The organism is Micromonospora sp. DT44 (assembly GCF_049841635.1).
Taxonomy (GTDB): domain Bacteria; phylum Actinomycetota; class Actinomycetes; order Mycobacteriales; family Micromonosporaceae; genus Micromonospora.
This window is the reverse complement of record NZ_JBNCKS010000045.1, coordinates 1-55,264: the sequence shown is the minus strand read 5'-3', so window position 1 is coordinate 55,264 and position 55,264 is coordinate 1. Positions and strand designations below refer to the sequence as shown.

Annotated in this window: 60 protein-coding genes and 1 tRNA gene (1 of these 61 cut by a window edge); 23 read left to right on the top strand and 38 right to left on the bottom strand. The window is 71.1% G+C overall.

Annotation, left to right across the window (positions count from 1 at the left end; translation table 11 throughout):
* The 6 genes from ACLQ25_RS24175 to ACLQ25_RS24150 form a co-directional block, all read right to left on the bottom strand.
* Positions 1-688: the 5' portion of an LCP family protein gene (locus ACLQ25_RS24175; protein WP_425733074.1), read on the bottom strand. The gene continues 572 nt to the left of window position 1, outside the view; the window shows 688 of its 1,260 coding nt (coding positions 1-688); it begins with the start codon at positions 686-688; its stop codon lies beyond the left edge, outside the window.
* Positions 689-869: 181 nt separating this feature from the next.
* Positions 870-2,084 carry an LCP family protein gene (locus ACLQ25_RS24170; protein ID WP_425733073.1) on the bottom strand — a complete coding sequence of 405 codons (1,215 nt, stop codon included), beginning with the start codon at positions 2,082-2,084 and terminating at the stop codon, positions 870-872.
* A 76-nt stretch (positions 2,085-2,160) separates the two neighbouring features.
* Entirely contained in the window at positions 2,161-3,138 is a 978-nt protein-coding gene (locus ACLQ25_RS24165) for an NAD-dependent epimerase/dehydratase family protein (RefSeq protein WP_425733072.1), read from the bottom strand.
* Between the two features lie 81 nt (positions 3,139-3,219).
* Positions 3,220-4,908, bottom strand: coding sequence for a solute symporter family protein (locus ACLQ25_RS24160; RefSeq protein ID WP_425733071.1), 1,689 nt, complete (start codon positions 4,906-4,908; stop codon positions 3,220-3,222).
* Complete coding sequence (locus tag ACLQ25_RS24155) at positions 4,889-5,254, bottom strand: DUF485 domain-containing protein (RefSeq protein ID WP_425733070.1); 366 nt, start codon at positions 5,252-5,254, stop codon at positions 4,889-4,891. The genes ACLQ25_RS24160 and ACLQ25_RS24155 overlap by 20 nt, the downstream gene beginning before the upstream one ends.
* A 174-nt stretch (positions 5,255-5,428) precedes the next feature.
* Complete coding sequence (locus ACLQ25_RS24150) at positions 5,429-6,181, bottom strand: flavin reductase family protein (RefSeq protein ID WP_425733069.1); 753 nt, start codon at positions 6,179-6,181, stop codon at positions 5,429-5,431.
* Positions 6,182-6,627: 446 nt separating this feature from the next.
* Here ACLQ25_RS24150 and ACLQ25_RS24145 point away from each other — a divergent pair, with 446 nt between their 5' ends.
* Together ACLQ25_RS24145 and ACLQ25_RS24140 are read left to right on the top strand one after the other, a co-directional pair.
* Positions 6,628-7,413 carry a helix-turn-helix domain-containing protein gene (locus ACLQ25_RS24145; RefSeq protein WP_425733068.1) on the top strand — a complete coding sequence of 262 codons (786 nt, stop codon included), beginning with the start codon at positions 6,628-6,630 and terminating at the stop codon, positions 7,411-7,413.
* Positions 7,410-7,610 (top strand): DUF397 domain-containing protein, encoded by a 201-nt coding sequence (locus tag ACLQ25_RS24140; RefSeq protein WP_363660848.1) that lies wholly within the window; start codon positions 7,410-7,412, stop codon positions 7,608-7,610. The genes ACLQ25_RS24145 and ACLQ25_RS24140 overlap by 4 nt, the downstream gene beginning before the upstream one ends.
* On the opposite strand, the gene ACLQ25_RS24135 is transcribed toward ACLQ25_RS24140, so the two are convergent.
* Both ACLQ25_RS24135 and ACLQ25_RS24130 read right to left on the bottom strand, forming a co-directional pair.
* Entirely contained in the window at positions 7,607-9,316 is a 1,710-nt protein-coding gene (locus ACLQ25_RS24135) for an ABC transporter permease (protein ID WP_425733067.1), read from the bottom strand. The genes ACLQ25_RS24140 and ACLQ25_RS24135 overlap by 4 nt on opposite strands.
* Positions 9,301-10,065: an ABC transporter ATP-binding protein gene (locus ACLQ25_RS24130; RefSeq protein WP_425733066.1), complete on the bottom strand. Its 765-nt coding sequence runs from the start codon at positions 10,063-10,065 to the stop codon at positions 9,301-9,303. The genes ACLQ25_RS24135 and ACLQ25_RS24130 overlap by 16 nt, the downstream gene beginning before the upstream one ends.
* A 145-nt stretch (positions 10,066-10,210) precedes the next feature.
* On the opposite strand from ACLQ25_RS24130, the gene ACLQ25_RS24125 reads away from it, so the two are divergent.
* Both ACLQ25_RS24125 and ACLQ25_RS24120 read left to right on the top strand, forming a co-directional pair.
* Positions 10,211-10,672: a hypothetical protein gene (locus ACLQ25_RS24125; protein ID WP_425733084.1), complete on the top strand. Its 462-nt coding sequence runs from the start codon at positions 10,211-10,213 to the stop codon at positions 10,670-10,672.
* On the top strand, positions 10,669-11,022 hold the full coding sequence (locus ACLQ25_RS24120; protein WP_425733065.1) for a hypothetical protein: 354 nt from the start codon (positions 10,669-10,671) through the stop codon (positions 11,020-11,022). Before ACLQ25_RS24125 ends, ACLQ25_RS24120 begins: the two co-directional genes overlap by 4 nt.
* A 14-nt stretch (positions 11,023-11,036) precedes the next feature.
* On the opposite strand, the gene ACLQ25_RS24115 is transcribed toward ACLQ25_RS24120, so the two are convergent.
* The 10 genes from ACLQ25_RS24115 to ACLQ25_RS24070 form a co-directional block, all read right to left on the bottom strand.
* A complete protein-coding gene (locus ACLQ25_RS24115; RefSeq protein ID WP_425733064.1) occupies positions 11,037-11,432 on the bottom strand; it encodes a hypothetical protein in 396 nt (131 codons plus the stop codon).
* Positions 11,429-11,836: an EndoU domain-containing protein gene (locus tag ACLQ25_RS24110; RefSeq protein WP_425733063.1), complete on the bottom strand. Its 408-nt coding sequence runs from the start codon at positions 11,834-11,836 to the stop codon at positions 11,429-11,431. The genes ACLQ25_RS24115 and ACLQ25_RS24110 overlap by 4 nt, the downstream gene beginning before the upstream one ends.
* 88 nt (positions 11,837-11,924) lie before the next feature.
* Positions 11,925-12,419, bottom strand: a complete 495-nt coding sequence (locus ACLQ25_RS24105; RefSeq protein WP_425733062.1) for a hypothetical protein — start codon at positions 12,417-12,419, stop codon at positions 11,925-11,927.
* 6 nt (positions 12,420-12,425) lie between these two features.
* The gene (locus ACLQ25_RS24100) at positions 12,426-12,737 is read right to left on the bottom strand and encodes a hypothetical protein (protein ID WP_425733083.1); all 312 of its coding nucleotides are present in this window, start codon (positions 12,735-12,737) and stop codon (positions 12,426-12,428) included.
* Between the two features lie 10 nt (positions 12,738-12,747).
* Complete coding sequence (locus ACLQ25_RS24095) at positions 12,748-13,077, bottom strand: YbaB/EbfC family nucleoid-associated protein (RefSeq protein WP_425733061.1); 330 nt, start codon at positions 13,075-13,077, stop codon at positions 12,748-12,750.
* Positions 13,078-13,222: 145 nt separating this feature from the next.
* Positions 13,223-14,863, bottom strand: coding sequence for a cation acetate symporter (locus tag ACLQ25_RS24090; protein WP_425733060.1), 1,641 nt, complete (start codon positions 14,861-14,863; stop codon positions 13,223-13,225).
* 1 nt (position 14,864) lies between these two features.
* A complete protein-coding gene (locus ACLQ25_RS24085; protein WP_425733059.1) occupies positions 14,865-15,278 on the bottom strand; it encodes a hypothetical protein in 414 nt (137 codons plus the stop codon).
* Between the two features lie 44 nt (positions 15,279-15,322).
* Positions 15,323-16,933: a DUF4153 domain-containing protein gene (locus ACLQ25_RS24080; protein WP_425733058.1), complete on the bottom strand. Its 1,611-nt coding sequence runs from the start codon at positions 16,931-16,933 to the stop codon at positions 15,323-15,325.
* 344 nt (positions 16,934-17,277) lie between these two features.
* Positions 17,278-18,351 (bottom strand): HAMP domain-containing sensor histidine kinase, encoded by a 1,074-nt coding sequence (locus ACLQ25_RS24075; RefSeq protein WP_425733057.1) that lies wholly within the window; start codon positions 18,349-18,351, stop codon positions 17,278-17,280.
* A complete protein-coding gene (locus tag ACLQ25_RS24070; RefSeq protein ID WP_425733056.1) occupies positions 18,348-19,025 on the bottom strand; it encodes a response regulator transcription factor in 678 nt (225 codons plus the stop codon). Before ACLQ25_RS24070 ends, ACLQ25_RS24075 begins: the two co-directional genes overlap by 4 nt.
* Before the next feature lie 183 nt (positions 19,026-19,208).
* Here ACLQ25_RS24070 and ACLQ25_RS24065 point away from each other — a divergent pair, with 183 nt between their 5' ends.
* Positions 19,209-19,760, top strand: coding sequence for a Uma2 family endonuclease (locus tag ACLQ25_RS24065; RefSeq protein WP_425733055.1), 552 nt, complete (start codon positions 19,209-19,211; stop codon positions 19,758-19,760).
* Positions 19,761-19,788: 28 nt separating this feature from the next.
* Here ACLQ25_RS24065 and ACLQ25_RS24060 read toward each other — a convergent pair whose 3' ends face one another.
* From ACLQ25_RS24060 to ACLQ25_RS24040, 5 genes are all read right to left on the bottom strand, one after another.
* Positions 19,789-20,451, bottom strand: coding sequence for a DUF5701 family protein (locus ACLQ25_RS24060; RefSeq protein ID WP_425733054.1), 663 nt, complete (start codon positions 20,449-20,451; stop codon positions 19,789-19,791).
* Between the two features lie 66 nt (positions 20,452-20,517).
* Positions 20,518-21,279, bottom strand: a complete 762-nt coding sequence (locus tag ACLQ25_RS24055) for a LytR/AlgR family response regulator transcription factor (RefSeq protein WP_007453674.1) — start codon at positions 21,277-21,279, stop codon at positions 20,518-20,520.
* Positions 21,280-21,310: 31 nt separating this feature from the next.
* Entirely contained in the window at positions 21,311-22,537 is a 1,227-nt protein-coding gene (locus ACLQ25_RS24050; RefSeq protein ID WP_425733053.1) for a sensor histidine kinase, read from the bottom strand.
* 32 nt (positions 22,538-22,569) lie between these two features.
* Positions 22,570-24,141, bottom strand: coding sequence for a sugar transferase (locus ACLQ25_RS24045; RefSeq protein ID WP_425733082.1), 1,572 nt, complete (start codon positions 24,139-24,141; stop codon positions 22,570-22,572).
* Between the two features lie 265 nt (positions 24,142-24,406).
* On the bottom strand, positions 24,407-25,267 hold the full coding sequence (locus ACLQ25_RS24040) for an Fpg/Nei family DNA glycosylase (RefSeq protein ID WP_357131550.1): 861 nt from the start codon (positions 25,265-25,267) through the stop codon (positions 24,407-24,409).
* A 24-nt stretch (positions 25,268-25,291) separates the two neighbouring features.
* On the opposite strand from ACLQ25_RS24040, the gene ACLQ25_RS24035 reads away from it, so the two are divergent.
* A complete protein-coding gene (locus tag ACLQ25_RS24035) occupies positions 25,292-26,560 on the top strand; it encodes a glycosyltransferase family 4 protein (RefSeq protein WP_425733052.1) in 1,269 nt (422 codons plus the stop codon).
* 313 nt (positions 26,561-26,873) lie between these two features.
* On the opposite strand, the gene ACLQ25_RS24030 is transcribed toward ACLQ25_RS24035, so the two are convergent.
* From ACLQ25_RS24030 to ACLQ25_RS24010, 5 genes are all read right to left on the bottom strand, one after another.
* Complete coding sequence (locus tag ACLQ25_RS24030; RefSeq protein ID WP_425733051.1) at positions 26,874-27,596, bottom strand: CDP-alcohol phosphatidyltransferase family protein; 723 nt, start codon at positions 27,594-27,596, stop codon at positions 26,874-26,876.
* Entirely contained in the window at positions 27,571-28,638 is a 1,068-nt protein-coding gene (locus ACLQ25_RS24025) for an iron-containing alcohol dehydrogenase family protein (RefSeq protein ID WP_425733050.1), read from the bottom strand. The genes ACLQ25_RS24030 and ACLQ25_RS24025 overlap by 26 nt, the downstream gene beginning before the upstream one ends.
* Positions 28,626-29,357: a phosphocholine cytidylyltransferase family protein gene (locus tag ACLQ25_RS24020; protein WP_357171787.1), complete on the bottom strand. Its 732-nt coding sequence runs from the start codon at positions 29,355-29,357 to the stop codon at positions 28,626-28,628. The genes ACLQ25_RS24025 and ACLQ25_RS24020 overlap by 13 nt, the downstream gene beginning before the upstream one ends.
* A 77-nt stretch (positions 29,358-29,434) precedes the next feature.
* A complete protein-coding gene (locus ACLQ25_RS24015; RefSeq protein WP_425733049.1) occupies positions 29,435-30,202 on the bottom strand; it encodes a hypothetical protein in 768 nt (255 codons plus the stop codon).
* On the bottom strand, positions 30,199-30,501 hold the full coding sequence (locus tag ACLQ25_RS24010; protein WP_425733048.1) for an NUDIX domain-containing protein: 303 nt from the start codon (positions 30,499-30,501) through the stop codon (positions 30,199-30,201). The genes ACLQ25_RS24015 and ACLQ25_RS24010 overlap by 4 nt, the downstream gene beginning before the upstream one ends.
* 114 nt (positions 30,502-30,615) lie before the next feature.
* On the opposite strand from ACLQ25_RS24010, the gene ACLQ25_RS24005 reads away from it, so the two are divergent.
* The 4 genes from ACLQ25_RS24005 (at position 30,616) to corA (ending at position 34,203) form a co-directional block, all read left to right on the top strand.
* Entirely contained in the window at positions 30,616-31,008 is a 393-nt protein-coding gene (locus ACLQ25_RS24005) for a cyclic nucleotide-binding/CBS domain-containing protein (RefSeq protein ID WP_425733081.1), read from the top strand.
* A gap of 83 nt (positions 31,009-31,091) precedes the next feature.
* The gene (locus tag ACLQ25_RS24000) at positions 31,092-31,550 is read left to right on the top strand and encodes an ester cyclase (protein ID WP_425733047.1); all 459 of its coding nucleotides are present in this window, start codon (positions 31,092-31,094) and stop codon (positions 31,548-31,550) included.
* Positions 31,551-31,656: 106 nt separating this feature from the next.
* Positions 31,657-32,751, top strand: a complete 1,095-nt coding sequence (locus tag ACLQ25_RS23995; RefSeq protein ID WP_425733046.1) for a PLP-dependent aminotransferase family protein — start codon at positions 31,657-31,659, stop codon at positions 32,749-32,751.
* A gap of 303 nt (positions 32,752-33,054) precedes the next feature.
* Positions 33,055-34,203 carry a magnesium/cobalt transporter CorA gene (gene corA / locus ACLQ25_RS23990; RefSeq protein WP_425733045.1) on the top strand — a complete coding sequence of 383 codons (1,149 nt, stop codon included), beginning with the start codon at positions 33,055-33,057 and terminating at the stop codon, positions 34,201-34,203.
* A 94-nt stretch (positions 34,204-34,297) separates the two neighbouring features.
* Here the strand turns inward: corA and ACLQ25_RS23985 are convergent, their stop codons facing one another.
* Positions 34,298-35,065 (bottom strand): hypothetical protein, encoded by a 768-nt coding sequence (locus ACLQ25_RS23985; protein ID WP_425733044.1) that lies wholly within the window; start codon positions 35,063-35,065, stop codon positions 34,298-34,300.
* Positions 35,066-35,149: 84 nt separating this feature from the next.
* Here ACLQ25_RS23985 and ACLQ25_RS23980 point away from each other — a divergent pair, with 84 nt between their 5' ends.
* Together ACLQ25_RS23980 and ACLQ25_RS23975 are read left to right on the top strand one after the other, a co-directional pair.
* The gene (locus ACLQ25_RS23980; protein ID WP_425733043.1) at positions 35,150-35,680 is read left to right on the top strand and encodes a peptidylprolyl isomerase; all 531 of its coding nucleotides are present in this window, start codon (positions 35,150-35,152) and stop codon (positions 35,678-35,680) included.
* Between the two features lie 100 nt (positions 35,681-35,780).
* The gene (locus tag ACLQ25_RS23975; protein WP_425733042.1) at positions 35,781-36,698 is read left to right on the top strand and encodes a rhomboid family intramembrane serine protease; all 918 of its coding nucleotides are present in this window, start codon (positions 35,781-35,783) and stop codon (positions 36,696-36,698) included.
* Here ACLQ25_RS23975 and ACLQ25_RS23970 read toward each other — a convergent pair.
* Entirely contained in the window at positions 36,691-37,119 is a 429-nt protein-coding gene (locus tag ACLQ25_RS23970) for a PH domain-containing protein (protein WP_425733041.1), read from the bottom strand. The two genes, ACLQ25_RS23975 and ACLQ25_RS23970, sit on opposite strands and share 8 nt — an antisense overlap.
* Before the next feature lie 185 nt (positions 37,120-37,304).
* Between ACLQ25_RS23970 and ACLQ25_RS23965 the strand changes: the two genes are divergently transcribed.
* The 6 genes from ACLQ25_RS23965 (at position 37,305) to ACLQ25_RS23940 (ending at position 43,047) form a co-directional block, all read left to right on the top strand.
* The gene (locus ACLQ25_RS23965) at positions 37,305-38,477 is read left to right on the top strand and encodes a thiolase family protein (protein WP_425733040.1); all 1,173 of its coding nucleotides are present in this window, start codon (positions 37,305-37,307) and stop codon (positions 38,475-38,477) included.
* Positions 38,478-38,531: 54 nt separating this feature from the next.
* A complete protein-coding gene (locus tag ACLQ25_RS23960) occupies positions 38,532-39,545 on the top strand; it encodes an aminoglycoside phosphotransferase family protein (RefSeq protein WP_425733039.1) in 1,014 nt (337 codons plus the stop codon).
* Between the two features lie 112 nt (positions 39,546-39,657).
* On the top strand, positions 39,658-40,170 hold the full coding sequence (locus ACLQ25_RS23955) for a hypothetical protein (RefSeq protein ID WP_425733038.1): 513 nt from the start codon (positions 39,658-39,660) through the stop codon (positions 40,168-40,170).
* Positions 40,171-40,248: 78 nt separating this feature from the next.
* Entirely contained in the window at positions 40,249-40,941 is a 693-nt protein-coding gene (locus ACLQ25_RS23950) for a response regulator (RefSeq protein WP_425733037.1), read from the top strand.
* A 28-nt stretch (positions 40,942-40,969) separates the two neighbouring features.
* Positions 40,970-42,400, top strand: a complete 1,431-nt coding sequence (locus ACLQ25_RS23945; RefSeq protein ID WP_425733080.1) for a histidine kinase dimerization/phospho-acceptor domain-containing protein — start codon at positions 40,970-40,972, stop codon at positions 42,398-42,400.
* A gap of 56 nt (positions 42,401-42,456) precedes the next feature.
* Positions 42,457-43,047, top strand: a complete 591-nt coding sequence (locus tag ACLQ25_RS23940; RefSeq protein ID WP_425733036.1) for a hypothetical protein — start codon at positions 42,457-42,459, stop codon at positions 43,045-43,047.
* Between the two features lie 55 nt (positions 43,048-43,102).
* Here ACLQ25_RS23940 and ACLQ25_RS23935 read toward each other — a convergent pair whose 3' ends face one another.
* Positions 43,103-45,385 (bottom strand): hypothetical protein, encoded by a 2,283-nt coding sequence (locus ACLQ25_RS23935; protein WP_425733035.1) that lies wholly within the window; start codon positions 45,383-45,385, stop codon positions 43,103-43,105.
* 124 nt (positions 45,386-45,509) lie between these two features.
* Between ACLQ25_RS23935 and ACLQ25_RS23930 the strand changes: the two genes are divergently transcribed.
* Together ACLQ25_RS23930 and soxR are read left to right on the top strand one after the other, a co-directional pair.
* Entirely contained in the window at positions 45,510-46,217 is a 708-nt protein-coding gene (locus ACLQ25_RS23930; RefSeq protein WP_355240514.1) for a glycosyltransferase family 2 protein, read from the top strand.
* Positions 46,218-46,265: 48 nt separating this feature from the next.
* Entirely contained in the window at positions 46,266-46,721 is a 456-nt protein-coding gene (soxR, locus tag ACLQ25_RS23925; RefSeq protein WP_425733034.1) for a redox-sensitive transcriptional activator SoxR, read from the top strand.
* Here the strand turns inward: soxR and ACLQ25_RS23920 are convergent.
* Positions 46,704-47,681: an NAD(P)H-quinone oxidoreductase gene (locus ACLQ25_RS23920; RefSeq protein ID WP_425733033.1), complete on the bottom strand. Its 978-nt coding sequence runs from the start codon at positions 47,679-47,681 to the stop codon at positions 46,704-46,706. The two genes, soxR and ACLQ25_RS23920, sit on opposite strands and share 18 nt — an antisense overlap.
* A 352-nt stretch (positions 47,682-48,033) precedes the next feature.
* Here ACLQ25_RS23920 and ACLQ25_RS23915 point away from each other — a divergent pair.
* Positions 48,034-48,120: transfer RNA gene (locus ACLQ25_RS23915), tRNA-Ser, on the top strand.
* An 18-nt stretch (positions 48,121-48,138) separates the two neighbouring features.
* On the opposite strand, the gene ACLQ25_RS23910 is transcribed toward ACLQ25_RS23915, so the two are convergent.
* The 4 genes from ACLQ25_RS23910 to ACLQ25_RS23895 all read right to left on the bottom strand — a co-directional run bounded on the left by ACLQ25_RS23910 (position 48,139) and on the right by ACLQ25_RS23895 (position 50,622).
* Positions 48,139-48,681: a DUF6036 family nucleotidyltransferase gene (locus ACLQ25_RS23910; protein WP_425733032.1), complete on the bottom strand. Its 543-nt coding sequence runs from the start codon at positions 48,679-48,681 to the stop codon at positions 48,139-48,141.
* Complete coding sequence (locus ACLQ25_RS23905; protein WP_425733031.1) at positions 48,678-49,184, bottom strand: helix-turn-helix domain-containing protein; 507 nt, start codon at positions 49,182-49,184, stop codon at positions 48,678-48,680. The genes ACLQ25_RS23910 and ACLQ25_RS23905 overlap by 4 nt, the downstream gene beginning before the upstream one ends.
* Positions 49,185-49,220: 36 nt before the next feature.
* Entirely contained in the window at positions 49,221-50,393 is a 1,173-nt protein-coding gene (locus ACLQ25_RS23900) for a low temperature requirement protein A (RefSeq protein WP_425733030.1), read from the bottom strand.
* A 76-nt stretch (positions 50,394-50,469) separates the two neighbouring features.
* On the bottom strand, positions 50,470-50,622 hold the full coding sequence (locus ACLQ25_RS23895) for a hypothetical protein (protein ID WP_425733029.1): 153 nt from the start codon (positions 50,620-50,622) through the stop codon (positions 50,470-50,472).
* Positions 50,623-50,765: 143 nt separating this feature from the next.
* On the opposite strand from ACLQ25_RS23895, the gene ACLQ25_RS23890 reads away from it, so the two are divergent.
* Entirely contained in the window at positions 50,766-51,308 is a 543-nt protein-coding gene (locus tag ACLQ25_RS23890) for a YbhB/YbcL family Raf kinase inhibitor-like protein (RefSeq protein WP_396803352.1), read from the top strand.
* Positions 51,309-51,416: 108 nt separating this feature from the next.
* Here the strand turns inward: ACLQ25_RS23890 and ACLQ25_RS23885 are convergent, their stop codons facing one another.
* Positions 51,417-52,127, bottom strand: coding sequence for a class I SAM-dependent methyltransferase (locus ACLQ25_RS23885; protein ID WP_425733028.1), 711 nt, complete (start codon positions 52,125-52,127; stop codon positions 51,417-51,419).
* A 211-nt stretch (positions 52,128-52,338) separates the two neighbouring features.
* Between ACLQ25_RS23885 and ACLQ25_RS23880 the strand changes: the two genes are divergently transcribed.
* Complete coding sequence (locus ACLQ25_RS23880; protein ID WP_425733027.1) at positions 52,339-54,168, top strand: hypothetical protein; 1,830 nt, start codon at positions 52,339-52,341, stop codon at positions 54,166-54,168.
* Between the two features lie 18 nt (positions 54,169-54,186).
* Here the strand turns inward: ACLQ25_RS23880 and ACLQ25_RS23875 are convergent, their stop codons facing one another.
* On the bottom strand, positions 54,187-54,969 hold the full coding sequence (locus tag ACLQ25_RS23875; RefSeq protein ID WP_425733026.1) for an IucA/IucC family C-terminal-domain containing protein: 783 nt from the start codon (positions 54,967-54,969) through the stop codon (positions 54,187-54,189).
* Between the last annotated feature and the right edge of the window lie 295 nt (positions 54,970-55,264).

Sequence of the window (55,264 nt, the reverse complement as noted above, 5' to 3'; positions counted from 1 at the left end):
TGAAGCCACCGAAGTTGATGATCGCCGCGCCGTCGAAGCTGACCCCGGTGAGGCGCTTGATCGTCTGGGCCATCAACTGGGCGCCACCCTCCCAGCCGCCGCCGTTGCGGGCGCCGGCCTGGAAAGCAGCGTTGATCTTGTCGGTGCCGCCGACGAAGCCGCTCTTCTTGAAGGGCGGGATCTGCGCCTCGGTGTCCCGGGGGATCGAGATCAGGTACGCCTGGTCGTGCGAGGCCGGGATGTGCAGGATGATGATGCTGTCCGACCGGACGTCGTCGGCGGCCCAGCGTTCCCGGGCGTCCACGCCGAGCAGCAGCATGTCGATCGGCCCGTCCAGGCTCGCGCCACCCTCGGCGTCGGTCTTGCCGGCGTCGCCGAGCAGGTTGCGCTGGGCGATGTCACCGGTGGCCTGACCGACCAGCACCTTCGTGCCGACGATCGCCACCCCGCTGCTGAGCATCAGCACCGCACCGAAGATCACGGTCAGGCGGGCCCAGAGCGGATCCTTGCGCCGGGGCCGCTTCTTCGCCGGTCCCTTGCCGCCCGTCCGGCCGTCGCCACCGCCCGGCGGACGACCGCCCGGACCACCGCCCGATCGGCCGGGCTGCACCGGTATGGACGCGGCGATCCGGCCGCTCTGCGCGGCGGATCCGGTGGACGAAGGGCGACGGCTGGCCTGAACCGGCATTCGTGCTCCAGCTCGTGATCAGGAGGGGGCGGCCCCACTGTACGTACATCAATTCGACTTTGCGAGTTCATCTGGACTCAATTGGGACGACAGGTTCCGTCAACCGTGCGATCGGTCGTACTCGATCACCGAAACGGTGAGTGGGTCTCACAATGGGTTGACCGCCGTGGCCCCCGCGCGCTCAGCCGCCGTCGGAGTTCTTCGGCGGATTGGCCTTCACCCAGTCCGCCATCGTGTCCGCCGACATGGCCTTGTACATCGCCAGCGCCTTCTCCCGGTCCGAGACCACCACCGACTCGCCGTTGATCGTGTCGCTGCCCGAGTTCGGGCTGGTCAGGAACGTGAGGTTCTCACCGCGCAGGCTCCGGAACTGCACTGCCATATTGGTCAACGAGAAGCCCTGGTCGACGGTCACCGCTGCGGTCACCGACTTGAGGAAGTCATTGAGCTTCTTCGGGTTCGCCAGGGTGCCGGTGCTGGCCGCCTTGTCCATCAGCGCCCGCAGGAAGTCCTGCTGGTGCCGCATCCGGGCGAAGTCGCCGTCCGGGAACTGCTTGCGCTGCCGGATCCAGTCCAGCGCCTCCGCGCCGTCCATGTGGTTGGTGCCCTTGGTGAACGTCCGGTACGGCTTGTGGATCGAGGTGATCGTCCGCTCCACCTTCAGGTCCACCCCGCCGAGGGCGTCGGTGACCTCCTTGAACCCGCCGAAGTCGATCGCCATGACGTGGTCGATCCGGACGTCGCTGAAACACTCGACGGTACGGACCGCCAGCGGCAGGCCACCGAAGGCGAACGCCGCGTTGATCTTCGCGCGCCGGCCGGAGCCGCAGTCCGCGCCCGCGCTCTCCGGGATCGGCACGTACAGGTCACGCGGGATGGAGACCAGGTACGCCTCCTTGTGGTCGGCCGGGATGTGCATCACGATGATCGTGTCGGCCCGCCACTGGCTCTTGGTGTCGACGGGCGCGTCCGGGTCCCGGGAGTCGCTGCCGACCAGCAGGATGTTCAACGCGCCGTCGACAGGCTTCGCCGGCCGGCCGCCGGTGATCTCCGCGAAGGGATCGGTGCGGGCCAGGTCGTTGTTGAGGTTGCGCGCGTACAGCCACGCGCCCAGGCCGCCGAGCAGCGCCAACACCAGCACCGCGATGCCCGCCACCAGGCCGATCCGTCCCCAGCGTGGGCGGGGACCACGCCGTCCCGACCCGCCGCGGCCACCCGGTCCCGTCGGCCCCGCCGGGCCGCCTGGGCCGATCTGCCGATCGTCGTACGACGGGTAGAAGCGCGCCTCGGCCGGACGCGCGCGTCCGGAGGCGCCCCGGTCGGGGCCGGGCACCGAGGCGCGCCCGGCGCTGCGGTGCAGGTACGGCTGGGGAACGCCGGCAGAGGTCGCTGACATGCAAATCAGGGTACGTAGCGGGAGCCACTACCGCCCTCAGGTGACACTCAGCGATCGGCGGTCCGCCGCGAGCCGGTTACCCTAGCCGCGCCCGGAAGTACTCGATCGTGCGTCGCAGGCCGTCCTCGGGCGTGACGGCCGGCTCGTATCCGAGCAGTTCACGGGCGAGGGTCAGGTCGGGCCGACGCATCTCCGGGTCGTCCGCGCTGCGCGTGATGTACGTCACCTCCGAGTTGCTGTCGGAGAGCGACACGATCAACTCGGCGAGTTGACGCATGGACATCTCGTGCTCGGTACCGCAGTTGACCGGGCCGGTCTCGGTCGAGTCGAGCAGCAGCAGGATGCCCCGCACCAGATCCTCGACGAAGCAGATCGACCGGGTCTGGTTGCCGGTGCCGTGCACGGTGATCGGCTCGTCGCGCAGCGCCTGGGAGATGAAGGTCGGGATGGCGCGACCGTCGTCCGGGCGCATCCGCGGGCCGTACGTGTTGAAGATCCGCACGATCGCGGCGTCCAGCCCCCGGTACCGGTGGTACGCCATGGTGGCCGCCTCGGAGAAGCGCTTCGCCTCGTCGTAGACGCTGCGGACGCCGATGGGGTTGACGTTGCCCCAGTAGGTCTCGCGCTGTGGGTGCTCCTTCGGGTCCCCGTACGCCTCGCTGGTGGAGGCCATCAGGAACCGGGCGCCGTCGGCGACCGCGCGGTCCAGCAGGTGCAGGGTGCCCACCGAGCCGACCCGGAGGATCTCCACCGGAAGCTGGGCGAAGTCGGTGGGGCTGGCCGGCGAGGCCATGTGCAGGATCGCGTCGAAGCGCTCGGTCAGCGCCGGGTGGTGCGTCGGCAGACCGTCGGAGAGGTCCGCCTCGACCAGGGTGAAGGTTGGCCGGTCCAGCAGGTGGGCGACGTTCTCCTTGGAGCCGGTGACGAAGTTGTCCAGGGCCACCACCGTGCAGCCCCGGGCGATCAGGGAGTCGACCAGGTGCGACGGGACGAAACCGGCGCCGCCGGTGACGAGAACGCGGTGACCGGAACCGAAGCGCTCAGCAACCTTCATGCCGGTCAGCCTACCGACCCCCCTGAACAGCGAGAGGCCCCCTGTTGACGCGTGGCGTCGACAGGGGGCCCAGCGCTTCGATCAGTGGGCGCCCGCGCCGGTGAGGGCGCGAACCTCCAGCTCCGCGTACTTGTCCTCGTCGTGCTCTTTCGATATGAGCGTGCCGACGAACCCGCAGAGGAACCCGAACGGGATGGACAGGATGCCCGGGTTGGACAGCGGGAACCACTGCCAGTCGTGGTCCGGGAACATCGACGTCGCCGCGCCCGACACGACCGGTGAGAAGAACACCAGCACCACGGCCGAGATCAGACCGCCGTAGATCGCCCACACCGCTCCGGAGGTGTTGAACCGCTTCCAGAACAGGCTGTAGAGGATCGCCGGCAGGTTGCCCGAGGCGGCGACCGCGAAGGCCAACGCCACGAGGAACGCCACGTTGAGGTTCTGCGCGTAGATCGACAGCAGGATCGAGATCGCGCCGATCACCAGGGCGGAGAACCGGGCGACCCGTACCTCCTGGCGCTCCGACGTCTCGCCCTTCTTCAGGACGTTCGCGTAGAAGTCGTGCGCCAGGCTGGACGAGGAGGCCAGGGTCAACCCGGCGACCACGGCCAGGATGGTGGCGAAGGCGACCGCCGCGATGATCGCCAGCAGGGCCGCGCCACCCAGTTCACCGCCGAAGAACTCCAGGCCGAGCGCCTCGGCCAACTGTGGCGCGGCGGTGTTGCCGGCCTTGTCCTGCGCGATGATCGCCGGACCACCCACCATCGCCGCCGCGCCGAAGCCGAGGGCCAGGGTGAGCAGGTAGAAGGTGCCGATGATGCCGATGGCCCAGAGCACGCTCTTGCGGGCCGCCTTGGCGGTCGGCACCGTGTAGAAGCGGATCAGGATGTGCGGCAGGCCGGCCGTGCCGAGCACCAGCGCGATGCCGAGCGACAGCAGGTCCATCTTGTTGTAGAACGTCTGCGTGGAGTTCCCGGCGACCTCCACGCCGTACCGCAGGCCCGGTTCCAGGAGTTTGTCGCCCTTGCCGGAGGCCGCGGCGGCGGCGCCGAGCAGTTCCGACAGGTTGAAGTGGAACTTGGCGAGGACCAGCACGGTCATCAGCAGCGCGCCGCTCATCAGCAGGAACGCCTTGACGATCTGCACGTACGTGGTGCCCTTCATGCCACCCACGGTCACGTAGATGATCATCAGGGCGCCGACCATGATGATGGTCGCCACCTTGGCGGTGGCCGCGTCCATGCCGAGGAAGGTCGTGCCCGGCTTGATGCCGAGCAGCAGCGCCACCAGCGCGCCGGCGCCCACCATCTGGGCCAGCAGGTAGAAGATCGACACCGTGATGGTGGAGACCGCCGCTGCCGTACGCACCGGACGCTGCCGCATCCGGAAGGCCAGCACGTCGGCCATCGTGTACCGGCCGGAGTTGCGCAGCAGTTCCGCGACCAGCAGGAGGGCCACCAGCCAGGCGACCAGGAAGCCGATCGAGTAGAGGAAGCCGTCGTAGCCGTAGAGCGCGATGATGCCGGCGATGCCGAGGAACGAGGCGGCCGACATGTAGTCGCCACCGATCGCCATGCCGTTCTGGAATCCGGAGAAGGACCGGCCGCCCGCGTAGAAGTCGGTAGCCGTCTTCGTCTGCCGGCTGGCCCAGATGGTGATGCCCAGGGTCACCGCCACGAACACCAGGAACAGCGTGATGGTCAGGTTGCGGGCCGTGTGGTTACCGGCCTCGGCCGCGAGGAGCAGGTCAGCCGCGTGGACCGTCATCGTGGGTCACCTCCCCGATCTCGGCACGGATCCGGTCGGCGACCGGGTCGATCTTCCGGTCCGCGTACCGGGAGTAGAGCCAGGCGATCACGAACGTCGAGACGAACTGGAGCAGGCCGAAGACCAGGGCAACGTTGATGTTGCTGCCGAACAGCTTCGTGCCCATGAAGTCCCGGGCGTACGCGGAGAGAATGACGTAGAGCGCGTACCACAGGAAGAACGCGACGGTCATCGGGAAGACGAAGCCGCGTAGCGCGCGGCGTAGTCCGGCGAACTCGTCCGACTGCTGCACGGCCAGGTACTTGTCCGCCTGGGAAGCGGTCGGCGCGGGTGTGTCCGTGGACATCTATGGATCACCACCTTCACAGGCGTCGGGGGTAGTTCCGCGCACCGTAGGAGGCACGCTCCCCGACGGGGAAGGTCGAGATCGACGCCGGTCGTCGAGTGCGCCGAGCGGTTGACTGGGTGCGCCGAGTGACCCACGTCACTCCGGTGACCGGTCGCGCTCCCAGGCCCCTGGTCAGCCCGGCAGCTCGTGGTACCGCCCCCGGTAGTGCAGCAGCGGCGTGGTGTCCTCGACCAGGTCGACGGCCTCGATGGTGGCCTCCACCAGCAGGCCCCAGCCGTACTCCCGGGCGGTGTCCAGCCGGCACCCCGCCCAGCCGCCGGCGTCGGACGGCACCGGCCCGTAGGGCGTGTCGGTCCACGAGCCGGTGGCGAAGAGCCCTCCCGGCGCCGGGAAGAGGCCGGCGAAGCGGTCGGCGAGTTGCCGATGTGGCGGCCCGAGCGGCGCGACGGCGAACCGACCGGCCTCCTCGACGGCGGCCCACAGGTCGGACTCCGGGTCGATCAGACCGAGCAGCCGGTCCGGTTCCCCCTCCGCGACAAGTGTCGACGAGACCGTCAGTCCCGCCGGGCCGGGCGCCGTCCAGAGGGTGACCGGCGAGGCGAGCCGTCCCCGCAGCCTGCGGGCCGGTGACCGCTGCCCGGTCGGCACCGCGAACGGGTCGGTGTGGTGGATCTCGGCGCCCGGCTCATGATTCACGTGAAACATTGTGCCGCCCCGTCCGCGCGCCCAGCCCAGAAAGCGTGCGTGCAGGTCGGCGGGTCGCCCGCTCAGCCGGGCGAGCTGATCGCCCGCCTCGGCCATCAGCGTGCCCAGGTAGAACAGCAGCGCCGTGCGGTCGTCCCGGTACTCGGCGAGCAACGCCAGCCGCGCCGGTTGGCAGGGCCAGTGCGCGCCGCAGCCCCGACACCGCCACAGCGGTCGCATCGGAAGGTGCGGCCGACTCACCCCGCGCCTCCGGCGGCTGGCGGGAGGCAATGCCTCAGTGAGCGTGATGCCGGTGAGTCATCAAGATGACGCACAGGCATCACGCTTGTGGGGATGGCAGGTCCCCGCGCGAGACGCGCCGCGCCGCTGCGTGCCGGTTCGATCGCGCCCGGCACGGCCGTCGTCGCCACGTTCCTCATCGAGTACGACCACCGCGTCCCGCCGCGACCAGGAACGAACCCGTGCACGGCTGACCTCCTCCCAGTGGATGCGAGGGCCGCCCCGATCGGGGGATGACCGGGGCGGCCCGACGCAGGACCGACCGCCGGGTCATCGCCTCCACCAGCCGGGCCGCGTGCTCTCCACCCTGGACGGCGCGGCGCGGACACGGGAGGATTCCAGGGCTTACTACGCAGCGCAGTCACGTACTTACCGGAGAGGTAAGGATGAACATCGAAATGTGGGTACGGGCGTTGAAGGCCGCCCGCGCCGGTGCCGACGTGTCCCAGGAGGCTCTGGCGACCCTGATCAGGTGGAGCCCTTCCACGGTGGCCGCCATCGAGACCGGCCGCCGCCGACCGACGATGGAATTCGCCGTGGCCGCCGACGAGGCCCTGGCCACCGGCGGCCTCCTCGCCGAACTCCTGTCGGCTGCCGATCGTCAGCGGTTGCCGACATGGTTCGTCCCCTGGCGTCATCACGAGGAGCACGCGATTCGCCTCTGCGAATTCGAGCCCTGCTTGATTCCTGGTCTGCTGCAAACCGAGGACTATGCCCGAGCGGTGATCTCCGCCGGGGGCCTGAACCCTGCCGATGTGGTGGATGAGTTGGTCGCCGTTCGACTCGATCGGCAGCGGCTCTGGCATCGCGCCGAGCCGCCCCAGTGCGTGTTCGTCCTGGACGAGGCCGCGCTGCGACGTCCGGTAGGCGGGCCTGCGGTACTCGATGCGCAGCTTGGCCGACTGATGGAACTCGCCACCATGCCGAGCGTCAGATTGCACATCGTCTCGCTCGACATCGGGGCCCATGTCGGGTTGACCGGTGGCTTCCTGCTCGCCGAACTCCCGGACGGCGAACGGGTGACCTATGTGGAAGACGTCGCCCGAGGACACGTCATCGACGATCCGGACGTCGTGCGTCTGATAGGTCGGAAATGGGATAGCCTGCTCGGCGAAGCGCTGCCCACCAGCGCCTCGCTGGATCTGATCCGGAAGCTGAAGGTGACTCCATGACCCTTGCTCATCCGCGTTGGCGAACGTCGACCAGGTCCGGCGACACAGGCGGCGCGTGCGTCGAGGTGGCGGACAATCTGCCGGGTGTCGTGCTGGTGCGGGACAGCAAGGATCGGTCCGGGCCGGTGCTCACGTTCAGCCCGTCGGCCTGGACCGGATTCCTCGCCGCCCACGCATCTCGCGGCCCGGCCGCCTAGCGGCGCGGCGTGACGGTGGCCAGCAGTTCCGGCTGACGCCGGTCGAGCACGTCACCGGCCAGGTACGCGCCGAGCAGCGCCGCACCCAGCCCGTACGCCGTGCCGAGCGGGAGGGCCAGCCAGAGCCAGGCGTCGCCGAGCAACGCGGCGGCCACCACCATCGGCACGCCGATGACCGCCGTGGTGATCATGGCGACCAGGGTGAGCAACCCCTTCGCCATGCCCGCACCGCTGTTCATCCCGAACGGGTTGCTCGTCTCCGGCAGCGAGTACGCCCCGAGCACCGACACGAAACTGCTCACCGCCAGTCCCGCACCGTAGGTGGCAAGCAGACTGCCCACCATCAGCCCGATCCACTCCGGTCGGCTGAGCAGCGCCGACAGCACCACTGCGATGATCGCCAGCATCGGCAGGACGTACAACGAGAAGGCGGTCATCCGCGCGCGTAGCTCGACGCGACCCGGCACGCCAGCCACGACGTTCGCGGCGTACGCGCTGCCGTCGAAGCCGAACTGGTTGGCCAGGGTGACCGAGGCGAGTACCCCGACGAAGAGCAGCGAGATGGTGACCACGACTGGTGAGCTGTCGCTGGCGGCCGCCGTGAACCCCGCGTTCTCGGACGCGAAGTCCCCGCCCGTGACGTTGACCAGGACGGGCACGAAGATGCCGACCACCGCGATGGTGATCAGGTTGGCTCGACGGCGGGCGTCCCGCCACCAGTAGCGGGCCTCCCGGGCGACGAGCGCGCCGAACCGGTCCCGCCGCGCCCAGGTGGCGGCCCGGGGAAAGAGTTGGGCGACCGCGCCGCCGTCGACGCTGCGTCGCGCCGGTGCCCGGCCGGCGGTCGCCGAGCCCACCATCGCCGACTCCAGCGACCGCGACCACCAGGCCAGCAGCGCGCCGATCGCCGCCAGCGTGATCAGCAGCTTGAGCGGGGCGGCCCACACCCGTCCCTGCGCCACGTCGATGCCGGCGGTCCACGGCGCCCCGAGCGGCGTCCACCCGAGCACCGACGCGGCTCCGGTCAGTCGGGTCCAGTCCGTCTGGCGCAGCGCCGCCAGGCCGAACACCTGCAACGGGCCGAGCAGCGCGGCGGTCACCGCCAGCAGCACGGCGGCCAGGTCGCGTACCCGACGGGACCGCAGCATGCTGGCGAACGCGCTGGTCACCGCGCGGCTCGCGGCCACACAGAGCAACAACCCGAGGAGTACGCCGAGCACGGCCACGACACCGGCGGACCAACCGCCCAGCGCCCAGGCGGTCAGTACCAGCCCCAGTGAGGCGATCGACGCCGCCAGTACCGGCACGCTGACCAGCGCGGCGGCGAACAGGCCGACGACAAGAGTGCGGCGCGGCAGCGGCAGCAGCGCGAACCGGGCCGGGTCCAGTGTCTCGTCAACCCCGAAGAAGACCAGCGGCAGCAGTAGCCAACCGAGCACCAGCAGGCCCCCGCCGGCCGCCGCGACCAGCACCGCGTACCGGCCGTTGCCCGTGATGCCCGGCGCGGCGAACAGGAAGAAGCCGCTGGCCGCGAACCAGAGGCCGACCAGCGCCCCGCCGACGAACATCGCGATCCGCCAGCCCTGGCCCCGGAAGTTGTTGCCCATCACCCGCAGCTTGAGCCGTACGAAGTGCCGCGCGGAGACCCGTCGCGCCGGAGGCGCGGGCGCGGTGGCCGCGGTGGCCGGGTTCACCGAGACAGCCATGACAACTCGTCACCGGTCGCGGTACGTCCGCCGACCACCTCGACGAAGACCTGTTCGAGCGACCGGTCGCCCTTGACGTCCGCGATCGTGCCGACCCGCTTGATGGTGCCCTGGGCCAGGATCGCCACGTGCGAGCACAGCCGCTCGACGACCTCCATCACGTGACTGGAGAAGACCACCGTGCCGCCGCCGGCCGCGTACCGGGTGAGAATGTCGCGGATCAGCGCCGCCGACACCGGGTCGACCGCCTCGAACGGCTCGTCCAGCACCAGCACCCGGGGCCCGTGCAGCAACGCGCAGGCCAGGCCGATCTTCTTCTTCATGCCTGCCGAGTAGTCCACCACCAGAGTCCGGCCGGCGTCGCCGAGCGCCAGGACGTCCAGCAGCTCCGCGGCCCGCTGGTCGACCACCGCCGGGTCCATCCCCCGCAGCAGCCCGTGGTACGCCAGCAGTTCCGCGCCGCTGAGCCGGTCGAATAGCCGGACACCGTCGGGCATCACGCCGAGCAACTGCTTGGCCGTGACCGGGTCGCGCCACACGTCCTGGCCGAGCACCCACGCCGAGCCGGCGTCCGGCCGTAGCAGGCCGACCGCCATCGACAGGGTGGTGGTCTTGCCGGCCCCGTTCGGGCCGAGCAGCCCGTAGAAGGACCCGGCCGGTACGTCCAGGTCGACACCGGCGACCGCGACCGTGCCGTCGAACCGTTTAGCCAGACCACGCAGCACGAGCGCGGGATGTTCACCAGTCATGGCCCGACGTTATCCGCCGCCCGCCAGATACGCCGTCCGGCGACCGGCGGATCCACGATCATTCCCATGACGTAGTCCCTGTTCCGGCGTAAAAGGCGTAGTCGTGCGAGCCGTCGACTTCTGAAGTAGTGTTGATGTCGTGTCGATGCCCTCGGAATCCGTGCCGTTCTCGGAGTTGCTGCGGCAGCCGGCCGAGACGACTGAGCGACTGGCTCGCGCTCGCGCCGTGCGTCTGCGCCGCCGGGACGCAGCCGATCTTGTCCTGATGTTGGCCGACCGGGCCGCGGCCGAGGGTGAGGTCGTGGATCTGACCGCCCGGTTGCTGGCCAGCGTGGTGCGCCGGGATCCCACTCTGGTGCGTGAGGCACTGCCGACCGTGCTGCCGTGGGTGCGCTTCCTGCCGCCTGAAGATCGCGAGCAGATGGCCACCGAGTTCGTGGAGACGGCGGAGGCGGCTGCGGCGGTGGGAAACACCGCAGCCCTGTCGCAGTTGCTCAGCCAGTGGCGGCACAGCGCCGAGATCCACGCCGACCCCGATCTGCACCGCGTCCTTGCCGCGCCCAGCTTCGACGACTTCGGGGCGGTGCCCCGCCCGACCGCCGAGTGAGCGCCAAGCGCGGCGATCGGGCAGCGCCACCACCCCGCCGTGGCGGTAACGCCCTGCGATTCGCCACCAACGACGCGGCCAAGGGCTGGGAGGAGCTGTGCCGTCAGGCCGCCGCCAATACCCGGGCCGCTTTCGACACCATCGAATCCGACCCCTGCCCGTCCCCGCCGACCAGCAGGCAGCACCCTCTCAAGGGCTCGCTCGCCACTGCCAGCCACAACGGGAAGACGCTGTCACAGTGGCAGTACGAGGTCACCGCCGGCGGTCGGATCTGGTATCTCCCCGACCACGACACCCGCATCTGCTGGGTCAAACACGCTGGCACGGGCCACCCCAGAGCCACCGACTGAACACCCCCCGACCGTCACAGCCCCGGGTACGGGTGCGTCCGCCCGTTCTCGCTCTCCCACTCGACGACCGCTCGCGTGCGGTCCGGGTCCTGGGCGAGCAGCCGCCAGTACTGCGCCACGACCCGCCGGGTCTCCGTCAGCGGATAGTGGGCGTGCAGGACATCCCGCCAGAGATTCTGCAGGTCGACGCCTTCCGCGCTCAGCTCGGCGGCCCAGGCGTTCCCCTCCCAGCTCTCGCTCTCCTTGCGCCCGGCGGCGATGTCCTCAAGATCGGCCAACAGGTCGAGGCAGAGTTCGTGGACGCTCTGGATGTCGTCGGTCAACCACATCCCCAGGCAGGCGAGCCGCTGGTCTGTCGACTGGTACTCGGCGATGCGCTCCTTGGACCAGCGGAACTCGATAGTGCTCAAGGAGTGCCTCCAGGCAGAGTGGGGTAGCCGTGGCTGAGAGTGTCGGTATCTGGATCGTAGAAGCCTTTCAGATGGACACCGTTGAACGTGCCTGACCACCGTCCGGTCTGCGGATCCTTGACGACGTCCGGCGAGTTGAATCCACGGGTGATCGCGTTGTCGACGTCCTGCGGCGTCCAGTGGTCGGGGAAGAAGGTGCTACCGCCGCGCTTTTCCTGCCACTCACCATTGCGCCGGTTCTGCATGGCGACCTTGCCGTTGTAGACGCCGGTTCGGCTGTCGCGCTTCGTCACCTTGATCAGCTTTGCTCCCGGTGGGTCGATGCCGCCCGGCCGGTGGTGCCATCCCGAAGATCTGCCGTCGCGTTCCCCGAGCAGGGTGTGCCGCAGGCGTTCCGGCGTCATGCCGTCCGTCCGCTGACCGCGCCGCGCTCGCGCCCTCTGTTTGCGCAGGTGGGAGAGGGCGGACCGGATGAACTTGCCGCGCCCGCGCTTACCCATCGAGGAGCGCGCCGATCACCTGGTCGATCAGCAGACCGACGATCTCGCGGGTGATCATCTGGAAGATGGGGATCTCCGCCAGCGAGGCGCCGAACGTGGCCACCGCCGTCGCCACCGCCTGGGCGATCTCCACCGACAGGATCACCAGCTGCACGATGACCTGGATCTTCAGGGCGAGGACGATCGCGCCGATGATGATCAGGCCGGTGCCGGCCAGGGTGGCGGCGAGCGCGCCATCCTGTAGCACCTGCACCGGCCCGTCCTGCTCGGTCCAGTACGCCTGGAAGGCATCAATGTCAGCGCCCGCGTTGCCGGCGCCGACCGGCTGGGCCGCCTGTCCCGCCTCCATCGTCAGGGTTTGCAGGGTGCCGCTGAAGGCGAGCCACCGTTGACCCATCTCGACCAGCGCGGTCTCGTCCGCCTGCGGCCAGTCGTACCCGATCATGCTGAGGAAGGTGGTCAGCTCACCCGGCAGTTGCAGTCCCACGTCGCCTCACCCGATTTCCTGGCTGAGCCCGCCCAAATGGGCGGTGATGGCCCGCTCGTCCTCCTCGACGAGGTGTGCCATCCGGTTGAGGTCCACGCCAACCACACCAAGCTCCTCGATCGCCGACTCGAAGCACTCCGCGGCGTACGCGGTCACCTCCTCGCAGGCGGCGCCGATCAGGCTGCCCATGTCGTCGTTGCCCCAGGGCGCGCCGAACCCTTGCAGGTCAGCCAGGAAGGTGCGCAGTTCGGTGAGGAAACGATCGGAGATGTCCTGAAGGTTGGTGCCTGCCCCGCGCAGGCCCTCCGGGTCCACCATGCGGGCCACGTCAGGGCCTTCCGCCGGAGGAGAGCCGGTCCTGAACGCTGCCGAGGGTGTCGATGAGACCCTGCAACTGCGGTACGGCACCACGTTGCAGCTCGCGCAGCTGTTCCAGCATGGCCGCCGTGTCCGGCGTGGCGGTCGCGTCGGCCAGCGCTGTCCGTAGGTCTGTCAGGGCCGCGTTGGTGGCCGTGCGGATCTCCTCGGCCAGGCTCTCCGACGCGGAGCGCATCAGCCTCGGGTCGATCCACACCGATTCGATCTGTCCACCCGGGAGGGCGACCACGCGTACCAGTCCGTCGGCAGCCTCACCGACGCCCTGGAGGGGAGGTGCCACCTCGCTCGGCGCATCTTGATCGCGGCCGGTGCGACCGCGGTCGAGCGTAGACAGCAGCTCCGAAATGGACCTGCTCAAATCCGAGGGGTTCGCCACGATTCGCAGTGTAGTAAGACCCGCACGGCCGGATCAGCCCCGAACGACGCTACAGGCGCAGGGCTTCTGGGGTGTGGAGGCGGAGCATGGTGGCCGCTACGTCGGCCGGCGCTCGGCGGCGGGTCGCCATCGACACCGCGACCATCACGGTGAACGCCAGCGGCACCGTCCAGGCGGCCGGCTGCGCGGTGAGGGTGGCGGGCCAGCCGGACAGCGGCGGGCCGAGGACGGTCACCAGCACCGCGCCGATCGCCGCCCCGCCGCCGGCCAGCACACCGGCGGCCGCGCCCAGGTCGGTCAGACCGCGCCACCAGATGCCCAGCACCAGCAGCGGGCAGAAGCTCGACGCGGCGACGGCGAAGGCCAACCCGACCACCTGTGAGACGTCCAGGCCGGAGACGTGCAGGGCCAGCACCGCCGGTACGCCCCCGGCGATGACGGTCGCCCAGCGGAAGCCGCGTACCGAGCCGCGGCCGAGCACGTCCGTCGAGATCACCCCGGCGACGCTGGTCAGCAGGCCCGACGAGGTCGACAGGAAGGCGGCGAACGCTCCCGCCGAGACCAGCGCGGCGAGCAGCCGACCGGCGAGCCCGTCACCGAGGACCGCGCCGGGCAGCAGGACCACCACCGCGTCGGTCTGCCCGCTGACGAGCAGTTGCGGGGTGTAGATCCGGCCCAGCACCCCGTACAGGGTGGGTAGCAGGTAGAAGACGCCGACCAGGGCCAGCACCAGGAGCGTCGTCCGGCGTGCCGCCGCGCCGTCGGGGTTGGTGTAGAAGCGGACCAGCACGTGTGGCAGGCCCATGGTGCCGAGGAAGGTGGCCAGGATCAGCGAGTACGTGCCGAACAGGCCCCGGTCGTCGGCACCCGCGGCGCTGGGCAGCAACCAGTCCGCCGCGTCGGTGGCCACCCCGGACAGCTGCGGCACCGGGTCGCCGGCCGAGAAGGTCAGCTCGTCGCCGGGGCGTACCTCCCGAATCTCACCGTCGGCCAGGGTGAGGGTCGCGCGGTGCTCGACCACGACGGTGGTCGCGGCCCGGAACGTCGGCCCGTCCGGCGGTGTCACCGCCGGGCGGGCATCGGCCTGCCACTGCAACGCCAGGAAGATCACGGGTACGGCGAGAGCGGTCAACTTGAGCCAGTACTGGAACGCCTGGACGAAGGTGATGGCCCGCATCCCGCCGAGCGCCACGTTCGCGGTGACCACGGCCGCGACCAGGAAGGCACCCACCGGGTACGGGGAGCCGGCCACCGTGGCCAGCGTGAGCCCGGCGCCCTGCAACTGCGGCACCAGGTAGAGCCAACCGATGAAGATCACGAAGGCGGTGGCGAGGATGCGCAGGCGGCGGGACCCGAGCCGTAGTTCGCAGAAGTCGGGCAGCGTGAACGCGCCGGAGCGGCGCAGCGGCGCGGCCACGAACAGCAGGAGGGCCAGGTAGCCGGCGGCGAAGCCGACCGGGTACCAGAGCACGTCGACGCCGTACTTGAGGACCAGGCCGGCGATGCCGAGGAAGCTCGCGGCCGACAGGTACTCCCCGCCGATGGCGGCGGCGTTCCAGGTCGGACTGATCGCCCGCGAGGCGACCAGGAAATCGGACGTGGTCCGGGCCAGCCGCAGCCCGTAGAAGCCGATGCCGACGGTGACCAGGGTGACCGCGACGATGGCCGGAACCACGTAGTCGTTGCCCACGTCAGTGCTCCGGCCGCTGCACCAGGTCGGTGAAGTCCTGCTCGTTGCGCTCGGCCAGCCGCACGTACGCCCAGCCCACCGCGATCAGGAACGGGAACGACGCCACCCCGAGTAGTAGCCAGGGCAGGTTGACGCCGGCCACGGTGGTCCGGCCGAGCGACGGCGCGATGGCGAACAGCCAGGGCAACCCGCCCAGCCCGATGACGACCACCAGCGACAACCGCAACGCCAGCGCGAGCTGGGCCCGGACCAGGCCACGGACCAGCGCCTCGCCGACCTGGGTCTGCTGGGCCAGCTCGGCGCGGGTCCGCTCGGAGCGCGTGTCGCGCCGGGTGATGTCGGCCAACACGATCCGGGCCCGCCGGGGCGGCGGAACCGCACCGCCCGACCCCACGTCAGGGAGTTGCCTGGCCACCCCGGCAGTCTTGCCCGCCTCGCGCGATTGTCAAGCGTCGCCGCTCACTGGTAGCGCAGGCTGAAGCAGTGCGACGTCGGGCCGGTCACCGGGATCCGGTCCAGCTCGGGGCGGGCGCGCTCCCGTCCGAGGTTCGTCGCCCACAGGCCGTCCCGGGGCAGGTCGGTCGCCAGCCGGTTCAGCGCGCAGATCCGCATGGGCTCGGGCAGCCGGGCCAGGGCGGGTACGGCGTCCGCCGAGAGGCCGGACACGTAGCCGACGTCCAACCGGCCGGTCTGCAGGTACCGGTCGACGTTCCGGTCGGCGATCAGCCGATCGGGGTTGACCAGGGCCAGCCCGAGCAGCGCCAGCACCGCCGTGCCGATCACCAGTCGGGGCAACCAGGTGGCCCGCAGCCGCACCACGGCCACGCCGACCAGCACGAAGAGCAGCCCGAGCCACAGTTCGACGGTCGCCACGACGAGCCGCAGGCGGGTGGCGCCGTACGCGTCGGCGTAGACCTGCATCCGGTAGAGCGCCGAGGCCACGATCACCAGGCTGAGCGCGGTCAGCGCCCCGAGCAGCGCGCGGACGAGCAGCCGGTCGGTCCGCGTCGCCTTTGGTGCCCGACGGGCGGCGATGGCGATCACCAGCAGGGTGAGCCCGGTGACGGCGAGCAGTTGCCAGAAGCCGCCGCGCGCGTACTGCGCGTAGGTGAGCCCTGCCGTGCGCAGCACGTGCCCCGAGCCGCCGAACAGCACCGTCAACTGGACCAGTACGAACGCCGCGAACAGGGCGTCGAGCAGCACCAGCGGAAGCGTCCACTCGAGCCGGTGCGCCGGCCGCGCCGGCCCAGGCCGCAGGCCGTCGAGGTTGGGCGGTCGACTGACCAGGTACGCGGCACCCAGCAGACCGCCACCGATCAGCAGCAGACGGAACGTCCACCCGATGGTGCCGGGAACCGAGATGTCGGGCAGCAAGCCGCTGACCAGGTCGGCGAAGACCGCGTCGGCGGAGGAGAAGAGCAGGCCGAACAGCATCAGCAGGCCGGCGGAGATCGCCACGCTGGTCAGGATCCGCCCGACGGCGATCCCCGAGCCGGCCGGTCGGTTGTCGCGCAGCCCGCGTACCGCCCAGGGGAGCGCCCGTACCGTCGCGGCCGGCGGCAGGGTCGCGGCCAGCAGCATGCCGAGCGGGCTCCGCCCGCCGGTCAGCGCGAGCGTCCCGGTCACCACGGCGGCGAGTAGACAGAGCGCGAAGAGCCAGCCGGCTGCCCGGAGGGTACCTACGCCCACCAACGCGACGGTCGCGGAGGCCCAGACGACCTGCGCCGCCCGCCCCGATGCCCCCGTGGCATCGGGACGGGCGGTGGCCGCCGGGGTTACCCGGTCCGCCGGGGTGGCCTGAGCCGCCGGCGTGGTCGAAGTGGTCGGGGTGGTCGGGGTGGCCCGGGCTGCCGGCGTGGTCGCGGCGGCCTGGCCGGCCGCCGTGGTCGGGGTGGCCTGGCCGGTTGCGATGGACTGAGTCGCCGGAGTCGCCGGACTGGGTGGGGTGGTCGGTGGCGTCAGTGACGCGGGTGCAGCGGTCGACGGCCTCGCCCGAGCGACGGCGGCGACGGCGAGCGCGGCGGTGCCGGCCAGCGCGGCCACCAGCCAGCCGAGTCCGGGACGAACCATCGTGATCGTCGACGCGCCGAGGACGGCAGCCGCCGTCAGGGCCGCCAGGACGAGCGGGCGCGCGGCGCCCGATGGCCCTGGCCAGCGCCGCTCGATCAGCGACGGTGGCCGGGGTCCGAGAAGCGGGGCCGGCATCGGCTGGGGCCAGGCCGGAAGCGGCCGTCCGGCGGGGCCGGCCGGCGGTGCCGCTGGACCTCCGGTCCGGGGTGCCGCTGGGCCACTGGCCGGCGGTGCCGCTGGGCCTCCGGTCGGCGGTGCCGACGGGTTGGCGGTCGGCCGTGCCGGTGCTTCGGCGACTGGCGTTGCCGGGCCGCTGGTCGGAGGCGGAGTGCTGCCAGGGGTGGTCATGCGACCTCTCCTCGGTGTGGGGCGTTGTTCGGGATGGTGACCTGGATGCGGCAGCCTGGACGGGCGCCCTTGGCGGCGCTGACCGGGTCGAGGACCGCGATCCGGCCGCCGTGGAGTTCGACGACCCAGCGGGCGATGGCGAGGCCGAGGCCGGTTCCACCCCCGGCGGCGCGGTCGCCACGTGTGAATCGTTCGAACACCCGGGACCGCTCGGCCGTCGGGATGCCCGGTCCCTCGTCGCTGACCTCGAAGTGGAGCTGGCCGGCGTGTTCCTCGGCGCTCACCCGCACGGTGCCACCCGGTGGGCTGTGTCGCGCCGCGTTGTCGAGCAGGTTGGCGAACACCTGGTGCAACCGCCACGGGTCGGCGTGCACGGTCAACGGCGTCGTCAACTCGTGCAACCGGAAGTCCACGTCCAGACCCGCGCCGGCCGCGCTGGCGGTGGCATGCTCCACCGCCTCGTCGAGGAAGTCCCCCACGTCGATGGTGACCCGGCGCAGTGGCACCACCCCGGCGTCGAGGCGGGACAGGTCGAGCAGGTCAGCGACGAGATGACCGAGCCGCTCGGTCTGGGACAGAGCCGCGCGCAGTGCCGCCGGCTCCGGTTCGGCCACCCCGTCCACCATGTTCTCCAGTACGCCCTGCAACGCGGTGATCGGCGTCCGCAGCTCGTGGGAGACGTTGGCGATCAGCTCACGCCGCCGCTGGTCCGCCGCGTGCAGGTCCTCGGCCATCTTGTTGAACGCCTGGGCCAGCTCGCCCACCTCGTCCCGGGAGGTGGCGCGTACCCGACGGGTGTAGTCGCCGCGGGCCATCACCCCGGCGGCGGCCGTCATCTCGCGCAGCGGCGAGGTCATCCCGTGGGCGAGCACCTGCGAGGTGACCAGCGCGATGAAGATGGCGGTGATCGCCGTGCCTGGTGGGAGCCAGCCGATGCCGTACCAGAAGTAGCCGATGGCCACCGCCCAGGAGGCGACCAGCAGGACGCCGAGCTTCATCTTGATCGAGCGGACCGGGTCGAGGGGGCGGGGAAGCACCCGGTTCAGCCAGTCCACCTGCCGGCCGGTCACTTGGGAACCTCCAGGGCGTACCCGACGCCGTGGACGGTCCGGATCAGGTCCGCGCCGAGTTTGCGGCGCAACGCCTTCACGTGGCTGTCCACGGTGCGGGTGCCGGTGCCGTCGGCCCAGCCCCACACGTCGGCGAGCAGTCGTTCCCGGGGAAGGACCGTCCGGGGTCGGCCGGCGAGGTGCAGCAGGAGGTCGAACTCGGTCGGCGTGAGGTGCACGTCCGCGCCGGCCCGGCGAACCCGCCGCTCGGCTTCGTTGATCTCGATGTCGCCGAGGCGGATGGCGGGTGGCGCGGGGGTCGCGGCCCGTTCCATGCGGCGCAGCAGCACGTGGACGCGGGCAGCCAGCTCGCGCATCGAGAACGGCTTGGTGAGGTAGTCGTCCGCGCCGACGGCGAGCCCGACCAGCAGATCGGTCTCGTCGTCGCGGGCGGTGAGCATCAGCACCGGAACCGGCCGGACCGCCTGGATACGCCGGCACACCTCCAGACCGTCGAACCCGGGCAGCATCACGTCTAGGACGACGAGGTCCGGCTGCCCGGTCCGGAACCGCTCGACCGCGCTGGGGCCGTCGCTGGCGATCTCCACTGCGAAACCCTCGGCGCGGAGTCGGGCGGCGACCGACTCGGCGATGGTGCGTTCGTCCTCGACGACCAGGACGCGGCGTTCCTTCATGGGGTCTGACTGTAGGGAGCCACCGTGGAGATCAGTGGGTGGCGTTGTGAACAACCTGTGGAGAACCGGTCAGCCCTGTGGATAACTCGGTGGTAATGGCCGCCGGCCTCCCCGAACGTCCGAGGTTCGTTGTGGATGACCAACCGAGCTGTCAGGGTGGACCGGTAGAGAGGAGGTGTGACGGTGACCAACCCTGCCCGGCCCGGCCGAGGTGACGCCTGGACGGTGGACGACCTCCAGGGCCTCCCCGAGGACAACCAGGTCTACGAGATCTTCGACGGGAGCCTGCTAGTGTCCCCCCATGCGGACGTCTTCCACGGCGCGGTCGCCAACCGCCTCCGCCGAATCCTCGACCGGCAGGCACCGGCTGGTCTGTTCGTCGGGCAGGACATCGGCGTCAGCGCGAAGCGCTCGTCGTACTTCGTCCCGGATCTGTTCGTCGCGCGCGAGAGCGCGATGGATCTGGGTGGCGCCGCACTCGACCCGGTTGACGTGCTCCTCGTCGTCGAGGTGATCTCGCCGAGCAACGCCGGCCGCGACCTGGTGCTCAAACGGCACGAGTATGCCGCGCCCGGCATTCCCCTCTACTGGTTGGTGGAGCCCCGCAAGCAGACCGTGACGGTGCTCGTGAACGGGCCCGGCGGTTACCGGGAGCAGGTCGTCATGCCAGCGGGCGAGGTCTACCGCAGTGAGCAGCCGTTCCCGCTCACGCTTGCGCTCGCGGACATCTTCTGACCTGGCCTCTGCTCGACGGTCGCCGGGTTCAGTCCAGGCCGACGCGCTCGGGGCGGGCCGAGGCGGAGCCGAGCCAGGTGTGCGGGTTGCCGTACCAGCACCAACCGAGCTTCGGTGCGCCCTGGCTGATCCACAGCGCCGGCACCCGCCTGTCGCCACACCGCGATCCGACCAGCGAGAAGCACCTGTTGCTGGCCAGCGCCTCGGGGTACAGCGTGATGAAGGCGAGCCCTTCGTCGATGGTGAGCGGAAGCCGATCCTGGGCGGTCATGCCCTCCATGGCTGCCGCCGGGGCGAGGTTGCGGAACTCCTCACCACGGTCGACGTCGAAGAGGAGGTACGCCGGCCCGGCGGGTGCCTCCAGCTCCTTGATGGGGTCGAAGCGCGGCAGGTCGTCCTCGGCGTAGTGCCGGTCGAGGAAACCGGGCTTGCGCTTGCCGGCCAGGGTGGTGAGTTCGAGTCGGGGCTCCACGCCGATCAGGTCGCGTGTGACGACCAGCAGGAACGGCACCCGGGCGTCGGTGGGCGCGGGCAGGCCGGCGGCACCGTCGACCGCTCGCGCCCGCAGGGGGGCGACCAGGTCGCGGAAGGCGCTCTCGGTCATCCCCGCCAGGGTCGGGTAGCTCAACTCCATCAGGCGGTCGACCTGGCTGTCGAACTCGGTCTCGGCGTCGAACGGGGTTTCGGTCACGGCGGCCCTCCCGGTTGTCGTACGGCCTATCGTACAACGTACGGAACGGTTGCCGACATTCCCGATTCAGCGACTCCAATCCTGCTTCGCCGCCCTGACCAGCTTGTCCTTCAGCTCGCGGGTGTGCCGCCGGCTCACCGGCAGCTCGGTGGAATCGACCACCACCACGTAGCCGGAGTTCACCAGGCGCAGCTCCGCGATCAACTTCAACTGCACCAGGTACGACCGGTGCACCCGCACGAAACCCGCATCCGCCCAGCGCTCGGCGAGCGTGGCGAGCGAAACCCGTACCAGGTGCGACCCCTCGGCGGTGTGCAGCCGCGCGTAGTCGCCCTGCGCCTCCACCCACCGCACCGCCGAGCGGGGCAGCATGCGGGTCGTCCCGGCCAGCTCGATCGGGATGGTCGGATCCTCCTCGGCCCGGGCCAGCGCCGCCGGGTGCGACGGCACCACCCGCGACCCGATCACCCGCCGCAGCGACTCGGCCAGCCGTTCGGCGCGTACCGGTTTGCGGACGTAGTCCGTGGCGCCCAGGTCGAAGGCGTCCACCGCGCCGTCGTCGTACGCGGTGACGAAGACGATCGCCGGTGGCCGGGCGAACCGGCGCAGCACCCGGGCCAGCTCCATGCCGTCCAGGCCGGGCATCCGGATGTCCAGGAAGACCACGTCCACGTCACCGTCGCGCAACAGCCGCAGCGCCTCCGTAGCGTCCCCGGCCGTGTGCAGCCGGGCCACCCGGGGGTCTGCCCGCAGGTGGTACGCCAACTCGTCGAGCGCCGGCGGCTCGTCGTCCACCGCCAACACCCGCAAAAAACCGGAGGCGTTCACCGGGCTGCCCGCATTCGCTCGCTGCGCTCGCTCACGAACCGGCCCGTACGCCGGGGTGGAACTTCGGCACCCGCACGATCACCCGGGTGCCCGAGCCCAGCCCGGTCTCGACGACCAGACCGAAACGGTCACCGAAGACCGAGCGCAGCCGTTCGTCGACGTTCGAGAGGCCGACGTGCTGGCCCGTGTCGTCACCCGGGTCGCCGGTGCTGCGGGCCAGCTCGGCGATGCCGGCGGTCAGCACGGTCGGATCCATACCCACCCCGTCGTCCTCCACCGTGATGTGGCATTCGGCGCCCGCGTCCCGGGCCTCGATGCTCACCATGCCCGTGCCCGGCTTGCGGGACAACCCGTGCCGGACGGCGTTCTCCACCAACGGCTGGAGACAGAGGAACGGCAGTGTCACCGGCAGCACCTCCGGCGCGATCTGCAAGCGCACCTGCAACCGGTCGCCGAAGCGGGCCCGCTCGATCGTCAGGTACCGGTCGATCGAGCGCAGCTCCTCGGCGAGGGTGGTGAACTCCCCGTGCGCCCGGAACGAGTACCTGGTGAACTCCGCGAACTCCAGGATCAACTCCCGGGCGCGCTCCGGGTCGGTGCGGACGAACGAGCCGATCGCGGTCAACGCGTTGTAGATGAAGTGGGGGCTGATCTGTGCGCGCAGCGCCCGGATCTCGGCCCGCGCCAGCCGCTCCCGGGACGAGTCCAGCTCGGCCAGGGCGAGCTGGTTGCCGGCCCAGTGCGCGGTCTCCAGGGTGGCCTGCACCAGCCCCGGCGCCGGCGCGCTGTCGGCGATCGCCACCAGCGCCCCGACCACCCGGGCGTCGGCGCCGTGCAGGGGGGCGACCACCGCACCCCGGATCGGGCAGTCCACCCGGTCGCAGCGCAGGTCGGACTCCCCGAGCACCGTCGATCGCCCGGAGCTGATCGACCGCTGGGCCGCCGCGAGCAGCTGCTCGCCGTGGTGCGTGCCGCGTCCGTCGAGGGCGAGCACCTCGTCGGCGTCCGTGAGTGCCAGCCCGACCGCGCCCACCAAAGCCCGCAGATGGCGTACGGCCTTCGCCGCGCCCGCCGCGCTCAGCCCCGTCCGGAGGGGTTCGGCGGCCAGCCCGGCGGTGTGCAGCACCTCGTAGGTGGCCCGCTGGGTCGCGGTGGCGATGCCGCGCCGGGCGCGTAGTCGCAGCACCGCCAGCAGAGCCGCGGTCAGCGCGGTGACCAGCGAGACGACGCCGACGACGGCGGAGAGGTTGCCACCCACGCAGCGATCCTGACGGCTCGCCGCCGCCCGCGCTAGTAGGCGCCCTTGCGGGCGAGCACCACACCGACCGTCCGCCAGAGGATGCTGAGGTCGTACGCCAGCGACCAGTTGTCGACGTAGTAGAGGTCGAGTCGGACGGCCTCGTCCCAGGACAGGTCGGAGCGGCCGGAGACCTGCCACAGCCCGGTCATGCCGGGGCGCACCAGCAGCCGGCGTCGCACGTCGCCCAGGAAGTCGCCGTCGTCGGCGGGCAGCGGGCGCGGTCCGACCAGCGACATCTCACCCCAGAGCACGTTGATCAACTGCGGCAGCTCGTCCAGCGACGAGGCCCGCAGGAAGCGACCCACCGGGAAGACCCGGGGGTCCTGCTTCATCTTGAACAGCATGCCGTCGGTCTCGTTCTGGTCGGTGAGGCTGGCCAGCCGGTCCTCGGCGTCGACGTACATCGTCCGGAACTTCCACACCCGGAACGTGCGTCCCTCATGCCCCACGCGGGGCTGGCGGAAGAAGACCGGACCGCGGTCGGAGATTCGGATCGCCACCGCGATCGAGATGAAGAGCGGGATCAGCAGCAGCAGGCCGAGGCCGGCGGCGACCCGGTCCATCAGGTTCTTGGCCAGTAGCGCCGGCCCGGAGAGCGTCGGCTCCTCGACGTGCAGCAGCGGCAGACCCTCGATCGGCCGGATGTGCACACGCGGGCCGGCGATGTCGGTCAACTGCGGGGCGACCACGAGATCGACCCCGGAGCCTTCGAGCTGCCAGGCCAGTCGGCGCAGCTCGCCCGGCTCGGCGCTGGCCGACCCGCACACGGCGATGGTGTCCCCGCCGACCTCGCGGACCAGGGCCAGGACGTCACGGCCGGAGTGCACCGGCACCGGCGTCGGCACCCCACGGGCCGCCGCGTAGCCATCGGTGATGTGGATGGCGACCGGCATCAGGCCGGCGGCCGGGCTACGGGTGACCGCCGCGTAGACCTCCAGGCACTCCGGCAGGGTGCCGACCAGCACCATCCGGTGGGCGGCCTGACCGGCCCGCCGACGGATGTAGTGCAGCGCCCAGCGGGCCACGAAACGGCCCCACAGGATCAGCAAGAGCGCCCCGAGCAGCGCCGTGCCCACCGTCCACCGCGACAGCGCGGTCTTGGTGGCGAAGGCGAGGAAGGAGACGCTGGCCGCCACCGTGACCGCGGCCCTGATGACCCGCTTGAACTCGTCCGGGCCGAGCCCCAGATACCGCCGGTCGTACGCCCGGTTGCTCCAGAGGATGACCACCCAGCCCAGCGGCAGCAGGAGGAAGGAGATGGTGTGGAACCAGGTCGGGTCCTGGTTGGTGCCGGAGAAACCCGAGGCGGCCTGGTCGAAGAGTTGGATCGCGATCCAACTGGCGAACGCCGCCGCGCCGAAGTCGAGCAGCAGCAGGATCGCGGTGTAGGGGCGGTGCCAACGGGAGACACGTCGTCGCGCTCTGGCCCACGCCGACCGAGGGACGCCGTTGTGTGACGGCGGCGTCGGCGGCTGGATCTCGAAGCTGTCGACGTGCCGCACGAGTCTGCTCCGGCCTTCGTTGGATACCGGGCGCTGGAGGCTTGCCGTCACCTCACCCATGTCCTCCCGCATGACACGTGCCGCTCACTCGCCGTGAGGGCCCGGGTCGCCCACCGTCCCAGTCTCCCACGCGGGCTCCGGTCCGGTCGCCGCCCCGCAGGAGATTGGCGACCGATGGTGTCGGCGGGATCTGGCCGGCTCCGCACCATTTCAGAAGCCGGGGACCGGGCCACTATACCGATGGATACGCCTGTGGCGAGAACGGTGGACCGGAGGTTCGGCTCACTCGGGTCGATTCCGCTCTGTAGTCGCCCCGTGGGATTACTCACCGTACGAGACGGGACAACCGTCGGTCAGCCAGCGGCTTGCCGCCCGTCTGACAGGTGGCGCAGTACTGCAGGCTCGAGTCGGCGAACGAGACTTCCCGGACGGTGTCGCCACAGACCGGGCAGGGCAGGCCGGTACGGGCGTGCACCTTCAGCCCGGATCGCTTCTCCCCCTTGAGTTCGGCGGCACGCTGACCGAGGGACCGCTCGACGGCGTCGCCGAGCACCTGCCGCGTCGCCGCGTGCAGGGTGGCGAGCTGGGCGTCCGTGAGCCGATCGGTGATCGCGAACGGGGACAGCTTCGCGGCGTGCAGGATCTCGTCGGAGTACGCGTTACCCACCCCGGACAGAACCGACTGGTCGGTCAGCACCCCCTTGACCTGCCCGCGTCGGCTGCGCAGCCGCTCGGCGAAGGTGGGCAGGTCGGCGGCGAGCGCGTCCGGCCCCAGCTTGGCCACCCCGGGTACCGCCGCCGGATCGGTGACCAGGTAGGCGGCCAGCTTCTTCTGCGTACCGGCCTCGGTGAGATCGAAGCCGGAGCCGTCGTCGAGCCGGACCCGCACGGCGATCGGGCCCTTGCCCGGGCGCAACGGCGTGGTGGCCGGGAACGCCTCCCGGTAGTGCAGCCAGCCCGCCCGGGCCAGGTGAACCACGAGATGCAGGTCACCCTCGATCACCACATCGAGGAACTTGCCGTGCCGACGGGCGTCGACCACCGCCTTGCCGGCGACGGCGGTGGGTGCCGGATCGTACGTCTTCAGGGCGCTGATCGCGGCGATCTCCAGCCGGTCGACACGCCGCCCCACCGCGCGCTGCCGCAGGTAACCCGCGAGCGCTTCAACCTCCGGTAGTTCGGGCACCAGCCAACGGTAGCCTTCTTTCCCGTGAGAATCGTGGTGGCGCACAACCGGTACCGGGAGGCTCAGCCCTCCGGCGAGAACACCATCGTCGACGCGGAGATCGCCCAGCTCACCGCCGCCGGTGTCGAGGTGCTGCCCTTCATCCGCAGCTCGGATGAGATCCCCTCGATGTCGAAGGCCGCCAAGGCGCTGCTGCCGATCTCACCGATCTGGGCGCCCCGCGCACAGCAGGACCTGAGCCGGCTGCTCACCGAGCACCGACCGGACGTCCTGCACCTGCACAACCCGTACCCCCTGATCTCGCCCTGGGTGGTGCGGACCGCGCACCGGCACGGCGTGCCGGTGGTGCAGACGGTGCACAACTACCGGCAGGTCTGCTCCTCGGGGATCTACTTCCGCGACGGGGTGATCTGCCAGGACTGCAAGGGCCGGGCGCTGGGCGTGCCGGCGATCAGGCACCGGTGCTACCGCGACTCGGCGGCGCAGAGCGCGCTGATGGCGACCACCCTGGCCGTGCACCGGGGCACCTGGCGTTCGGTGGACCGATTCATCGCGCTCACCTCGGCGATCGCCGACCACCTCCGCGACTACGGCATCCCGGACGATCGGATCGTGGTCAAGCCGAACGCCGTGCCCGACCCGGGGCTGCCGGCGCCGCTCGGTGACGGCTTCCTCTACATGGCCCGGCTCTCCCCCGAGAAGGGCGTCGACCTGCTGCTGGACGCCTGGCGCCGGCACCCGGTGGGTGCGTTGGGCACGCTGCGGATCGCCGGCGACGGCGAACTGCGCCCGCTGGTCGAGGCAGCCGCCGCCGAACGACCCGACGTGGTCTACCTCGGTCAGCTCGACCGTGCCGGGGTCCGGGCCGCAGTCGAGGCCAGCGCCGTGGTGATCGCCGCCTCGATGTGGCACGACGTGCTGCCGACCGTGATCATCGAGGCGTTGGCGAGCGGTCGGCCGGTACTCGGCACCGCGTTGGGCGGCATCCCGTACCTCGTCGGAGCGGACGCCCCGCACGAGCCCGCCGGCACCGGCCCCGCCGAGACCGCCTCCGCCGTCGCCGGGGGCGGCGAACCGGCGATGCCCGACGGAATCGATCTGGGCGAGGCCGGTTGGGTCGTCGCCCCGGCGCCGGCCGCGCTGGCCGCCGCCCTGCCGGTCGCCCGAGCCGGCGCGTCCGCGCTGACCGTGGCGGCCCGCGCCCGCTACGAGCGCACCTTCCACCCCGACGTGGTGACGAAGCAACTCATCGACATCTACGCCGGCGTCGCCCGCATCCCCAACCCCGCCTGACCCAGCCAAACGACCCACACGCCGGCACCCCGTGCCCCCGTGCCCCCGTGCCCCCGTGCCCCCGTGCCCCCGTGCCCCCGCAAGATCGTGCTCGATCCAGGATTTAGTGGCCTCGGGGCGACCGGATGGCACTGTTTCCTGGTTCGAGGACGATCTTGTCGACGGGCGTCGGGTCAGGACGCCACTGCGGTCGTTTCCGACGCATGGGCGCGGCAAGATCTACACAACATCAGGGGAACTGCTGCCTTCCGCATCCAGGAGGCAGCAGTTTCGGGGAAGTTGTACGGATCTTGCGGAACGCGGCGCGGGCGGGTCAGCGGAGAGAGGCTCGGGCGGAGAAGGCGATGCTGGCGAGCAGGAAGCCGCCGTTGATGATGGTGAAGGCGACGAGCACCCAGAGCACCAGGGCGGGGGCTACGGCGAGGACCAGGGCGGCCACGAAGATGACCGCGCCGTAGTCGCGGACCAGCTTCACGAGGCGTACGGGCAGCGAGGTCGAGGTGACCATGCTGGCGGCGTTCGGACCGGCCTGCATCACCGACGTGACCAGGTTGACCATCCAGGTGCCCGCGAAGGTGGCCACCAGCCAGGTCGGGGTGGACGGTTCCTGCGCGACGGCGGTGGCGGCCAGCGCGGCCACCAGCGCGATCTGCGCGGCCACGTCGCAGAGCACGTCGATCCGGGCCCCGGCCGCGCTGCCCTGGCCGGTCACCCGGGCGAGCTGCCCGTCGGCGCAGTCCAGGGAGTACGCCACCTGCCAGCCGACCAGGGCGATCAGGCCGACGACCCAGGCCGGTACGTCCCCGTCGGCGACCGGACCGGCGAGCGCGACCACGGAGATCGAGGTGGCCAGCCCGAGCACCAGGTTGGTGAGGGTCAGCGCGGTCGGGCGCAGCCCGAGGCGTTGCGCGACCAGCGCGAACACCGCACCGAGCCACTGGCTGATCGACTCGCTGAACAGGCCGCCGCCCCGGTTGACCCGGTGGAAGTCGGCGACGGTGGGACGGGGGTCAGCCAAGCTGGTCGCGGATTGCACCGGCGTAGTCTGCCAGCCGCTCCCGCGTCTCGGTAGGCGACAGGGCCAGGTGCTCGAGGATGGTGTACCGGTCCGGGCGGGTACGCGGCGCGAACTGCACCGCCTCCACGAACTGGTCGTCGGTGAGCGCCACCTCGGCGGGGAGCCGGGGCAGACCGTGCCGGGCGAGGCAGGCGGACATCTCCGCGAAGCGGCGTTGGTCACCGCGCAGCCAGGTGCAGAAGAGCGCCCCCAGCCCGGCCAGCTCGCCGTGCGAGGCGGTGCCGGGAAAGAGCGAGTCGACCGCGTGCATGATCTCGTGGCAGCCGCCGCTGCACGGACGGCTGGTGCCGTCGACGGCCATCGCCAGGCCGCTGGAGATCAACGCTTCGGCGAGGACGGTCACGAAGGAGTCGTCGCTCATGTCGCCGGGGTGGTTGAGCACCGCCTCGGCGCCCGCCCGGGAGAGCGAGGCGGCCAGCCCGTCGACCGGCTCACCGCGTACCTTCCGGGACAGCTCCCAGTCGGCCAGCGCGCTGATGTTGCTGACCACGTCGCCGATGCCGGCTCGGTTGTGCCGGTCCGGGCCGCTCTCCACGAAGTCCAGGTCGACGATCACCGCGATCGGGATGTGCACCCCGTAGGAGCCCTTGATCCCGTCCGTGATGAGGCTGGCCACCGGGGAGCCGATCCCGTCGTTGGCGAGGCTGGTCGCCACCGACACCATCGGCAGTCCTCGGCGGGTGGCGGCGTACTTGGCGACGTCTATCGTCTTGCCTCCGCCGATGCCGACGACCGCGTCGTACGACCGGGAGCGCAGCTTGCCGCCGAGGTCATCGGCGGCGTCCAGCGTCCCCCCGGAGACGGTGAACACGTCGGCGGTCCGCAGTGACGGCCGGATCAGCTCCGCGATCTGCGCGCCCTGACCGGGCCCGACCACCACCGCGACGTCGCCGCCGGAGGAGATCCGCCCGTCGGCCAGGATCGCGGCCAGGTCGGCGACCGCCCCGCGTCGCACGTCGATGTGCAGCGGGGTGAGGACGCTCCGGGCTAGTAGCGGCACGCGATCTCCCGCGCGCGGGCGAGGTCGGCGTGGTTGTCGACCTCGACCCACGGGACGTCGCCGATCGGCGCGGCCCGGACCTCGCCACCGCGGTCAGCGAACTCCTGGTAGCCGTCCTCGTAGTAGAGGTTCGGGTCCCGCCGCCAGGTCGCCTCCAGCGCGTCGGCGAGGGCGTCGGCGACCTGCGGCTCGATCAGCGTCGCGCCGATGTACTCCCCGTACGCCTCGCCCGGATCCATGATCTTGGTGATCCGGGTGAGCTGGCCGGCGGCGTCGAAGGTGGTCTTCATCTCCTCCTCGGCCAGCGGCTTGAGGGTGTCCACCGCGAGCAGGATGCCCGGTCCGCGCTCGGCCAGCAGGGTCTTCTCCACGCTCACCGGGTGCACGGTGTCGCCGTTGACCAGCAGCACGCCGCGCGCGAAGTGCTCGCGGGCCAGCCAGAGGGAGTACGCGTTGTTCCACTCCTCGGCCTTGTCGTTGTGCACCAGGGTGAGCGTGACCCCGTACTTCTTCTCCAGCTCGGCCTGCCGCACGCGGACCGCGTCCGCCGCGTAGCCGACCACGATCACGATGTCGGTGAGCCCGACCTCGGCGAGGTTGCCCAGCGCGATGTCCAGGATCGTGATCTCGCCGTCCACCGGCACCAGCGCCTTCGGCAGCGTGTCGGTGTACGGGCGCAGCCGGCGCCCCGCCCCGGCCGCGAGCACCATTCCGATCATCGCGACATCCTCCCTCGTCCTGCTGCCGTCACCGGTGGAGGATAGCCCCGGGGAGCCCGGCGACTCCGGCCAACCGGTCAGCCGGGCAGCGCCGCGAGGTCGGCCAGCATGGTCAGCCGCTCCTCGGCGGCGAGCACGGCGTACGGCCCGGCGGCCCGGCGGTCGGTCTCCAGCTCGATGGCGAGCCGCTCGGGGCCAGGTGGCAGGGCGGTGATGCTGGACGCGGTGTGCCCGGCGGCGGTCCAGGCGGCGGCGTGCGCGTCCGCCCGGTGGTAGCGCAGCGCGCCGAGGCGGTTGAGCAGCAGCACACCGGGCGGGGTGCCGTCCGGCTCGTGCGGGGGCGCGAGCGCGGCGAAGGCGGAACTGCTCCGGGTCCCCTCCTCGTCGGCCAGCACGAGGGCGTACGCCACCAGCCGTCCGAGCACGGCGACCAGTCGGGCCACCCGCTCGTCGTGCCCGGACCACAGTTCCTCGGTGACCTCGGCGTGCACCTGGTACAGCTCGCCGAGGAAGGCGGCACCGCGCTCGGTGGCGGAGAGGGCGCCGTCCGGGCTCCGGTAGATCATCCCGTGGGCCACCTGCTTGTCCACGGCTCGTCGGCAGGCGATCGGATCCCGGTACCTGGTGATCGCCGCGAACCCCGCCCCGTCGACAGCGCCACCGGGCGCGGCCAGCCGGGTACGCAGGTCGACGAGGAAACCGCTCGCCGCCGCCCCGCCGTAGCGCTGGGACAGCTCGGCCCCACCCCAGTCGTGTCCAGCGGACATGCCGGCGCGGAAGACCCGGTCCACGGCCGGGGCGAGCAGCCCGGCGATCCGGTGCGGCGGCAGCGCGACGCTGTTCACCGGCCGATCGACCGCAGGAGCGCGAAGCCCTCCTCCGCGATCCGCCGGGCCAGGCCGTCGTCGCCGACGTAGCGGTATTCGCCCACCTGGCCGAGGACGTCCGAGACGAACCAACCGGTCTCCTCGGTCACCTCCCGGCGCAGCGCCTCGTCGATCTCCTCGCCCGGTTCCAGGTGGCCGCCGACGATGTCCCAACAGTCGGGAAACAGGCGCCGGTGTGGTGAGCGGCGCTGGAAGAAGATGCGGCCGTCGCGGTCGACGATCAGCGCGCCGGCGCAGCGCAGGGGCTCGGTGGACACGCTCCGACAGTAGCGAGCGTCGCCGCATCCCGACGATGTCCGGTCTTGTCCTGGAAACATCCACGGACGACCATGTCCGTACCGAATGCCACGGTCCCAAAGGGGTGATGCGTGATGCAGGTACGGGAAGCAATGTCCAGCCAGGTCCTCGTCGTCGGTCCGGAGCACACGCTCCGTCAGGCGGCCCGGATGATGTCGGCCCGCGGTGTCGGGTCGGCGGTCGTGATCGACCCCGAGTCCGAGGGGGTCGGCATCATGACCGAACGCGACGTGTTGAAGGCCATCGGCGCGGGTCTCGACTGCGACACCGAACGCACCGGCGCCCACCTCACCTGGGACGTCGTGTACGCGGCACCGGAGTGGACGGTCGCCGAGGCGGCCGCCGCGATGGCCCGGGGTGGTTTCCGGCACCTCGTGGTGCTCGACGGCGGGGAGGTGGCCGGGGTGATCTCGGTGCGGGACATCATGCGCGTCTGGGCCCAGAGCGAGGTGGCCGCCACGACCTGAACCGCGCAGGTGTGCCGGGTCGGATCGAAGGGTAAGGATCCCTCGCGGGCGCGGAGATGCCGTGGCCCGTGGGGGAGGGCCCGATGCGTGACGCGGAGCGCCTGGTCGAGCAGCAGTACGCGATGCTCCTGCGGCGGGACGTGGCCCGACTGCCGGACCTGTACGCCCCGGAGGCGTTCTACTCCATGCCGGGTGTCACGGTCCGACCGATCGAGTTGCCGGCGCTGCTGCGTACCTGGACGGGAGCCTTTCCGGACCTGCTGGTCGACCCGCTGGGCGCGGTGCGCACGTCCGGCGGCGCGGCCGTGGAGCTGCGTCTCAGTGGCACCCACACCGGCACGTTGCACTCGCCGTACGGCACGGTCGCGCCGACCGGCCGCTCGGTGAGTTGGGAGGTCGCCGACGTGGTCCGGGTACGCCAGGGTCGGATCGTCGCGTGGCGCTCCTACTTCGACTGGAGCCGGCTCCTCGACTCGCTCGGCGTGCAGTTTGACGGCCTCTCGCGGGCGGCGCAGCACGACTCGCTCGCACTTCCGGTCTGATCTGTCGCCGTCCGGCCCCGCCGGGTCACCCGTCCCGGTGGCTCAGGATGCGGACATCGCCGTGCCGTCGGCGCGTCCCCCGCCGCCGCCCGTACGCTCAATATCCATGACCGCCGAGCAGCTGATCTCCTTTGCCCGTGGGGCCCCCTCGCTGGACATCGTCGATGTCGAAGGGCTCAAGGCCGCCGCCGTACGCGCCTTCGACGCCGATCCCGCGGGGGTCACGGCGTACGGCACCTCTGTCGGCTACGTTCCGCTGCGAAAGTGGATCGCCGAGAAGCACGGCGTCGCGGCCGACCAGGTGCTGGTCACCAACGGGTCGCTGCAGGCCGACGCGTTCCTCTTCGACCACCTGATCCGCCCCGGCGACGCGGTGGTCGTCGAGCGTCCCACGTACGACCGCACGCTGCTCAACCTCCAGCAGATGGGCGGCGAGCTGCACGGGGTCACGGTCCAGCCGGACGGCCTGGACACTGCCGAGCTGCGCAAGCTGCTGGAGTCCGGGGTGCGCCCCCGGCTGGCGCACGTCATCCCGAACTACCAGAACCCGGCCGGCGTGACGCTGTCGCTGGAGAAGCGCCGTGAGCTGCTCGACCTGGCCGCCGAGTACCACTTCACGATCTTCGAGGACGACCCGTACGCGGACATCCGCTTCCGGGGCGAGGCGCTGCCGTCGATGCTCTCGATGGACACCCGCAACGTCGTCGTACACGCGTCGAGCTTCACGAAGACGGTCTGCCCGGGCGTACGCGTCGGCTACCTGGTCGGTCCGGCGGATCTGATCGCCGACATCGCCAAGAACGCGACGAGCCTCTACATCTCGCCCGGCATGGTGTCGCAGGCGATCGTGCACCAGTTCTGCGTCTCCGGTGACATCGACCGCTCGATCGAGACCGTCCGGGCGGCGCTCGGCGAGCGGGCCCAGGTGCTGGCCGAGTCGCTGCGCCGGCACCTGCCGCAGGCGCGGTTCGTCGAGCCCGACGGCGGCTACTTCCTGTGGGTGGAGTTCCCCGAGGACGTGCTGGTGGACCGGCTCGCCCCGGCGGCGGCCGAGCGTGGCGTGGCCGTCGTCAAGGGCAGCGACTTCGTCCTCGACGGCGGGCGGCACGCCCTGCGGCTGGCCTTCTCGGCGGTGACGGCCGACCGGATCGACGAGGGCGTTCGTCGGCTCGCCGAGGCCGTCGAGGCCAGCCGAAGCTGAAAATCTGTCGGGTTTCCGACAAAAAGACGATGCCGGCCGTCCCAGGTCTCCCCAGCGGGCGGCCGGCGGCCCACAATGCTGCGAGCGTCATCCGTCAGGTGTAGCGGAGATCACCGCCCGCCCACCTCGGATCACGCGTGCAGCACAACCCCCGCCCCCACGGGCGCCGGGTGGGCCGTGTCGTCCCTTCCCCCCGATGCGGCCCGGCCCGCCCGGCGCCGCACCCGCGACCGCCGTCACACCTGCCGGTGCCCACCATCGGCGTAGCCTGCAAGCCGCAGGCGAGCGCGGGGAGGTGTCGCGATGACGGATCGGGCAGAGCGGGGCCGGACGGCGCCGTTGAACACATCTCGGGTGCTGCGACCCCGAGCCTGGCCGTCCCCGGTCCGGGCGGTGACCCGGATGCTCAACGCCGACGGTTCACCACCCGCCCCGGCGCCCACCGGCGCCGGGCGCAGCGGGGTGGTCGACTGCGCGCTGTACATCGACGGCAAGCGGCAGCCCGGTGACTGGTCGTACGCCGAGGCGCTGGAGGCCGCTCGCCGCGAGGAGCACGGCTTCGTCTGGATCGGTCTGCACCAGCCCGAGCTGGCCGAGATGAGCGCCATCGCGGAGACCTACGGCCTGCACGAGCTGGCCGTCGAGGACGCCGTGAAGGCCGAGCAGCGGCCCAAGCTGGAGCGCTTCGGCGACGTCAGTTTCCTGGTGCTGCGCACCGCCCGGTACTGCGAGCACACCGAGCTGACCGAGACCTCCGAGGTGGTCGAGACCGGTCAGGTGATGCTCTTCATCGGCCCGAACTTCCTGATCAGCGTCCGGCACGGTGACGCCTGCCGGCTCTCCCCGGTCCGGGCCGACCTTGAGACCAAGCAGGAGCTGCTGCTCCAGGGCCCGTGGGCGGTGGCGTACGGGGTGACCGACCGGGTGGTCGACCTCTACCTGGAGGTGGCCGAGCAGCTCGAGGACGACCTGGACCAGTTGGAGGCCGAGGTCTTCGACCGCAACAGCCACGGGCGCATCCAGCGGATCTACCAGATGAAGCGTGAGCTGGTGGAGTTCAAGCGGGCGGTGATCCCCTTGCAGCGGCCGCTGATGAACCTGACTTCGCAGGTCAACCGGGACGTACCCAAGGAGATCCGCAAGTACTTCCGGGACGTGCAGGACCACCTGAGCCGTACGGTCGAGCAGGTGAACTCGTACGACGACCTGCTGAACTCGATCCTTCAGGCGCGGCTGGCCCAGGTGTCCGTCGACCAGAACAACGACATGCGCAAGATCGCCGCGTGGGCGGCCATCGCCGCGGTCTGGACCTCCATCGCCGGCGTCGAGGGCATGAACTTCGAGAACATGCCCGAGCTGAAGATGACGTACGGCTATCCGGTCGTCCTGGCCCTCATGCTCGGCGTCTCGCTGGCCCTCTACCGCTGGTTCCGCCGCAACGGCTGGCTCTGACCGGCCCGCCCCGGCGGACGCCGACAGACGCGCGGAGCGCCGGTGCGCGGGGGCAAGCCCGCGTCGCCGGCGCTCGTCGCGCTGCTGTCAGGGGTCAGCGGCGGCCGTTGGTGCGGGCGGTGTCCTTGCCCAGCGCCTTGGTGAGGTCGTCGGCCGGGCGTCCCGAAACGTCCTTGGCGCCCTCGGCGACCGACGGGACCTTGTCGGTCGGGCGGACAGCGGTCGGCTTGGCCGTGGCGGTGGTGCTGGCGCTGTCGCCGCCGGCCACCGCCGAGCTGCCGGCACCGGTCATCCCGGAGATGGCGGACCCGTCGGAGCCCTTGGTCGCGGCCGGGGTACGCACCTCGATCGAGTCGACCTCGGTGCGCATCGGCTCCAGGGTGTGGGTGGGGTCGTACTCGGCCCACTCCTGCTGCTCGCGGCGGCGGCGCAGGGCGACCGCGCCGGCCAGGCCGGCGATGGCGCCCGCGGCCAGCAGGCCGGTCATCATCGAGCCGCGACGGCGCGGCTGCTTCTTCTTACCGGTGATCCGCATGGTCTTCGACTTGGCCTTCCTGGTCAGCGGCCCTGCCTGCACGGCGCCGTCCCGAGCCGCCGCGGCCAGCGGTGCCAGCGTGGTGAGTGTCGTCCCCAAACCGGTCGACGCACGGTCGCGCACCTTCACCGCGGCCGGCCCGACGTAGCCCCGGGCCGCCTGAACCCGCGGGCCGACGGACGCGCCGGCGCCCTTGGCGGCGTGGTTGGCTGCCTGCATCAGGTGGCTGATGCTCTGGTTCAGCTCTGCCTTGGCGAGCTGGCCCTGGGACTTACGCCGCCCGATTCCAAACACGGTCCTACCTCCTGGGAGTTGTTCCTTCGTCATCCTCCACCTTCGGATGCCTCCGCGATGCCAGATCGGGCACATGGGAGGATCCGCATGGAACTGACCAACGAGTGAGGAGTACCCGTGGCCGAGGCTGTCTACGCCACCCTGCACACCAACGCTGGCCCGATCCGGCTGGAGCTCTTCCCGAACCACGCGCCGAAGACCGTCCGCAACTTCGTCGACCTGGCTGAGGGCAACCGGGAGTACACCGACCCGCGCACCGGCCAGCCGGGCAACGGGCCGTACTACGACGGCACCATTTCGCACCGTGTGATCAGCGGTTTCATGGTCCAGATGGGCGACCCGACCGGCACCGGCCGGGGCGGGCCGGGCTACAAGTTCGCCGACGAGTTCCACCCGGAGCTGCGGTTCGACCGTCCTTACCTGCTGGCGATGGCGAACGCCGGACCGGGCACCAACGGTTCGCAGTTCTTCATCACCGTGTCCCCGACGCCGCACCTCAACAACCGGCACACCATCTTCGGCCAGGTCGCCGACGAGGAGTCGGTGAAGGTCGTCGACTCGATCGCGAGCACCCCGACCGGCCCGAGCGACCGTCCGCTGCAGGACGTCGTCATCGAGCGGGTCGAGATCGAGCGATCCGCTTCCTGACGACACGGCGAGGTACCTTTGCTCGCATGATTGAGCGCTCCGGAGCATCGCGCCGGCTGGCGTCGGTGCGTCGCGTGGTGGCGGACGGAGGGTCGACCCGGTGAGTGAGTCCCCGCCGACCACCCCGGTCTGCTACCGGCACCCTGGTCGGGAGACCTACGTCCGGTGCACCCGCTGCGACCGGCCGATCTGTCCGGAGTGCATGCGAGAGGCGTCCGTCGGGCACCAGTGCCCGGAGTGCGTCAACGAGGGTCGTCGTAGTGTCCGGCCGGCGCGTACCGCCTTCGGTGGCGGTGCCGCCGGCCGGCACGGCTACGTCACCAAGGCGCTCATCGCCCTGAACGTGTTGTTCTTCCTGCTCTCCGTCGCCTCCGCCCGGTCCTTTACCGCGGTGTTGGGCGGCTCCGGCTTCGGCGGGCTGGCCGGCGACGGAACGCCGCTGACCCGTTGGGGTGGCGTGCTCGGCTACGCCTCGTACGTTGCCTTCGGCCCGGTGCACGGCGTCGCGGCCGGTGAGTGGTACCGCCTGGTCACCGCCATGTTCCTGCACTACGGCGTGTTCCACCTGCTGCTGAACATGTGGGCGCTGTGGGTGCTCGGGCGGGAGTTGGAGGGCGCGCTCGGGCGGGCACGTTTCCTCGCCCTCTACTTGATCGCGGGGCTCGGGGGCAATGTCGCCGTGTTCCTGTTCAGTGCGCCCAACGAAGGTCCGACTGTCGGCGCGTCGACGGCCACCTTCGGGCTCTTCGCCGCGATCTTCGTGATCATGCGTCGTCTCGGCCTGAACACCTCGGCGATCGTGCCGCTCCTCGTCATCAACCTTGTCTTCACCTTCGCCGTGCCAGGCATCTCGAAGTCCGGGCACATCGGTGGCCTGGTGGTCGGCGGGGCGATGGCGGCGGTGCTCGCGTACGCGCCACGGGAGCGGCGCACGCTGGTGCAGGTTGTCGGCGGCTCGATCATCCTGCTGATCCTGCTCGCCGTGGTGATCTTCCGAACCGTGCAACTGCTCAACTGACCGAGCGGGCGGCCCGCAGCGCCCCGGCCACCTCCTCCGGGGTAGCGCCCAGGTCGTACCTGCCGAACAGGTGCAGCGACTCGCCCGCGTCGATCTCCAGAACCTCGCCGGTCAACCCCAGCCGTTGCCGGCGGTCCACGCTGATCGCCTCGACCGTCGACCAGGGCAGCAGCCGCCGGCCGGCGAAGCCGCGGATGACGGTGAGCCCCGCCGGGTCGACCGCCAGTCGGACCGGTGCGATCAGGTCGCGTACCGCCCAGACGACCAGGACGGCTGCGGCCAGAATGGCCAGCACCAGCCGGACCGCGTCGCCGTCGGCGAAGAGCAACCCGAGTGCGATCAGCAGAACGGCACCGGCGAGCTTCGCCGCAGGCAGGGTCGACGGCACCCGCCACTGCCGAGTTCCGGGAATGTCATCCACCCGCCCAGCATGCCAGCGGTCACGGCCGCCCGTTGCCGTCGATCATGGAGTTGTGGTGCCCCACATATGGTGCGAAGTGGAAGCTTCCGCCCACCACTACTCCATGATCGACGCCGGAGAGGGGCGGGCGGCGGCCCGCCGCGTCAGCGTAGGATCGGGACAGCCCAAGTTACCGGGGAGTAAATATGAGTGACGCGGTCATCGTCGGCGCGGTACGCACCCCGGTCGGGCGACGCAAGGGCGGTCTCGCCGGTGTCCATCCGGTCGACCTGTCGGCGCACGTGCTGCGCGCCCTCGCCGAGCGCGCGGGGCTCGACCCGGCGCAGGTCGACGACGTCTTCTGGGGCTGCGTGTCCCAGGTCGGCGAGCAGTCGTGGAACATCGCCCGCAACGCCGTCCTCGCTGCTGGCTGGCCGGAGGCGGTGCCCGGCACCACGATCGACCGGCAGTGCGGCTCCAGCCAGCAGGCCCTGCACTTCGCCGCCGCGACCGTGCTCTCCGGCCAGGCCGACCTGGTGGTCGCCGGTGGGGTCGAGTCGATGACCCGGGTGCCGATGGGTTCCAGCGTGGCGGACGGCCTGCCGTTCAGCGACCAGCTCCGCGCCCGCTACCGGGGCGTGGAGGGCTTCGCGGACGACGCGCCGCTCCCCTTCAACCAGGGCGTCGGGGCCGAGCTGATCGCCCGGCGCTGGCGCTTCTCCCGTACGCAGCTCGACGAGTTCGCCCTGGCCAGCCACGAGAAGGCCGCCGCCGCGCAGGACGCCGGAGCGTTCGACCCGGAGCTGGCGGCGGTGGCCCTCGACGACGGGGGCACGGTCGCGGCCGACGAGGGCATCCGCCGGGACCCCTCGCTGGCCCGGCTCGCGGAGCTGCCCACCCCGTTCCGCGCCGACGGTGTGGTCACCGCCGGGTCGGCGTCGCAGATCTCCGACGGCGCCGCCGCGCTCGCGGTGACGACGTCCGACTGGGCCAGCCGGCACGGCCTGCGCCCGCTGGCCCGCATCCACACCGCGGTGGTCGCCGCCGACGACCCGGTCACCATGCTCACCGCGCCCATCCCGGCCACCGCGAAGGCGCTGCGCCGCGCGGGGCTGGGCATCGAGGAGATCGGGGTGTACGAGGTGAACGAGGCGTTCGCCCCCGTACCGCTCGCCTGGTTGGCGGAGACCGAGGCGGACCCGGAGCGGCTGAACCCGCGTGGCGGGGCGATCGCTCTCGGGCATCCGCTCGGTGGCTCCGGCGCCCGGATCATGACGACGATGTTGGCGCACATGCGGGACAACGGAATCCGCTACGGCCTGCAGACCATGTGCGAGGGCGGCGGCATGGCCAACGCCACGATCGTCGAGCTGGTCTGATCCGTCCCGGAAATGCTCTCGCCGGGGTCGGGCGCGCCGCCTAGGGTGCCCATCGTGACGACTATCGCCGGCGAGCGCGCTCCCGACTGGTCCAGCGTGCAGTGGCAGGAGCAGGCCCGGTCCTGGGTCGACGAGCGACTCGCGGGCACCGGCCGGCGGGTCAGTGGGCCGGTCGAGCCCCGGGTCCGGCCGTGGTCGCTGGTCTGGCGGGTGCCGACTGACGACGGGCCGGTCTGGTTCAAGGCCAACAACTCCGGCACCACGCACGAGGCGGTCCTGATCGCGACCCTGGCCGCGCTGACGCCCGAGCGGGTGCTGGCCCCGATCGGGGTGGACCGGGAACGGGGCTGGTCGCTGCTTCCCGACGGCGGTGAGTCGCTGCGCGACGTGTTGGGCCGCGACCCCGACCTGACGCACTGGGAGCGGGCCCTGCCCGGGTACGCGGCGCTGCAACTCGCCACCGCGTCGCGCGCGGACGAACTGGTCGCCCTCGGCGTGCCGGACCACCGTCCGGAGGTGCTGGCCGGGCTGCTCGCCGACCTGCTCGACGATTCCGGGTCGCTGCGCGTCGGTGCGGAGGGCGGCCTGACCGTCGAGACGTACGAGCGGCTGCGGGCGGAGGTTCCGGCGTACGCGCGGCGGTGCCGTCGGCTCGCGGACATCGGCATCGAGGCGACCGTGCAGCACGACGACCTGCACGACGGCAACGTCTTCGCCCGGCCGGCCGGGTACCGCTACTTCGACTGGGGCGACGCCTCGGTGGCGCACCCGTTCGGCACGCTGCTGGTGACCCTGCGCTCCATCCGGTACGCCACCGGGCTGTCCGCCGATGACGCCAGCCTGGCCCGGCTGCGCGACGTCTACCTGGAGGCGTGGACCGACCGCTACGACCGCCGCACCCTCGTCGAGGCCGCCGACCTGGCGATGAACCTGGGCGCGGTGAGCCGGTCGCTCTCCTGGCGGCGGGCCCTCGACACGACCGACCCGGCCCGCGCGGAGTACGCCGAGGCGGTGCCCGGGTGGCTCGCCGAGCTGTTCGCCGCTACCCCGCTTCAGCCGGAAAGCTGACCGGCATCCGTCCAGGTCGGAAATCGGACAGGCAGTGCGACGGACCGGCGTGGAACTTCCAAATATTCGCCGTGACCCACGTCACCCCGCCGGGGAGGTCGTTGGGCAGGTCATGGACGTCTTCTCCCGAACGTTCCTCCCGGCCGCCACCGAGGCCGGCCTCGCCGTGCAGACCGTGAGCCGGCACATGCCGGTGTTCCGCCGCTGCGTCGGCTCCGGTGACGCGACCATCCTCGTCACCCGTTGCAGCCGCCCCGACCGTCCGGTCACCGGCGACTACCTGCTGCTGCTCACGCACCGCCGACTGGTGGTGACCCAGCAGACCCGACTCCTGCACCGACTGCGCCTGCACCTCAACACCGAGCTGCGCGAGCTGAGCAACGTCACCTGGAGCCCCGACCCACGGCTGCACTCGGTCGAGCTGGCCGCCACCGCGATCGACGGGATCCGCGAGCGGTTCCTCATCCGCACCAACCACCCGAAGCAGGTGTGGCAGCTCGACGCGCTGCTCAACCACGCCTTTCGGACCCGTCTGCGGGTACCCCGCGAACGGGTTCTCGCCACCATCGGCGACACGCCCGCCCCCGTACGGCCCGGCGTGTTCCGTCCCGCCGTCGCACGCTGACGCCGTACAACGACTGCCTTTACCGAACTCGAACACGTACCGATCGCGCCGAGCCACCGGGTCGGGAATCATGGGCCGGTGACTCTGGAACCGCCGCACCGCGGACTCGTCCTCGTGGTCGAGGACGAGCCGGCCATCGCCGACCTGGTCCGGCTCTACCTGGGCCGCGACGGGTTCGGTGTCCACCTCGAACGCGACGGTGAGGCCGGGCTGAACGCGGCCCGCCGGCTGCGCCCGGTGGCCTGCGTCCTGGACATCGCCCTGCCCGGCCTTCCCGGCACCGAGATCTGCCGACGGCTGCGCGAGGCCGGCGACTGGACGCCGGTCATCTTCCTCACCGCTCGCGACGACGAGGTCGACCGGATCGTCGGGCTGGAACTGGGCGCCGACGACTACGTGACGAAACCGTTCAGCCCGCGCGAGCTGGTCGCCCGGGTACGCGCCGTGCTGCGTCGTTCGGCCGGTGGCCCGGAGGGTGCGGAACGCCCGCGCGTCGTCGGCCCGGTGACCCTCGACCCGGCCCGCCGGACGGTCAACGCCGGGGGTGTACCGGTGCAGCTCACCTCGACCGAATTCGACCTGCTGGCCCATCTCATGGCCCGGCCGGGGCGGGTCTTCACCCGCGAGGAGTTGCTGGCCGGGGTCTGGGGATACGCCGCGCACGCCGGCACCCGCACCGTTGACGTGCACGTCGCGCAGGTACGCGCGAAGCTCGGCCCGGCCAGCGTCATCCGCACCCACCGTGGCGTGGGGTACGCGGTCGATGCCTGAGCAGCCGGTACGCGTCGAGTCGCCGACCATGGCGCTGCCGGTGGTCGGCGACCGCCAGTCGGCCGCCCCTCGGCGCAACCGGTTCGGCCGGACCCTGACCGCCCGCGCGGTGCTGGTCACCTGTGCGGTGGCACTGGTGTCGGTGCTCGTCACGGCGATCGTCGCCGTGCCCCTGGCGATCCGGGGCGCGGAGCGACGCGATCAGGACGCCCTCGCCGCCCAGGCGCGACTCGCCGCGGAGGTGCTGCGGACCAGGCTGGACCGGGGACGCACCGCCGACGAGGAGCGGCTCATCCAGCAACTCCGTGACCAGGGCATCGACGCGTACCTGATCCGGCGCGGGACCGTCGACCGGTCGGGCCTGCCGGCGCGCGTGGTGCAGCGGATCGGGCAGGGCCGCAACGTGTCGGCCCGCCGGTCGGTCAACGGTCACCGCGCCCTGGTGGAGGGCCGGGCGCTGCCCGGCGGCAACGGGGTGGTGCTCTCCCGCGCCACGTCGGACGGGCTGTGGGCGCAGGTGCTGCTCAGCCTGTGGCTGCCGCTGCTGGCCGGGCTGGCCGCCGGTGTGGTGGCCGGTCTCCTGCTGGCCCGCCGGCTGGCCCGGCCGATCCGCGTCGCGGCCACCGCCGCCGCCCGGTTGCGCGCCGGGGACCGCGCCGTACGGGTGCCGGTCGAGCCGCCGGACGAGGTTGCTGACCTGGCCGAGGCGTTGAACGGCCTGGCCGCCGCACTGACCACGAGCGAGGGCCGGCAGCGCGAGTTCCTGCTGTCCGTCTCGCACGAGCTGCGCACCCCGCTGACCGCGATCCGGGGATACGCCGAGGCGCTTGCCGACGGGGTCATCGACGCGGACGGCAGCGCCGACACCGGCCGGACCATGCTGGCCGAGGCCCAGCACCTCGACCGGCTGATCGGCGACCTGCTGGCGCTGGCCCGGTTGGAGGCCGCCGACTTCCCGCTGGAGCCGGTACCCGTCGACCTGACCCGACTGGCCGCCGACGCGGAGCCCACCTGGTCCGGCCGCTGCGCCGCGGTCGGTGTGCCGTTCCACCTCCAGACGCCCGGTGGGCCGGTGTCCGCGTACACCGACCCGGGTCGGATCCGGCAGGTGCTGGACGGGCTGTTGGAGAACGCGCTGCGGGTCGTACCCCCGGGTGCGCCCGTGGTGCTCGCGGTCCGGCCGGTCGGCGCGGACCCGGCGGACGGCGGTGTGCTGGAGGTCCGCGACGGCGGGCCCGGCTTCACCGACGACGACCTGGCGGTGGCGTTCGAGCGGGGGGCGCTGCATGAGCGGTACCGGGGGGTGCGCAAGGTGGGCAGCGGGCTCGGGCTGGCGCTCGCCGCTGGCCTGGTACGCCGGCTCGGCGGGGAGATCGTCGCGGGTCACGCGCCCGAGGGTGGCGCCGCCTTCACGGTCCGGCTGCCCGGTGATCCTTACCGGACCCGAACATCGGTCTGACGGTCCGCTCGTCCTTGCGGGGAAGGCTGAAGGCTCCACGGACGAGAGGGAGAGTCATGCCACGTTGGGGATTCGTCACCGGCACCACGGCACTGTTCGCAGCGGTGGCGCTCGGCGTCAGCGGATGCGGCGCGGCCGAGGTGGCCAGCCAGCCCGCGCGGGACGCGGCGGTCGAGGTTGCCGCCGCGATGGGTGTGGAGGGCCAGGCGCTCACCGCGATGGGCTTCGACGCCGCCGACCTGGACGTGCAGACCGTCGCCGCCCCGGCGACGCCCGAGCCCTCCCCCTCGGCCGAGAAGGGTAAGCAGAAGCGCGGCGAGGAGTGGCGCAAGCGTCGCCAGGCCCGCGTGCTGCTGCGCAAGAACACCCTGCACGGCGAGGCGGTGGTGCAGACCAAGGAGAACGGTACGCAGACCGTCGCCGTCCAACGTGGTGCGGTGACCGCCGTCGACGGCGACTCGATGACCGTCAAGTCCACCGACGGTTTCACGATGACGTGGACCTTCGGCGACGACCTGCGCGTCGTCGAGAAGCGGGCGACGGTGCAGCCCAGCGAGGTGAAGGTCGGTACGACGGTCGGCGTCGCCGGCACCAAGGACGGGGACAAGGGCGTCGCCCGGCTCGTCCTCATCCCGCGCGCCAAGTAAAACCGGACGAGGGCCCCGCACGTCAGGCGTGCGAGGCCCTCGCCTGCCGTCGTTCTCAGCGGCCCGGGGGCAGGGCGTAACCGACGTAGTCGCGGAACTCCAACCGCCACCCGGCCGGGACCAGCTTGGCGCAGGTCGGCTGGCTACCGGTGCAGACGATCGCGTCCACCGAGGCCGGGTCGGCCGGCGGTCGCTCCGGCAGGACCGACTGCAACGACACCAGATCCGGCGAGCTGCCGTCCGGCTGGCGCAGCAGCAGCCACCACGGGTACTCCCAGTCGTCGTTCCGCTCGACCAGCCCGATCCGGCGCGCGCCGCTCTCGCGGACCGCCGCCGCGGCCCAGCGGAACTCGTCCGCCCACTCGGGGCGGCGCAGGAACCGGGTGTCCCAGTCCGAGGTGGTGAAGACCGAGCCCGAGCCGACGAGCCGGCGTGGGAAGCCGTACGACAGCGCGAGCACTCCGGCCAGCGCCGAGGTGGCGAGCACGACGACGACCGCCCCGGCGGCCACCGAGCGTCCCCTCCGATTCGAGTCGGCGGGCTCCGGCGTCCGGTCGGCGTGGCGGCGCAGAAGCGCGTCTAGCCAGAGGCCAGCGAGCGGGACGGCGAGCACCAGGGCGTAGAGGATCAGTCGGTTGCCCCACGGCTGCCACTTGATCATCGAGGTGTGCAGCAGCACGGCGGCCAGCACCACCACGGCGTACGCCCGCAGCGGCCCCACCTGCGCGGGATCGATCCGGCGTGGGCGGACGAGCGCGACCAGCGCGCCGAGCAGCGCCACCGAACCGGCGATCGGGAACGCCACCCGATCCTCGTCCGGGTACCAGGCCGGAACCGGGAACATCTCCCGGCCGAAGGTGATCGCCCGGTCCTGGGGGTCGACGCCGATCGCCTCCGCGCCGCCGATGATCGCGTCCGCGCCGGCGGTTCGCAGCGGCGCGACCGGCGTGTCGAAGGCCGTGTGCCCGATGCGCAGCGCGTTGACCAGGATCGAGGCCGGGTCGTGCCGTTCCATCGGGATCGACTCACGTAGCCGGGGCGGGCCCAACGGGTGCCCGAACTCGGCCGTCACCCGCGCCAGGAACGGGCCGACCACCAGCGCGGCCACCGCCAGGATCAGCACCGAACCGGTGACGACCCGGAACACCGGCCGCGCCCGACCGGCCGACGCCCCGACGCTCGCCGCCCGATCCGCCGGTCCAGCGCTCGCCGCCCGACCCTCCGGTCCGACGCTCGCCGCCCGACCCGCCGGTTCGGCGGCTGATGGCCGGGCCGCCAGAGCCAGCCGGAGCTGGGCCAGACCCCAGAGCACCAGCAGCGGGCCCACCGCGATCAGGCCACTGGTCTTGGTCAGCGCGGTCAACCCGGTGGCCGCTCCCAGGCCGAGTACGGTTCCCCAGCCGGTGCGTCGGCGCAGACCGTCCAGCGCGAGGGTCGCCGCGCACGCCACCCACGCCGCGCAGACCAGGTCGGTCTGCGTGCTCGTGGCCTGTAGCGCGACCATCGGAGTGCTGGCCAGTACGAACGCGGTGATCAATTGGGCTCGCCGGCCGCCGCCGAGTTGCGCGGTGATCCGCGCGACCACCAGGAGGCAGAGCACCCCGGCGGCCCACTGCACCAGGTTGTAGAGCGCGTCGCCGCCGGTGAGCAGGCGCAGGTGTAGCAGCAGGTACTCCGCGCCGGGCGGGATGGTCACCTGCCGGTGGATGGCGGTGGGCCAGAAGTCGAGGTCGCCCTGGGCCACCCAGTGCTCGACCTTCGGCAGGTGGTACGTCTGCGAGTCGAAGTTGTTCGGCTCGGCCAACAGCGCGATCAACAGCTCCAGCAGCACCAGGCCGCCGATGCCGCCCGCGAGCAGCCGCTCGCCCCGACCCGCCGTGCGCCAGCTCTCAGTCGTCCGGGCGAGCAGTCTGGCGCGTACTCCATTGGGCTGGACCGGCGCGGCCGTGCGCCCACCCACCGGGCCGTGGTCGACGGCCGGGGCGGGGGTGTCCGGGGTGGCGCCGGCGGGCACCGCCGCGCCCACCGGCACCGGCTGCGGCGTCGCGGCGGCCGCCGGTGTGGCCGGGGTTTCGCGACGCCGGCGCAGAGCCACCGCCGTCGCGGCGGCGAGGAGGAAGAGCAGCCAGGCGGCGACGAACGCCGGCCGGGTCAGGGCGTGCAGCGCGCCGAGCACCTCGACGACGAGCACCGCGTACGCCCCGGTGAGCAGCGCGGCGCGCACCGCGGCGAGCCGGGACGGGGCCACCGCAGGCGTCCCGCGTGGCTTCGCCGCGATCGTGAGCAGGAGCACCGAGGCGGCGGGGAGCACCGCGAGCAGGGAGCCGGCAGCCGACATGGCGGGAAGTAAACACCATCGGGCTGAAACCGCCACGCCGGCTGTCCGACGGTGGCGGCCACCGTTGGGCTGACCAGCCAGGCTAGGCTATGCCCGACGTGTTGTCGCCACCGTGGAGATTCCCGTGAAGCTCTCGATCCTCATGCCGGTCTACAACGAGGAAGAACGCATCGCGGATGCCCTCAAGCAGGCATTGGCGGTGGACTACCCCTGCGAGATCGAGCTGGTCGTGGTCGACGACGGCAGCCGCGACGGCACCGGCGAGGTCCTCGGTCGCGCCGACGACGCGCGCCTGCGGGTGATCACCCACCAGCGCAACGCGGGCAAGGGCGCGGCCATCAAGACGGCCGTGGACAGCGCCGAGGGTGAATACATGGTCATCCTCGACGCCGATCTGGAGTACGACCCGCAGGACATCCCGAAGCTGCTCGCCCCGGTGCTCGACGGGCGGGCCACGGTCGTCTACGGCAATCGCACGTTCGGCAGCCACAGCGCCTACAGCTTCTGGTACGTGATGGGCAACAAGGGCGTCACGATGGCGGCGAACGTCCTCTTCAACTCGTACATCGGTGACCTGGAGACCTGCTTCAAGCTGATGCCGGTGGAGCTCTACCGGTCGCTGGAGGTGCGCTCGCGGGGCTTCGGCATGGAGGCCGAGGTGACCGGCAAGCTGCTGCGCCGCCGCATCCGCCCGTACGAGGTGCCGATCAGCTACCGGGCCCGTGGCCGGGAAGAGGGCAAGAAGATCACCTGGAAGGACGGCGTCGAGGCGATCTGGATCCTCGGTCGCGAGCGCGCCCGCCGTCGCCCGGCGGTCTCCTCCGCGCGTTGATCGCCGGTAACCTTGAGTTGAAGTCCACTTCAACTCAAGGAACCGGTGATGCAGGACGCGTTGACGATCGGTGAGCTGTCCGTCCGCTCCGGCGTGGCGCCGTCCGCGCTGCGCTACTACGAGCGCCTCGGCCTGATCCGCGCCGACCGCACCGGCGGCAACCAGCGCCGCTACGCCCGCGCCGAGCTGCGGCGGGTCGCCTTCATCCGGATCTCGCAGCAGGTCGGCGTGTCACTCGACGAGATCCGCGAGGCGCTGGAATCGTTGCCCGACAACCGCACCCCCAGCCCGCAGGACTGGGAGCACCTCTCCGCGAGCTGGCGCGGCCGGCTGGACGAGAAGATCCGACTGCTCACCAAGCTCCGCGACGACCTCGACGGCTGCATCGGCTGCGGCTGCCTGTCGATGCAGCGCTGCACGCTGTACAACCCCGGCGACACCCTCGCCGCACAGGGCCCCGGCGCCCGACTCATGCTGCCGCCCGCGTCACCCGACGGTCAGTAGCACCTTCCCGACGTGGTCGCTCGACTCGACCAGCCGGTGCGCCTCGGCCGCCTCGACCATTGGCAGCCGCCGGTCCACCACCGGGCGGACCGCGCCAGCCGCAACCAACGGCCACACCTCATCGCGTACGCCCCGCACGATCGCCGCCTTCTCGGCCAGCGGCCGGGAGCGCAGCGCAGTCGCGGACACGCTGGCCCGCTTGGTCAGCAACGCGCCGAGATCCAGCTCGGCCTTGCGGCCACCCTGCATACCGATCACCACGAGCCGGCCGCCGGTGGCCAGCGCGGACACGTTCCGCCCCAGGTAGGACGCGCCCAGAATGTCGAGGATGACATCCGCGCCGTGGCCGTCGGTGGCCTCGCGGACCTCCTCGACGAAGTCCTGGTCCCGGTAGTCGATCGTGTGCGCCGCGCCCAACTCGCGCAGCCGGGCGTGCTTCGTCGTCCGGGCGGTCGCCAGGACCGTGGCGCCGAGCGCCGCCCCGAACTGGATCGCGAACGTGCCGATCCCACTGCCGCCGCCGTGCACCAGCAGCGTGTCGCCCGCTTCGAGCCGGCCCACGCCCACCACGTTCGACCAGACCGTGCAGGCCACCTCCGGCAACGCCGCGGCGTCGACCAGGTCCACGCCGGCCGGCACCGGCAGCAGCTGGCCGGCGGGCACCGCCACACGCTCGGCGTACCCGCCACCGGCCAGCAGCGCGCAGACCTCCTGGCCGACCGCCCACCCGGTCACCTCCGGTCCGATCGCGTCGATCACCCCGGAACACTCCAGACCGAGATACGCGGGCGCGCTCGGCGGCGGCGGATAGTGCCCCTGCCGTTGCAGCAGGTCGGCGCGGTTGACCCCGCTGGCCCGCACCCGGACGATCACCTCGCCCGGGCCGGGCTCGGGATCGGGCACCTCGGCCCAGACCAGTGCGTCGGGTCCACCAGGCTGCGGAACGGTGATGGCTCGCATGCCCCCAGTCTCACCCGCCGCGCCCCCCGCCGCAGACGCACCCCCGCGGCGGCGCGGCCCGCCCGTGGTCGGCATGGTCAACTCGGCTTCCGCGAAACCGGGCGGTCCGGGGGCTTGGTCAACTCGGTTTCCCTGAAACCGGGCGGTCCGCGGGCTTGGCCAACTCGGCTTCCTTGAAACCGGGGCATCCCGGGGCGCGGGACGCCCCGGTTTCCGAGAAGCCGAGTCGATCAACGCCACAGTGGACGCTGGAGCCACCGCCTGGCCGGCGCTTTCCGGGGAGGGACGCCGAGCCGGCCGCCGGGTGTCGTGGCAGACTGTTGACGGCCGCGCACCCACGGGTGCCGGTCCGGGAGGGTTCGCCTAGTGGCCGATGGCGCTGGTCTTGAAAACCGGTAAGGCAGCGATGTCTTCGTGGGTTCGAATCCCACACCCTCCGCACAACGCCGTGCAGCCGTCAGGTCGCCGGCAGGTAGCTGGCGATCCAGTCCCTCAGTCGTTTCCGCACCAGCGGATGCACGTGAACCATCTCGATCCGCTCCGCGACCACTGCTGGATCGACGAGCCCGGCCCGGATCAGCGCGTCGGCGAAGGCGTGGTCCTTCTCCCTGCCGGCCACCAGCTTGGACACGACGCAGTCGTGCGGTTCGAGCGTGAAGCCCCGCCCCGGGTGGGTGCTCTGAGACTCCACCAGGACCAGCCGATCCCGCCAGCCATCGGGCAGCCTCGCCGTCGACACGCTCACGCCCTGGGCGTAGTAGCCGTTCGTCTCGTGGAACAGCGAAAGCTCGCCGATGGCACCGTCGACCTGGTCAGCCTTCCGGTCGTCGGGGTCGTCGAAGAACGCCACGTCGACCTCCATCGAGGCGGTGGCTTCGAGCGGAAGTCTGCTCTCCGGGATCGCCCCCAGGACCGACTGGCTGCCGATGACGAGGACGTCCGGGTCTCCGACGATCTGGCACGCGGACCGCAGGACATGCTCCAGTTGCTCGCGTCTCACGCCACTCGCCCCCAGCCACGGCGCGTAAAGGAGCCGAGAACCTTCGTGCGCTGGGGCTGCGAGAGGACCCCGGCGAAGGGCGAGTTCTGTCGTAGCTCCACAGCTTCCGGGTCATCCGAGGTCAACGTCTTGAGGACGGCACCAACACCTTCGTTGATCTTGTCCTGCCAGCGCTTGAGCCAGACTTCGGTCATGGTCCCCTGGTGTTGCCGCAGGAGTCGATCGAGATTTTCCCCGGCCTTCTTCAGCACCGCGTCCGGGTCGGTGACCAAACTCCCCGCTATCGCCTGGTGCAGCCACAGCGACTTGAGCTGATCACGAGTCAGTTCCGGCTTGGGGTGCAGCAGCGCCTCGACATGTTCTCGCCGGAGCCGTCGATGCGCGCCGACCTTCACAAACGGCAGTTCGCCACGCTCGCACAGGTTGACCACCTGCTGGCGCGACGTCCCCAGCAGCTTGGCCACCTGACCGGTGGTCAGAAGGTCGTCACCCGTAGTCGCCACGTTTGGAGCATGCGCCGCAAACGCCAAAAACGCAACTCACTTGATCGCATTACTGCTGGTCATGTCGCTCGCACGTCTCGTCCACGCCTCGTAGCCGAGTAGGGCGGCCAGGAAGACGGTCAGCAGGCCGAGGGCCCCCAGGGCCGGCAGGTGTCGGCCGACGGGGAGCAGCAGCAGCGCCACACCGGGCGCGAGGAACTGCTCGGGTCGTACGCACCGGACGCTGAGGACGAGGAAGGTCGCCCGGCCCGCGAGGTAAAGGGCGGTCCCGCCGAACAGCGCGGTGGCCGGGATCCACCCCAGCGTGCCGTGCCCCAGCTCGGCCAGCACCTCCTCGACTCCCAAGGCCACGTAGATCGTCCCGGCGAGCAGGGGGAGATGGGCGACGCTGTAGGCGTTGCCGGCGACGAAACCGCGCCGCAGCCCGGACCGAGTCGTGAGCGCTCGGCCGGCGTTTCCCGCGCTCGCGAAGTACAGCCAGTAGAGGCCGCCCGTCACGCTGAGAGTGAGCAGGCCCGCCACCAGCGTCTGTCCGCGGATCATCTGGGTCCCGACACCGGCGCTGACCGAGATCAGGGACTCGCCGAGCGCGATGATCACGACCAGGCCGTGCCGCTCCACGAAGTGGCCGGGGCTGCGCACCGGCCACCCGCTCAGCAGCAGGGCGAGGACTCCACCGCTCATGTCTACGACGAGCGCCGCCGCCCAGAGCAGGATCTGCGAAGTGCCGCCGAACGTGGCACCGAGGACGAGCGGGACAAAGGACAGCGCGGTGGTGAGGGAGTAGAGCCGGACGGTCCGCAGCATCCGGGGTTCGTCCGAGGCCACCCAGTGGAAGAGGATGAACTGGATCGTCCGCACCACGGCGTACGACAGCACCAGGATCAGCCGCGGCATCGTCGTACCCGGGCCGGTCTCCCAGACCTCCGGGATGACGAGCGCCATGAGGAAGATGGCCCCCATCGCGACGGTCACGCCAGCGCAGCTCGGCCCGACGTCGATCCGGACGGAGTTGCCCAACCAGGCGTACACCAGCCAGGAGTTCCACAGCAGCATGAGGACGAGCAGTCCCTGCACCAGGGTCACCGGCGCGGGCCGTTCGCTCATGAACGAGGTGACCCGGATGAGCCCGAAGACGAGTACCAGGTCGAAGAAGACCTCGAACAAGGTCGGTCGGTGGGTCTCCGCCGTGACCACTGGCCGCGCCATGCGGTCATCTTCACCGTCCGGGCGGGCGGCGTCCGGTGCCTGGCCCTCCGGTCACCCCCGAGGGGTCTGCGGCTACCTACCCTCGGGCTCGTCCCGTCGAGCTTCGCGGGATAGTCGTGTCGGCGAGCCGTTCGACGGCGCGTCGACGCTCCTCGGCGAGCGCCCGCTCGTCCGGTTTGCGCAGGACGCCGACGACGGCGACCAGAAAGTCCCGCCAGATGCTGAGCAAGAAATTCCCCCCGTGGAACGCTTCAGGGGCATCACCCTAGCCCGCGCCCGTGATCCGGCACACCCCGACCAATCGGTCGTTCCATGCCGTGGAAAGGGGTATGAAGAGGCTGGTATCTGCCCACTCCGGAAGGACGCGTACCGATGACCCTGGAACGACCGATCGCCCCGGACCCGTACGAGCTGCTGCCGACCGTGCCCTCGTTCACCCTGACCAGTGACGACGTGCAGAACGGCGAGCCGATGGACGTCCGGCACGCGCACGGCAGCGCCGGCGGTGAGAACGTCTCGCCGCAGCTCACCTGGTCGGACTTCCCCGCCGAGACCAAGAGTTTCACCGTCACCTGCTACGACCCGGACGCGCCGACCGGCAGCGGCTTCTGGCACTGGGTCCTGGTGAACGTGCCGGTCGACGTCACGCAGCTGCCGACCGGTGCCGGGGGTGCGGCGGGCACCGATCTCGGCGGCGCGTTCTCCGTCCGCAACGACTACGGCGAGCAGGGCTACGGCGGCGCGGCGCCGCCGCCCGGTGACCGCCCCCACCGGTACGTCTTCGCGGTGCACGCCCTAGACGTCGACCGCCTGGACGTGACCCCCGACGCGAGCCCGGCCTACGTCGGCTTCAACCTGACCTTCCACACCCTGGCAAGAGCGGTAATCCGCCCAACCCACCAGACCAAGGAGTAACCCCTCCGCCCTCCCACCGCGTCGATCTTGCACTTTCTGCGCTGACCTATCCCCGCACAAGGGACGTGTCGGCAACCGAAAGTGCAAGATCGACGAAAAAAGGGGGGGTCAGGCCGGGACTCGGGCTACGGCGAAGACGGACTGGCCGAACGGGGGGCGGACGACCTGCTCGGCGGCCTTGGTGGCGGGGAGGACCAGGGTGTCGTACACCTTCACCATGGGGCCTTCCTTCGGCATGAGCCGGAAGACCTTGGTCGCCATGAAGTAGCCGATCAACCCGAGCGCGTTCGCGTAGTGGATCTTCTCTACGGTCAGGCCGGCCTCGGTCATCGCCGTACCGAGCGTCTTCTTCGTGTAGCGGCGGACGTGGCCGGTGGCGATGTCGGCCGGGCTCATGGCGAACTGGAACGCCGGCACGATGATGATCACCGCTCCGCCGGGTCGGACCAGGTCGCGCATGCTGCGCAGCGCGCCCACGTGGTCCTCGATGTGCTCCAGCACGTTGTACGAGACCGCGGCGCTGTAGTTTGCCCGATCGTTGTGCGGCAGCAGCATCTGCCGGACGTCGACGCCCGCCTGGTTCGCGAGCCGCTCCTTGAGCTGCACGAGCCGGTCGGGGTCGGCCTCCGTGGCGGTGAACCGGGGCAGCCGCTGCGACCATTCCAACGCGTAGTCGCCGAGGCCGCTGCCGATCTCGATCGGGTCGTCACCGAGGTACGGCACCGCCAGTTCGACGAACCAGCGACGGTGGTTGACGGCCATCGCCAGGCCCTCAAGCACCTCGGACTGGACGCGCTGGTCCCCAGTGATTTCTGCCATGCGTCGATTCCTCACGATATGAACTCGACCCGTGCCTGGACCGACAGAGTGAATCATCCGCTTGGATGCAGAGGAATCGGGGGAGCTGTTGGCCGAATTGCGGGTCGGGGGGTGGGCACGTGATCGGCGGTCGGCGAACCCGGCACATAGTACGGCAGTACCTCGAAACATGTCACGGCACCGTCATACGCTGACTACCCTATGAATTGTCATGACTACTCCCGAATCGGACGCTCCCGGCGACGGTCCGTCCACCACCTCGCGGCTGGAGGAGCCCGGCGACGGCGATCGGTTGCGCCGTAACGGGAAGTGGACCGATCTGGCCGCCGTGCTGAGCTTCGTGGTGCTCGGCTTCTGGATCACCGGGCGTCTCTGGTGGGACCCGGGCAGCGGGGTGCGGGACAACCGCTCGGACCAGTCGCAGTTCGAATGGATGATGGCGCACGGTGCGCGGGTGGTCACGCATTTCGCGTACCCGTTCCACTCGGACCAGATGAACGTGCCCGACGGCGTCAACCTCATGGCAAATACGTCCGTATTATCCATTTCATTGCCAATAACGCCGATCACCCTGCTGTTCGGGCCACGTACGTCATTCCTGCTCTTTCTCACTCTCGGAATGATCGCCACGGCCACGGCCTGGTACTTCCTGTTCTCCCGCGTCCTGGTCAAGAGCCGCGGTCCGGCTTGGCTGGGCGCCGGCTTCTGCGCGTTCGCGCCGGCCATGGTGTCGCACGCCAACGGCCACCCGAACATCGTGTCGCAGTTCGTCGTCCCACTGATCATCTGGCGTACGCTGCGGCTCGCCGACCCCGGCCGCTGGCTGCGTAACGGTGTGCTGCTCGCCTTGGTGATCGTCTGGCAGGCGTTCCTCAACCTGGAAATCCTGCTGATGACCGCGATCGGGCTCGGCGTGGTCGTCGGCGCGCTGGCCCTCGCTCGCCCCGCTCTGCGATCACGGACCCGAGGGTTCCTCGCCGGCCTGGCCGTCGCCGCCGTGGTCGCCGGTGCGCTGCTCGCGTACCCGCTGTACGTGCAGTTCTTCGGCCCCGGCGCCTACTCCGGGTTGTCCAGCCTGATCCGTGGCTACTCCAGTGACCTGGCCTCGTTCGTGGCGTACTCCCGGGAGTCGCTGGCCGGTAGCCCGCGCACCGCCGCCGGCCTGGCCAAGAACCCGACCGAGGAGAACAGCTTCTTCGGCTGGTCGCTGCTCGTGCTGGTGATCGCCCTCGTCTGGTGGCTGCGGCGCTCGGCGGTGGTGCTCGCGCTGGCCGGGCTCGGGCTGCTCTTCGCGGTGCTCTCGCTCGGGCGGGAGATCCGCTTCAACAATCGGGGCACCGGGGTTCCGGGGCCCTGGGCGGCGCTGGAGAACCTGCCGATCCTGCACTCGGTGGTGCCGACCCGGTGGGCGCTGGCGATCACCCCGATCATCGGGGTGTTGCTCGCCTACGGCGCCGAGCACGCCCGCGAGGTGGCCCGCGCCCGCCCGGCCGCCCGGCCGCAGATCCGCTTCGCCACCGCGACCGTGCTGACGATGGCCCTGCTGCCGATCCTGCCCACCCCGCTGCCGGTGGTCCAACTGGATCCGGTCCCCACCTTCGTGACCAGCGGGGCGTGGCGGCCCTACGTGGCTGGTGGGCGCAGTGTGGTGACCCTGCCACTGCCGGACACCACCTACGCGGAGCCGTTGCGCTGGGCTGCCGTCACCCGGCTCGACATGCCGCTGGCCCGGGGCTACTTCCTCGGCCCGGACACCCGCCCGAGCGCCCAGCCGCCGAAGGTTGCGCTTTTCACCGCGCCGCCGCGACCCACGAGCAGTTTCTTCGCCACCATCCGCCGGACCGGCGCGGTGCCGCCGATCACCCCGCAGAGTAGGGTCAAGGCGGTCGACGACCTGCGCTACTGGCGGGCGGGCGTGGTGATCCTCGGACCGCACGAGCACCAGATGGAACTGCGCCGGGGTATGACCGAGCTGACCGGTATCCAACCGACCTTCACCGGTGGCGTCTGGGTGTGGGACGTGCGATCGCTGACCGACTGAAGGGTGGGACGCGCCCGGTCAGCCCTGGCGGACGCAGCAGCCCTGGCAGACCTTGGGGCTGGGCAGCGTGAAGGCCAGGCAGCAGGTGCGGCGCTGGACGCTGGGCTCGCCGGCCGGGCCGGGGACCAGCTCGACCAGGTCGGCCAGGTCGAGCGCACCGAGCAGGGTGTCGATGCTCTGCACCGTCGAGCCGGGCAGCCCGTCGGCACCCCGCAGGATGCCGTGCGCGATGCCGGAGGCGACCGAGCCGAGCAGCGTCCGGGTGCCCACCCGTACCTCTGCCTGGATCGCCGCGATCAGCGGGGCCAGGTGGGCGTCGAGCAGGGAGGCCCGCAGCTCGGCGAGCAACTCCGCCTCACCCGCGACGACGCGTACCTCCGGCAGGCCGGACAGCGCCAGCGGGTCGCTCGGCAGGACCGCCACGGTGGTGCCGCGGCGCAGACCCAGCGTGATCAGGGGCCGGTGGTCCTCGAAGTGGATCAGCACGTCGGACGGGTGGAGCAGCGGAACCCGGCGGGCCGAGGCCCAACCGAGTACGACCGGCAGCGCCGTCCAGTAGCTGTACGACTTCCAGGCCAGCGCGGCGCAGGCGTGCGGGGTGCCGCCCCAGCGGACACTCGCGGCGCGCAGCAGCTCCGGCAGGCGGGTGCCGTCGACCAGGGTCGTGGCGGGCGCCCAGCCCAGCTCGTCGTCGACCAGCAGGCCTCGGGCGAGCCCGGGAAGGTCGTCGGTGCCGAACATGGTCCGCAGCGCGGCGGTGACGGGGGCGAGCGGCGTGGCGGTCACGTCCCGCCTCGGCATCACCGCAGTCACCTGAGCCGTCCCCCGTCTGAGTGGCCGAGGCGTGCCCCGGCGGACGACCAGTTGCCGTCCTGAGCTAAGGCTAGCCTAACCAAGCTCGCCGGTATACGCGAGCGTCTGTAATCCGAACGACAGCCGCTGCCGGATCCGGACAGCCGGAGAGGCTCCGGACCGCGTACCGCGATCCAGAGCCTCGTAAACGCGGCTTAAGCTTGATCTTTAACCTGTGCGGCGTGGCCTAGGGCTATTCGAAGTCTTCGTTTTCTTCGTGTCACTCTTTGGTTTTGTGCTGGTG

Excerpts from the sequence above, each read along its gene's own strand:
- ACLQ25_RS24045 (WP_425733082.1), bottom strand. The coding sequence starts at position 24,141 with ATGGGTGAGGTGACGGCAAGCCTCCAGCGCCCGGTATCCAACGAAGGC.
- ACLQ25_RS24125 (WP_425733084.1), top strand. The coding sequence starts at position 10,211 with ATGCCCTCGGAATCCGTGCCGTTCTCGGAGTTGCTGCGGCAGCCGGCC.
- ACLQ25_RS24165 (WP_425733072.1), bottom strand. The coding sequence starts at position 3,138 with ATGAAGGTTGCTGAGCGCTTCGGTTCCGGTCACCGCGTTCTCGTCACC.
- ACLQ25_RS23885 (WP_425733028.1), bottom strand. The coding sequence starts at position 52,127 with ATGGCAGAAATCACTGGGGACCAGCGCGTCCAGTCCGAGGTGCTTGAG.
- ACLQ25_RS23940 (WP_425733036.1), top strand. The coding sequence starts at position 42,457 with ATGCCACGTTGGGGATTCGTCACCGGCACCACGGCACTGTTCGCAGCG.
- ACLQ25_RS24070 (WP_425733056.1), bottom strand. The coding sequence starts at position 19,025 with ATGAAGGAACGCCGCGTCCTGGTCGTCGAGGACGAACGCACCATCGCC.
- ACLQ25_RS23955 (WP_425733038.1), top strand. The coding sequence starts at position 39,658 with ATGGACGTCTTCTCCCGAACGTTCCTCCCGGCCGCCACCGAGGCCGGC.
- ACLQ25_RS23900 (WP_425733030.1), bottom strand. The coding sequence starts at position 50,393 with ATGGCGCGGCCAGTGGTCACGGCGGAGACCCACCGACCGACCTTGTTC.
- ACLQ25_RS23995 (WP_425733046.1), top strand. The coding sequence starts at position 31,657 with ATGACCGCCGAGCAGCTGATCTCCTTTGCCCGTGGGGCCCCCTCGCTG.
- ACLQ25_RS24160 (WP_425733071.1), bottom strand. The coding sequence starts at position 4,908 with ATGACGGTCCACGCGGCTGACCTGCTCCTCGCGGCCGAGGCCGGTAAC.
- ACLQ25_RS23875 (WP_425733026.1), bottom strand. The coding sequence starts at position 54,969 with ATGCCGAGGCGGGACGTGACCGCCACGCCGCTCGCCCCCGTCACCGCC.
- soxR (WP_425733034.1), top strand. The coding sequence starts at position 46,266 with ATGCAGGACGCGTTGACGATCGGTGAGCTGTCCGTCCGCTCCGGCGTG.
- ACLQ25_RS23920 (WP_425733033.1), bottom strand. The coding sequence starts at position 47,681 with ATGCGAGCCATCACCGTTCCGCAGCCTGGTGGACCCGACGCACTGGTC.
- ACLQ25_RS24020 (WP_357171787.1), bottom strand. The coding sequence starts at position 29,357 with ATGATCGGAATGGTGCTCGCGGCCGGGGCGGGGCGCCGGCTGCGCCCG.
- ACLQ25_RS24150 (WP_425733069.1), bottom strand. The coding sequence starts at position 6,181 with ATGCGACCGCTGTGGCGGTGTCGGGGCTGCGGCGCGCACTGGCCCTGC.
- ACLQ25_RS24110 (WP_425733063.1), bottom strand. The coding sequence starts at position 11,836 with ATGACGCCGGAACGCCTGCGGCACACCCTGCTCGGGGAACGCGACGGC.
- ACLQ25_RS24145 (WP_425733068.1), top strand. The coding sequence starts at position 6,628 with ATGAACATCGAAATGTGGGTACGGGCGTTGAAGGCCGCCCGCGCCGGT.
- ACLQ25_RS24140 (WP_363660848.1), top strand. The coding sequence starts at position 7,410 with ATGACCCTTGCTCATCCGCGTTGGCGAACGTCGACCAGGTCCGGCGAC.
- ACLQ25_RS23985 (WP_425733044.1), bottom strand. The coding sequence starts at position 35,065 with ATGACGAAGGAACAACTCCCAGGAGGTAGGACCGTGTTTGGAATCGGG.
- ACLQ25_RS24170 (WP_425733073.1), bottom strand. The coding sequence starts at position 2,084 with ATGTCAGCGACCTCTGCCGGCGTTCCCCAGCCGTACCTGCACCGCAGC.
- ACLQ25_RS23935 (WP_425733035.1), bottom strand. The coding sequence starts at position 45,385 with ATGTCGGCTGCCGGCTCCCTGCTCGCGGTGCTCCCCGCCGCCTCGGTG.
- ACLQ25_RS24005 (WP_425733081.1), top strand. The coding sequence starts at position 30,616 with ATGCAGGTACGGGAAGCAATGTCCAGCCAGGTCCTCGTCGTCGGTCCG.
- ACLQ25_RS24100 (WP_425733083.1), bottom strand. The coding sequence starts at position 12,737 with ATGGTGGACCCGGAGGGCCTGCGCGGGGCAGGCACCAACCTTCAGGAC.
- ACLQ25_RS24080 (WP_425733058.1), bottom strand. The coding sequence starts at position 16,933 with ATGGTTCGTCCCGGACTCGGCTGGCTGGTGGCCGCGCTGGCCGGCACC.
- ACLQ25_RS23890 (WP_396803352.1), top strand. The coding sequence starts at position 50,766 with ATGACCCTGGAACGACCGATCGCCCCGGACCCGTACGAGCTGCTGCCG.
- ACLQ25_RS23880 (WP_425733027.1), top strand. The coding sequence starts at position 52,339 with ATGACTACTCCCGAATCGGACGCTCCCGGCGACGGTCCGTCCACCACC.
- corA (WP_425733045.1), top strand. The coding sequence starts at position 33,055 with ATGACGGATCGGGCAGAGCGGGGCCGGACGGCGCCGTTGAACACATCT.
- ACLQ25_RS24130 (WP_425733066.1), bottom strand. The coding sequence starts at position 10,065 with ATGACTGGTGAACATCCCGCGCTCGTGCTGCGTGGTCTGGCTAAACGG.
- ACLQ25_RS23945 (WP_425733080.1), top strand. The coding sequence starts at position 40,970 with ATGGCGCTGCCGGTGGTCGGCGACCGCCAGTCGGCCGCCCCTCGGCGC.
- ACLQ25_RS24000 (WP_425733047.1), top strand. The coding sequence starts at position 31,092 with ATGCGTGACGCGGAGCGCCTGGTCGAGCAGCAGTACGCGATGCTCCTG.
- ACLQ25_RS24155 (WP_425733070.1), bottom strand. The coding sequence starts at position 5,254 with ATGTCCACGGACACACCCGCGCCGACCGCTTCCCAGGCGGACAAGTAC.
- ACLQ25_RS24135 (WP_425733067.1), bottom strand. The coding sequence starts at position 9,316 with ATGGCTGTCTCGGTGAACCCGGCCACCGCGGCCACCGCGCCCGCGCCT.
- ACLQ25_RS23965 (WP_425733040.1), top strand. The coding sequence starts at position 37,305 with ATGAGTGACGCGGTCATCGTCGGCGCGGTACGCACCCCGGTCGGGCGA.